General features: G+C 58.6%; 32 protein-coding genes. 22 read left to right on the plus strand and 10 right to left on the minus strand.

What is annotated here, in order from left to right:
• Nucleotides 1–5: 5 nt before the first annotated feature.
• The 3 genes from GO984_RS22110 to GO984_RS22120 all read left to right on the plus strand — a co-directional run bounded on the left by GO984_RS22110 (nt 6) and on the right by GO984_RS22120 (nt 3,186).
• Nucleotides 6–2,150, plus strand: coding sequence for a YjbH domain-containing protein (locus tag GO984_RS22110; protein ID WP_167740475.1), 2,145 nt, complete (start codon nt 6–8; stop codon nt 2,148–2,150).
• Entirely contained in the window at nt 2,147–2,839 is a 693-nt protein-coding gene (locus tag GO984_RS22115) for a YjbF family lipoprotein (protein ID WP_157024713.1), read from the plus strand. The genes GO984_RS22110 and GO984_RS22115 overlap by 4 nt, the downstream gene beginning before the upstream one ends.
• A 119-nt stretch (nt 2,840–2,958) precedes the next feature.
• Nucleotides 2,959–3,186, plus strand: a complete 228-nt coding sequence (locus GO984_RS22120) for a hypothetical protein (protein ID WP_157024714.1) — start codon at nt 2,959–2,961, stop codon at nt 3,184–3,186.
• Nucleotides 3,187–3,271: 85 nt separating this feature from the next.
• On the opposite strand, the gene GO984_RS22125 is transcribed toward GO984_RS22120, so the two are convergent.
• Nucleotides 3,272–4,675, minus strand: a complete 1,404-nt coding sequence (locus GO984_RS22125) for a DUF2793 domain-containing protein (RefSeq protein WP_157024715.1) — start codon at nt 4,673–4,675, stop codon at nt 3,272–3,274.
• Nucleotides 4,676–5,121: 446 nt separating this feature from the next.
• Here GO984_RS22125 and GO984_RS22130 point away from each other — a divergent pair, with 446 nt between their 5' ends.
• Nucleotides 5,122–7,329, plus strand: coding sequence for a M10 family metallopeptidase (locus GO984_RS22130; protein WP_157024716.1), 2,208 nt, complete (start codon nt 5,122–5,124; stop codon nt 7,327–7,329).
• A 67-nt stretch (nt 7,330–7,396) separates the two neighbouring features.
• Here the strand turns inward: GO984_RS22130 and GO984_RS22135 are convergent, their stop codons facing one another.
• Genes GO984_RS22135 through GO984_RS22145 form a run of 3 tightly spaced genes read right to left on the minus strand, consistent with a single transcriptional unit; the run spans nt 7,397 to nt 10,489 of the window.
• The gene (locus tag GO984_RS22135; RefSeq protein ID WP_157024717.1) at nt 7,397–8,494 is read right to left on the minus strand and encodes an AGE family epimerase/isomerase; all 1,098 of its coding nucleotides are present in this window, start codon (nt 8,492–8,494) and stop codon (nt 7,397–7,399) included.
• 1 nt (nt 8,495) lies between these two features.
• Entirely contained in the window at nt 8,496–9,290 is a 795-nt protein-coding gene (locus tag GO984_RS22140; protein WP_157024718.1) for a hypothetical protein, read from the minus strand.
• A 2-nt stretch (nt 9,291–9,292) separates the two neighbouring features.
• Nucleotides 9,293–10,489 (minus strand): acylneuraminate cytidylyltransferase, encoded by a 1,197-nt coding sequence (locus GO984_RS22145; RefSeq protein ID WP_157024719.1) that lies wholly within the window; start codon nt 10,487–10,489, stop codon nt 9,293–9,295.
• A 353-nt stretch (nt 10,490–10,842) separates the two neighbouring features.
• Here GO984_RS22145 and GO984_RS22150 point away from each other — a divergent pair, with 353 nt between their 5' ends.
• The 5 genes from GO984_RS22150 to GO984_RS22170 all read left to right on the plus strand — a co-directional run bounded on the left by GO984_RS22150 (nt 10,843) and on the right by GO984_RS22170 (nt 17,142).
• Nucleotides 10,843–12,006: a DUF6716 putative glycosyltransferase gene (locus GO984_RS22150; protein WP_209279459.1), complete on the plus strand. Its 1,164-nt coding sequence runs from the start codon at nt 10,843–10,845 to the stop codon at nt 12,004–12,006.
• Nucleotides 12,007–12,333: 327 nt separating this feature from the next.
• Nucleotides 12,334–13,170: a sulfotransferase domain-containing protein gene (locus GO984_RS22155; RefSeq protein WP_167740474.1), complete on the plus strand. Its 837-nt coding sequence runs from the start codon at nt 12,334–12,336 to the stop codon at nt 13,168–13,170.
• A 66-nt stretch (nt 13,171–13,236) separates the two neighbouring features.
• Nucleotides 13,237–15,588 carry a glycosyltransferase family 4 protein gene (locus GO984_RS22160; RefSeq protein WP_157024721.1) on the plus strand — a complete coding sequence of 784 codons (2,352 nt, stop codon included), beginning with the start codon at nt 13,237–13,239 and terminating at the stop codon, nt 15,586–15,588.
• Nucleotides 15,589–15,731: 143 nt separating this feature from the next.
• On the plus strand, nt 15,732–16,472 hold the full coding sequence (locus GO984_RS22165) for a class I SAM-dependent methyltransferase (protein WP_157024722.1): 741 nt from the start codon (nt 15,732–15,734) through the stop codon (nt 16,470–16,472).
• A gap of 16 nt (nt 16,473–16,488) precedes the next feature.
• On the plus strand, nt 16,489–17,142 hold the full coding sequence (locus tag GO984_RS22170; protein ID WP_157024723.1) for a sulfotransferase family 2 domain-containing protein: 654 nt from the start codon (nt 16,489–16,491) through the stop codon (nt 17,140–17,142).
• Nucleotides 17,143–17,164: 22 nt separating this feature from the next.
• Here GO984_RS22170 and GO984_RS22175 read toward each other — a convergent pair whose 3' ends face one another.
• From GO984_RS22175 to GO984_RS22185, 3 genes are all read right to left on the minus strand, one after another.
• Nucleotides 17,165–17,959 carry a glycosyltransferase family A protein gene (locus tag GO984_RS22175; protein ID WP_157024724.1) on the minus strand — a complete coding sequence of 265 codons (795 nt, stop codon included), beginning with the start codon at nt 17,957–17,959 and terminating at the stop codon, nt 17,165–17,167.
• A complete protein-coding gene (locus tag GO984_RS22180) occupies nt 17,940–18,620 on the minus strand; it encodes a class I SAM-dependent methyltransferase (protein ID WP_157024725.1) in 681 nt (226 codons plus the stop codon). The genes GO984_RS22175 and GO984_RS22180 overlap by 20 nt, the downstream gene beginning before the upstream one ends.
• A 79-nt stretch (nt 18,621–18,699) precedes the next feature.
• Nucleotides 18,700–19,464 (minus strand): glycosyltransferase family 2 protein, encoded by a 765-nt coding sequence (locus tag GO984_RS22185; RefSeq protein WP_342448126.1) that lies wholly within the window; start codon nt 19,462–19,464, stop codon nt 18,700–18,702.
• Between the two features lie 120 nt (nt 19,465–19,584).
• Between GO984_RS22185 and GO984_RS22190 the strand changes: the two genes are divergently transcribed.
• Nucleotides 19,585–20,514, plus strand: coding sequence for an N-acetylneuraminate synthase family protein (locus GO984_RS22190; RefSeq protein ID WP_157024726.1), 930 nt, complete (start codon nt 19,585–19,587; stop codon nt 20,512–20,514).
• A gap of 60 nt (nt 20,515–20,574) precedes the next feature.
• Here GO984_RS22190 and GO984_RS22195 read toward each other — a convergent pair whose 3' ends face one another.
• Nucleotides 20,575–21,390, minus strand: a complete 816-nt coding sequence (locus GO984_RS22195) for an ABC transporter permease (RefSeq protein ID WP_157024727.1) — start codon at nt 21,388–21,390, stop codon at nt 20,575–20,577.
• A 72-nt stretch (nt 21,391–21,462) separates the two neighbouring features.
• Between GO984_RS22195 and GO984_RS22200 the strand changes: the two genes are divergently transcribed.
• The 4 genes from GO984_RS22200 to GO984_RS22215 all read left to right on the plus strand — a co-directional run bounded on the left by GO984_RS22200 (nt 21,463) and on the right by GO984_RS22215 (nt 27,582).
• Nucleotides 21,463–22,878, plus strand: a complete 1,416-nt coding sequence (locus GO984_RS22200) for a KpsE/RkpR family capsule polysaccharide export protein (RefSeq protein WP_157024728.1) — start codon at nt 21,463–21,465, stop codon at nt 22,876–22,878.
• A gap of 12 nt (nt 22,879–22,890) precedes the next feature.
• A complete protein-coding gene (locus tag GO984_RS22205) occupies nt 22,891–23,553 on the plus strand; it encodes an ABC transporter ATP-binding protein (RefSeq protein WP_157024729.1) in 663 nt (220 codons plus the stop codon).
• A gap of 137 nt (nt 23,554–23,690) precedes the next feature.
• Nucleotides 23,691–26,246 carry a calcium-binding protein gene (locus GO984_RS22210; protein ID WP_157024730.1) on the plus strand — a complete coding sequence of 852 codons (2,556 nt, stop codon included), beginning with the start codon at nt 23,691–23,693 and terminating at the stop codon, nt 26,244–26,246.
• A 91-nt stretch (nt 26,247–26,337) separates the two neighbouring features.
• The gene (locus GO984_RS22215) at nt 26,338–27,582 is read left to right on the plus strand and encodes a glycosyltransferase family 4 protein (protein WP_157024731.1); all 1,245 of its coding nucleotides are present in this window, start codon (nt 26,338–26,340) and stop codon (nt 27,580–27,582) included.
• A gap of 35 nt (nt 27,583–27,617) precedes the next feature.
• Here GO984_RS22215 and GO984_RS22220 read toward each other — a convergent pair whose 3' ends face one another.
• Nucleotides 27,618–28,631, minus strand: a complete 1,014-nt coding sequence (locus GO984_RS22220; RefSeq protein ID WP_157024732.1) for a replication initiator protein A — start codon at nt 28,629–28,631, stop codon at nt 27,618–27,620.
• Between the two features lie 461 nt (nt 28,632–29,092).
• Here GO984_RS22220 and GO984_RS22225 point away from each other — a divergent pair, with 461 nt between their 5' ends.
• The 5 genes from GO984_RS22225 (at nt 29,093) to GO984_RS22245 (ending at nt 40,128) form a co-directional block, all read left to right on the plus strand.
• Nucleotides 29,093–30,496 carry an AAA family ATPase gene (locus tag GO984_RS22225; RefSeq protein ID WP_157024733.1) on the plus strand — a complete coding sequence of 468 codons (1,404 nt, stop codon included), beginning with the start codon at nt 29,093–29,095 and terminating at the stop codon, nt 30,494–30,496.
• Nucleotides 30,497–30,555: 59 nt separating this feature from the next.
• On the plus strand, nt 30,556–31,644 hold the full coding sequence (locus tag GO984_RS22230; RefSeq protein ID WP_157024734.1) for a ParB/RepB/Spo0J family partition protein: 1,089 nt from the start codon (nt 30,556–30,558) through the stop codon (nt 31,642–31,644).
• Nucleotides 31,645–32,193: 549 nt separating this feature from the next.
• Nucleotides 32,194–34,017 (plus strand): non-ribosomal peptide synthetase, encoded by a 1,824-nt coding sequence (locus GO984_RS22235; RefSeq protein WP_157024735.1) that lies wholly within the window; start codon nt 32,194–32,196, stop codon nt 34,015–34,017.
• A complete protein-coding gene (locus GO984_RS22240) occupies nt 34,018–35,625 on the plus strand; it encodes a thiamine pyrophosphate-dependent enzyme (RefSeq protein ID WP_157024736.1) in 1,608 nt (535 codons plus the stop codon).
• Nucleotides 35,626–35,637: 12 nt separating this feature from the next.
• Nucleotides 35,638–40,128, plus strand: a complete 4,491-nt coding sequence (locus GO984_RS22245) for a non-ribosomal peptide synthetase (RefSeq protein ID WP_157024737.1) — start codon at nt 35,638–35,640, stop codon at nt 40,126–40,128.
• 99 nt (nt 40,129–40,227) lie between these two features.
• On the opposite strand, the gene GO984_RS22250 is transcribed toward GO984_RS22245, so the two are convergent.
• Nucleotides 40,228–41,325 carry a polysaccharide biosynthesis/export family protein gene (locus GO984_RS22250; protein ID WP_342448127.1) on the minus strand — a complete coding sequence of 366 codons (1,098 nt, stop codon included), beginning with the start codon at nt 41,323–41,325 and terminating at the stop codon, nt 40,228–40,230.
• A gap of 106 nt (nt 41,326–41,431) precedes the next feature.
• On the opposite strand from GO984_RS22250, the gene GO984_RS22255 reads away from it, so the two are divergent.
• The 3 genes from GO984_RS22255 to GO984_RS22265 all read left to right on the plus strand — a co-directional run bounded on the left by GO984_RS22255 (nt 41,432) and on the right by GO984_RS22265 (nt 45,172).
• Nucleotides 41,432–42,316 carry an NAD-dependent epimerase/dehydratase family protein gene (locus GO984_RS22255; protein ID WP_157024739.1) on the plus strand — a complete coding sequence of 295 codons (885 nt, stop codon included), beginning with the start codon at nt 41,432–41,434 and terminating at the stop codon, nt 42,314–42,316.
• On the plus strand, nt 42,313–42,924 hold the full coding sequence (locus tag GO984_RS22260) for a sugar transferase (protein WP_157024740.1): 612 nt from the start codon (nt 42,313–42,315) through the stop codon (nt 42,922–42,924). The genes GO984_RS22255 and GO984_RS22260 overlap by 4 nt, the downstream gene beginning before the upstream one ends.
• A 373-nt stretch (nt 42,925–43,297) precedes the next feature.
• A complete protein-coding gene (locus GO984_RS22265; RefSeq protein ID WP_157024741.1) occupies nt 43,298–45,172 on the plus strand; it encodes a polysaccharide biosynthesis protein in 1,875 nt (624 codons plus the stop codon).
• The last annotated feature ends 293 nt before the right edge of the window (nt 45,173–45,465 follow it).

Genomic DNA, 45,465 nt, shown 5'->3' on the forward strand with positions numbered 1-45,465 from the left:
CGGGATTGGCGTTTGCCATGGTCGGAGGTGTTGCGGCCGCTCCGGTGCTGGCGCAGGATCCAGCGTTGAGCCCCCCCAGTTACCCCCCTTTGCCCGCGCCCAGCCTGAACTTTTATGGCTCTCCGGGCCTGCTGGATATGCCAAGCGCCGAGATGCAGCCGGATGGGCAGTTTTCAGTGTCTTATTCCTGGTTTGGTGGCCAGGCCCGCTATAATCTGACCTTCCAGGCGCTGCCCTGGCTCTCGGCCAGCTTTCGCTACAACGGCATCCAGAACCTCAGCACCACGTCTTTCAGCACCTATTATGATCGCGGCTTTGATGTCAGGGCCCGGCTCTGGCGCGAGGGGCGCTATCGGCCCGAGGTTACCATGGGCTTGCAGGATTTTGCCGGCACTGGGGTTTATGCTGCGGAATATTTTGTGGCCACCAAACAGTTTCAGGCGCCCGCGCTTGGCTTTGGCGGGGCCACCGGCAAGCTAAAGCTTTCGGCGGGGCTGGGCTGGGGGCGGTTGGGGTCTTACGGGGCCATCGGCAATATCGGCACCCGTTCCAGCTTTACACCGGGGTCTACCGGCGGCACCCTGTCTTATGATCAGTGGTTTCGGGGGGATTTTGCCCCCTTTGGCGGCATTGAATGGCAACCCAATGCGCGCTGGGGCTTTAAGCTGGAGTATTCTTCGGACGCCTATGTGGCCGAAACTCAGGATGCCGATGTCTTTGTACGCAAGTCTCAGCTCAACTTTGGGGCAGAATATCAGGCCACGCCGCGTACCCGTCTGGGTGCCTATTATCTCTATGGCTCTGAAGTTGGTGTGACGGCTCAGATCCAGCTGAACCCCTTTCATCCCGTGCGCCCAATGGCCGTGCCTGCGCCGCTGCCTATTGTGCCGCGTTCGGACTGGGCCAAAACAGAGGCCGACTGGAGCCACAACTGGGCGCAGAGCGCGGAGAGCAGCCTGACCCTGCGGGACCAGTTGGCCCAGCAGTTGGAACAGGACGGGTTGATCCTGGAAAGCCTGGAAATCGACAGCACCCGCGCTGAGGTGCGTTTTCGCAACCCCCGCTATCGATCTGACGCGCTGGCGATTGGGCGCACAGCCCGGGTGATGAGCCGGATGCTGCCTGCCTCGGTTGAGACATTCCGGATGGTGCCGGTGCGCAGTGGGATGGGATTATCGGCCACAGAAATCCGGCGCTCAGATCTGGAGATGCTGGAGCATGACGCCCATGCGGCAGATGCGCTGGTGGCGGTGGCCGGGATTGGTGGCGCTGCTCCGCTGCCGGATGCGGCACTGGTCTCACCTGATCTCTATCCCGCCTTCAGCACCTCGGTCAGCCCCTATAGCGCCCCTGCGTATTTTGATCCGGATCAGCCGTTCCGCTTGGATCTTGGGCTGGATTTCAAAGCCAGTTATGAGCCCGCGCCGGGCTGGGTCCTCTCGGCTGCTCTGCGTCAGCGGCTTTGGGGGAATGTGAAAAATGGCCGTGCCTCAAATTCAAAACTGCCCCATGTGCGTACAGATCAGATGGAATATGCCCAATATGGCACCACATTGGAAAACCTCTTTGTCAGCCGCTACTGGCAGCCGGACCACAATCTCTATGCGCGCGCAACAGCCGGGCTGTTTGAAAGCATGTATGGCGGGGTGTCAGCTGAGCTGTTGTGGAAGCCGGTGGACAGCCCGCTGGCGCTGGGGTTTGAAGCCAACTATGTGGTGCAGCGTGATTTTGATCAGCGTTTTTCCTTCCGCGACTACAAAACCTTCACGGGTCATGCCTCGGCGTATTACGAATTGGGGGGGGGCTATCAGATGCAGTTGGATGCCGGGCGTTATCTGGCGGGCGACTACGGTGGCACCCTGAGCCTGGACCGGGTGTTTGACAATGGATGGCGCGTGGGCGGGTTTGTCACCCTGACCGATGTCTCGGCCGAGGATTTTGGCGAAGGCTCGTTTGACAAAGGATTCCGGTTCGATATCCCGCTGGACTGGATGCTGGGCAAGCCAAGCCGCAATAGCTTTGGCCTGACCGTTCGGCCGGTGCAGCGGGACGGAGGCCAGCGGGTCTATGTGCCAGGACGGCTTTACGGGCAGATCCGGGATGCTCATCGTGCCAGCCTGATCGATCAGCGGGCAAGGATGTGGGAATGAGAATACTGCCAGTGAAATGGGCTGCTGTTCTGGGATTGGCCCTGTTGGCGGGCTGTAGTCAGGGACCGGATGGGCCGACGCTGGAGCTGGAGGTGTTTCAGCTTCTCCAGCAGAGGGTCGCCAGCATTGGCGGGGCGGCGGCCGCCCCGGTAGAGCGGCCGCCGCTGACCCGCGCGGCGCTGGACACGGTGGAAGGCCCCTATATCGAGGTGACGGTCGAGAACCGCGATATCTTTGCCTACCTGTCACAGCAGCTGGTGCGCCGCGATGACAGCCCCGGCGAGATAGTGGTCTGGCGCACCGAGGATAATATCACCCTGACATTGCGCAGCGGCGTGTTGGTGGCCACACGGGGGCTGGGGGATGACATCCTGTCGGCCTCGGCACCGGTGGCGACCGGGAAACCCGGTCCGGTTATGGGCGGTGCCCGCAGCTATCAAATTCGTGGATTAGACAATAAGACCCACGCACTGGTGATGGTCTGCAGCCTGCTGGATCTGGGACCCGCACCGGTAGAGATCGTTGAAGTCACCTACCCCACCCGCCATATGCAGGAACGGTGCGAAACGCAAAACAGCCTTGTGGTGAATGACTACTGGGTTGATTCGCGCTCGGGGAGAGTGTGGCAATCCCGGCAATGGGCAGGCCCGACAATTGGCTATCTGCGCATTCGTCAGCTGACAATCTGAATATTTTTCAAAAATTACAGCTTGGAAATCAGAGGGTAAGGTTTTTAGCCTAAGAACACCCGTTGAAGTGGTATATATTTCTGCATAATGTCTCGCTAGCCAATCCATGGAGTTGAATAATGAAGAAAATCATTGCAGCCCTTTCTCTGGCCGTCCTTGCCAGCACCACCGTATCAACCGCTACGGCTCAGACCGTTGAGGCGACAACGCCTGTTCTGAGCGGCGCTGGCGGTTTGGCAGTTGGTCCCCTTGGCGCTCTTGGTCTGACGACACTTGTGTTTGTGGGAGTCGTGGCCAGCGGCAGCGACGGAACATCGACCACAACCACCACAACCACCACAAACTAATCTGCACCTCCGGGCGCCAAACTGGCCCCCGGGTTTGATCCCATTTGTAGGCCGGTCAGCACCGGACCTACGGGATCTGTGCGGGCTAAAGGTATTGCCCCCCGGATGTGACAGTGCCGGCAACAGATCCGGGAATGAAACTGCTGCCTGCCCCATTGGTTTGCAGAATGGCATTCTGCGCCACCTGGTAACGGGGGCCGGAACAGCCCGCTGTGTCGCCATCAAAAGTCACACCACTCAGCCCCGCCAAACTGAATTCGGACAGGTCAATCCCGCCTGCACTCCCCCAGGTGATGCCGCTGGCCAGGGTCATACTGCCGCCCCCGGCCTCTAGCCTGGCGCGCTGACGTAGCCGGGCAAGGGTGTCGATGCCTGCGCCAATGCTCAGACTTTCCCCCTCACAGGATAGGGTTGCATCCGTCGCCATCATCGCAGCCCCAGAGCCGGCAAAACTCAGCGCAGCGGCGTGGATCCGGGCCCCGGTTTCGGCCTGCAGCCCATCGCTGCCGGTGAACTGCAGCCCGGTCACCACCGCAACCGCCCCCCGCCGGGCCAGAATGCGGGCGGTGGTGACCATGGTGGGATCTGCTGCATGACCGGTGATCAACAGGCTGCCACTGCCCAGAAGCGGCCCCTGCAGCACCACCTCTTCGCCGTAGGCCCCGGCCGCAAGCTGGATCTGCACGTCATGAGGTCCGCAATCCAGCGCCAGAGCCTGATCCACCGCATGTTGCAGGGTCAGAAATCCCGCCTCGGCGGTATCAGCCAGCCCGTCATTGCTGTCTGCCCCATCAGGGCGGACATAATAGCTGCGCGGGGCCGTCAGCCGTTCCCGCAGCATCGGGCTGCCCTGTGGGAAGGAGACCTGACCGGTGGTTGGGGTGACACTCAGGGCCGTCAGCCACTGGCTGCCATCGGGGCTGACCTTGATGGCGAACTCATCGCCGCCCGCGGTGCCCATCTCAGCCCGGCCGGACCAGTTGGTCTGAAACAGCAGACTGGCGGTGTCTGTGGCACTGGCCTTGTTCACTTTGACCTGATGTCCGGCGCCCACATGGGTCAGCAGCGTTGCGGCAGAGGCCACAGTCAGCCGGTTGTCATCATCCGCAGTTGCAGCAATGCCGAGTGCGGGCAGGTTCTGCAGATCAAGCTGTACTGGCAGCCAGTCCGTGCCGTCAAACCGGACCCCCTGCCCCAGGGGATCCACGGTGGCCTGCCAGCCCGATTGCGGGACAAAGAAGTGCCAGGTTGCACCATCCCAAAAAGCCAGCTCAGTCCCATGTCCGGCCCAGGCCCCGCTGCCCGGCTCCGCCACGATATAGCGATCCCCTGGGTCCGGCAGTTCTGGCGGGGCTGACAGCGACAGATCCCTGACGTTCAGCTGGCTCACCGCATCCAGGATCAGCAGGGCTTCATTATGAGTGACATGTTTCTGGGCCTGTGAGGGCATCAAAAAAGGCAGGGATAAGACGGGAGAGGTCTGGGACATTTGTGGGGCTCCGCTGGTGGGACCCGGGCCTGGCCGGGGCTGATGTTGCGCAGACAAGACTGGGAAAAGGTTTCAATTTCTCAACCTGGGCGACCGCCATATTCATGTTTAGAGCCTGTTTATGTCCGTGATCTGGGGCAGGCACCTATTTTTGTGGCTTTGATTATGATACTGTTTGCCCCTGTCTAGACTGTGGTGCTTGGGGTTGCGCGACGGACCAGAGTGACGCTGCTAACACGTTGTGAATATTCAGATCCCTTAGGCTGACCTGATGTGATGGTCTTGGTTCGCGATTGCGAATCCTGTCTCTCAATTTTTGAGGAGACCGCAAAGTATGGCTTACGGCCCAAAATTTTCTGAAGGCCATGTTTTGAAACGCCAGTTTTCGCCCAAATAGGTTGCCGTGGTTTTTAACTTGTTTGATCTTCAAGAGTAGGATTTTTAGCATGTGTACCCTCTGTGACGTAACGCAGACTTTTGATCCCGCCCGACATGTTCCGGACGGTGGTGTTGGCGAGGTGGTCCAGGCGGTGTTGACGGAAACCACCGATGCGGTGGCCGGAACCGGCACCGCCTACACGATGCAGGCGGGCGATACGTTCAATGGCAGCCTGACGCTGGGGGATCGGGACTGGGTAGCCATCAGCCTGACTGCAGGCGAAATTTATAATATCAATCTGACTGGCACTGCCGGTGGGGGCGGCACCTTGAGTGACCCCTATCTGCGGCTCTATAATAGCAGCGGCACATTGATTGGCTCCAATGACGATGGCGGTCCAGGATTGGATTCCCTGTTGAGCTATACGGCAACCAGCAGCGGTACCTATTACATCGCTGCCGGGGGCTATGCGGATAATCGCTCTGGCACCTATCAGATTACGGCCGAAGTGCAGCTGCCGCCAACGCCGGCGACCCTGGATGAGCTGGCCGATTACCTGACCGATGGCTACTGGCAGGACAGCAGTCGCAGCCAGCGCAGTTTTGATACCAGTGGCAGCAACCAGATCTCGGTCGATATCACCGGGTTGAATGCTGGCGGGCAGCAGCTGGCCCGTTGGGCCTTTGAGACCTGGGAAACGGTTGCTAATCTTGATTTTGTCGAGGTCAGCAGCGGCGCTGACATAACCTTTGATGATGAAGATTCCGGTGCCTATGCAACCTCTTCGGTGAGCGGCAGCACAATCTTGTCTTCAGAGGTGAATGTCAGTTCCAGCTGGCTCACCAGCTATGGCACGGCGCTGGACAGCTATTCTTTCTCGACCTATGTGCATGAAATTGGTCATGCGCTGGGGCTGGGGCACCAGGGCGGCTATAATGGTGCTGCCACCTATGGCGTGGACGAGACCTTCAGCAATGACAGCTGGCAGATTTCGGTAATGTCCTATTTCAACCAGACAGAAAACACGACAACCAATGCCAGCTATGCCGCCATCGTCTCGTTGATGATGGCGGATGTGGTGGCGATCCAGAACCTGTATGGAGCGGCAGGGGCCAGCAGTGCCACCGCAGGCGACACCACCTACGGGGCTGACAGTGCTCTGGGCACCTATATGGATCAGCTGTTTGACCTGATTGCAGCGGGGACCACCTCCAGCGTCTATGGCGGCGCTGCGATCACCCATACAATTTATGATCAGGGGGGCACCGATACGGTAGACCTGTCTTATAGCACCACCCACGACCGGCTCAGCCTGCTGGGAGAAAGCTTTTCGGATATTGGCGGCCTGATTGGCAATATTGGCATTGCCCGGGGCACGGTGATCGAAAACGCCCTAGGGGGATCTGGCAATGATACGATCCTCGGAAATGGCGCCCATAACCAGCTGACGGGCAATGCGGGCAATGACAGTCTGACTGGCGAAGGTGGCCGCGACAGCCTGTTGGGCGGGGATGGCGATGATTACCTGCAGGGCGGTACCGGCGACGATACGCTGCGCGGCGGCGCAGGCAATGATACCATCTATAGCAATACTTCGCTGGATACGATTTATGGCGATGCCGGCAATGACTATATCAGCTCGGGCAACGGGGTTGATTATGTCGATGGTGGCTCTGGCAATGACACCATCTTTGGCCGCACCGGCTGGGATACGCTGCTTGGCGGCTCGGGCAATGATACGATCTATGGCAGCTCTGGCGATGACAATCTCAGCGGTGGGGATGACGATGACTGGCTGTCAGGCGGATCGGCCTGGGATGTGCTGTTTGGCAATAGCGGCAATGACACGCTCTATGGCAACTTTGGTTCAGATGTGCTGTCGGGGGGCGATGGGCTGGACGTGCTCTATGGTGGCACTGGCGATGACACCCTGCGGGGTTTCTCTGGCAATGACACACTCTATGGCAACCAGGGTGTTGACCAGCTGGATGGCGGCGCGGGCGATGACCTGCTGCGCGGCGGCACCCTGCGTGATACCTTTATCTTCAACACTGGCTATGACCGGGATGAGATCAATGATTTTGAGATCCACCGCGATATCCTGTCGCTGTCAACCAGCCTGACCGGCGGCTCCAGCGATGCTGCCACGGTGATCGCCAACTATGGCCAGATTTTAGGCGGCGTGGTTGTCTTTGACTTTGGCGGCGGGGATGTGGTGACCCTGTCAAACCTCAGCAGTTTTGACGGGTTGAGTGATAACTTCGCCTTCTTCTGATCCGCGTTTATCCCTCTGTAATCTGTTACAGAGGGATAAACCTCTTTATTGGAGCCACATTTCCCAATCAGATCTCAGTTCCGCCAGACAGATAAAACCGGAAGGCCACCAGGATGTGATAAAAGGTTGAGGCTGGCATGTTGATAGAAACCAAGGCGCCCTCGCGGCTGCGTTTGTCATACCACCCCCCCACAACCGGCGTGTCCATATAGTCCTGCCAGATCCGCTCCAGCACCGCTTCGGGACTGGCAGAGGGGTCCAGCACCACGCCACGGCGGCGCATCGCCACCCCGGCTTTCAGAAGTTCGGCCTGTGGCCACATGCGGCGGCTGTCCGATCGTGGCTCAGCGCAATCCGGCAGCAGCCCAGAGGCGTCGCGCTGTGTCAGCACAGCATCAAACAAGGTCATCAGCGGTACCCCGCTGTCCTGACCACTGATCTGTTCAAAGTGATCAATCAAATAAATCCATTCCGCCAGATGGCCCGGCTCAATGGCCTGATCCGGGGCGGCCAGTGGCTTCCAATCGGCATCGTAATATTCCAGCACCTGCCCGTCGTGCTGTAAAAAGACCTCGCGGAACAGGCTCAGCCCCTCTTCGGCCATGGCCAGGAACCGGGCTTCGCCAGTGGCGTGAAGCAGGGCAAGGGAGACTTCGAACATATGCATATGTGGGTTCTGCCGTCGTGGCAGGGCGTGAATTGCGTTTTCATACCAGCCCCGCGGCGCCTTGAGCTTGGCCAATTCCTGTTCCAGCCGCGCCAAATCTTCAGCAATGTCAAACCCGGCCCTGATCAGGGCTGAGGCCGCCAGCAGCATGAAGGCCAGATCATACAGGTCATGCGGCGCGGTGAGAATGCAGGTGTCAGGGGCCAGTTGCGCGGCCAGATTGCCACTTTCGGGGTCAAACCCATGGTCCATGGCAAAACGAAACAGCTGCAGCGCCAGATCCCGGTGCACCGGATCTTCGGACTGGGTCAAGCAATAGGCCTGACGCACCTGAACCCGCAGGCGGCGCTGCATCTGTGCACAGGGCGCACCTCTGTGATCCAGCGCTTCCCAGACGGTGCCGGTGCTGCTGTCTACACCGGCGGTGCTCCAGAGCGGCAGGGCGTCCTCTGCCAGCCAGCGGGGTAATTCTGCATTCCAATCCTGAGAGAGGCTCATCTCAGCTTTCCTTTCTAATCTGCCGCAGCAGGGCGCTTCCCCGCCTCAGCACTTTCAATAATTCAATGGAATAAAACCCACTGCGCGCTGCCCAGTCCGTGGGCGGGGAGTGGCGTGGCTGGTCCAGGGAGGGGGTGCCCTGCACAGGCGCCCAGTCGGTCAGATCCTTTAGGGCGGGCGTGTCACAGGCGCGGAGCAACCGCACATCGTCCCGTGTTTTGAGGACCTTCAAAATGTCCAGATCCAGCTGCGGGTGGTGCAAGTGGCTGTCGATCCCGCGTGCCGCCAGATCCTGCCCCATCAGGGCCCGGTAGTGCGGTCCTAGCTCATAGGGGTAGCGCTGGGGGGTGCTGTAGAGATCCAAACCCGCCATGATGATTTCTTGGGCCCCGATGGCATGGGCCATCAGCACCGCATAGACACCCGTTGTCGGGCTGCGATTGTAGCGGGCGATCAGGGTTTTCACCTCTGCTTCAATCTCGCTGTCACGATAGCGCATCGGCTGATACAGCGCTCCAAAACGCCGCTGCCCAGCCCGAACAACGCGGGGATTATGGCTGCTCCAGGCGCGCAGATCATAATCTGCACGACATTGGTGCAGCGTTTCGAACATAAACGGGGCCACCCGCGGATCCCCGGCCATAAAGGCCAGATCCACCCGCTGCCCCAGGAAAAACCGCGGTTCAAAAAAGAAGTTGTTGATCCGGATGATGAAGTCATCCGCCTGAATACACCCCGGCTCCAGTGAGGCGATTGAAGGGCCATTTCCCGCCACAACTACCCGGCGATCCATCATGGTCAGTGGCCCCGCGTCATCAGCATATCGGCCATCACCCTCAGCGCGCCCTTGCCGCCCGGCAGAGGCAGGATCCAGTCGCTGCTGCCCAGAATGCTGGGATGAGAATCCGAGGGGCAGACCGACAGACCGGCATGATCCAGGGCGTCCCGGTCGTTGATATCATTGCCCACATAGAGCAGATCCGCCCAGTTCAGCCCCCGCGCCTCCAGCCAGATCTGCAGTGCTGCAACTTTGTCATCCACCGCATGCTGCACCTCCAGTTGCAGTTTTTCAGCCCGCTGCAGCACCACCGGATTGCGTTCCTTGGACAGGATCATCATGTGATACCGCCCAGACTCGCGCAGCTGCGCCAGCCCCATGCCATCCCCGCGTGAGGTGCGCACGCTTTCAACACCGGTCTGATCCGTGATCACCAGATTGTCGGTATGCACCCCGTCAAAATCCATCACGATGGCCTTGACCCGCGCCAACCGCCTGTCGCTGATATCGCTGCGCCCGCCAGCCTGAGCAATTTGTGAACACAGGGCAAAATCTTGCAGGGTGTCGATTTCCACTGGCGGGTGGTCGACCGGATATAGCGCCACAGAGCCACAGAACCGCTGGCCGCTGCGCAGGAAAGCCTCCAGTTGCACCACATAGATGGCGCCGCTTTCGTTATACTGCGGGGGCAGATCCTGACGGCGCTGGCGTTGTTTGCATTCGTCATGATTGACGCCAACCCCCAGCCCGTTTTCATCCTGCTCCCAGAAAAACGAGTGATCCTCCAGGACCGATAAGGCACAGGCGGTGTTGCGCTGCACCATTGCCGCCAGACAGCCATCGATGTCTGCGCCGGTGGTAAAGGGAGAGGTGCATTGCAGGAACACCAGCTTGTCCAGCGCTGGCAGGTCTTTGCGGATCAGTGGCACCGCATGCAGCCAACCGGATTCTGAGGTGGCGGTGTCACCGGCCAGATCAGGGGGGCGGTCAATGATGCGGGCGCCATGCAGTGCCGCCTCATTGGCAATCGCCGCATCATCGGTAGAGACATAAACCGCCGCCACCCGGGTTGCGGCCCGCCCAGCCCGCACCGCTCGGCCGATCAGCGAGATGCCGCCAACCGGACGCAGGTTTTTACCGGGCACACCTTTTGAGCCACCGCGCGCCAGAATGATACAGGCGGTATCGGATACTTCGGTAAAGGGAATTTGGGTCATATATTGCCCCGTAAATCAAAATGATCATTACCTGAATGTGCAGGACAAGATGTCCTGCAGACCACTTAGCTAGCCCTGTCGTTTACAAAACCCAGATTTCGGTGTAGAAAATAGTGCATATTTTGCGCGCAATTTCGGGCTTTTATGATAAAAAAACTGAAGCTGACATCGTTCGGACAAACCCTTTATCGCTTATCCCGGTCACCTCTGGGGGCCCCGCTGCAGTGGCTGTTCAGGTTGGTGCAAAATGATAGATTGCAACTGGCGCACCTGTCTCGGGCCAATCGCAGCCACAACCAGCAGCAAGTCGAGATTCTCGCACAGTTCGAGCTTCAGACCCGTCAGTCACACTGATGTCTGATCCGTCGCATCTGCCCCCCTCCCCCCCTGTCACCGCCCCAATTCTGGCCTTCAGGGACCGGCCTGTGCTGCTGCTGTTCAGCGACGATTCCACCCTGTTTTTTGCACTGCGTATGCGGGATATTCTGCGGGCGGCTGATCCCGGTCTGGGGATCCGGATGGGCTGGGTGGTGACCGAAAACGCCCTGTCTTATCGCCAGATGGCGCAACTTCTGCCTGAGGGACCTGATCTGGCACTCCGAGGGAAGGAATTTGAGGGGCTGATGCTATCCCAGCAGTTTCGCGCCATTTTGACCAGCCGGGTATACCGCGCCCTGAGCAGCCAACTTCGCCGGGTCGAAATAGCCGCCGCCGCGGGTCGCCCCTGTGTGATCAGCTTTCTTGGCGGGCTCGATTTCTTTCCGGAAGATGGCTATTTTCGCCGCCGCCACTGCGATGGGGTCTATTTATTTCCAGCCAGCAATATCGCGGCTTATGAAACTGCCGCGAAAGGATGGGACAGGATGTGGCAAGAGGTTGGCTTTGGCCATCCCACCTTTGTGACCCCCCATATCCTACCCCCTGAAACCCTGGCGGCCCGTCAGGATATCTATTTTTTCACCCAGGCGCTGTCGCCCTCCTCTCGGCGGGGACGGATGCATATGCTGCGGGCGCTGGCGGCCATGGCCCGGGCCAATCCTGACCGCACTGTCTGGATCAAACTGCGCCATCTGCCAAATGAAAATCAGAAGCACCTGCATCTGGAAAAATATGACTATCCCAGCCTGATGGAGGCAATGGCAGATCTGCCCTCCAACCTGAAAACCACCGTCTGCACCATGCAGCAGGCGCTGGATCAGGCGGCGCTTGGTCTCACCTGCACCTCAACGGCGGCCATCGATGTGGTCCGTGCCGGTGTGCCCTGCATGGTGCATCTGGATTTTGTCGACAGTTACGTGGATGATCTGGTCGATCCCATGCGCAAACTGTTTTCCGGCAGCGGGCTGATCACATCCCTGGAGGACATGCTGCACCTGCGTGCCACTCCACCGGATCCAGACTGGGTGGCAGATATGTTCTGCCCCCGCGATCTGGGCGAGCGGGTATTGGAAACCGTCAACCGTTTTGCCGAGCGTCCCTTTCAGGTGCCGATCTGTCCTCATTTAGACCCCTTTTAAGGGGGGCTTTGCCGCCATTGCACAGGTCGGAAGCCAACCAACCTGATCGCAATAATTTGCCACAATTCCCAATTGGCTGTTAGACAAGTTCTGATCAAGACGCACATCTTCTGTAGAAAACCCCTCTTAATACTCGGCCAAATGGCTCCAAATGGAGCTCTGATTTTGCAGCGCTGAATAGCAAGTGAGCGATACGGTAACATGAGCAATACAAACACAATAGAGGTCGATAAGGTCGGTGAAAAAAACCGTCTGAGACGGATCCGTGAGCAGGTGACCGCATACGCGCGGCGGGGAACTTCGCTGACAGGTCAACCCGCCCAGGACTTGTTTTCCGAAGTGCAGAGCATCACAGGGGCCACTGGGGGGCGTTTGCCCTCTGTTTTCCTGGCCGGGTTTCCCAAATGTGGTTCGACAAGCCTGGCAGTACTCTTGGATCAAATACCGGAGCTGGCTTTGCCTTTTATCAAAGAAACCGGGTATTTCAACAAATTCCCAGATGCGGAGCTGTCGGTTTTGGCAAGCTTCTATCCGGATACAGACAAACCCCTGACCTGCGAACTGACGCCGGGGGCCTTCTTATGGGGGGGGATGGGGTTGCAACGCCTCGCAGAGCTCTCTGATAGGTTTGAGACACTCCGCTTTATTTTCATCATGCGGAACCCGGCAGACCGTGCCGTTTCGCATTTTTTCTCCCCTGCAAGAATGAAACGCCGCCGGGAATACCTTTCCACTGAGCACTTTGAAGAGCTTGAACAAGCCTCTTTTCGAAATGAGTTGCTGAGTGAAAAAGACGCTATTCTGGATTGGGTCGCGGGTCTGGGTAAAAAAGTCGATTCAGCTCCAATGCCTCAAATCAAAACAACCATGATTTGGGCGTCCTTATATGGGCTGCACGAGCTGCGCTTGAGAATATTTTTAGAATCTCATGGAATAAATTTCAGCTTTTTGAAGCTTGAAGTGACCGATCTCATCAACGCTGATACGCAGGCCCGTGTTCTTGAGAAAATCGTCGCGTTCCTGGACCTGCCACCGAGACAGCTTTCAGCCCTCCCCAAAACAGTCCGGTCAAATGTGTCTTCCGGGTATAATAAAACAGCGTTTTGCAAGATCGCCCAACCAATCATTGAAGACGTTGAGAAAGCCCTGATTCAATATATATAAATACACTTTATGCGGAATTTAAGCAAATAGACATCAATTCAAAGAAGAAGTGGAGTAGAACACGCCATGCATTCAGAAAATGTAGTCATTGTTGGAAATGGACCCTCTGCCTCTGAGCTGTCTGCAGCCTTGCACTCGATCCCTGAACCCAGAATCATTGTTCGCCTCAACTTCTTTTTCCTGGAGACTGAAAACGCCTATGGCCCTGATGTGGATTATTACTTCTGGGCGGTGAACCGCCCGCGCCTGCATGATGAATTACGCCGGGTGGTTCAGGGAGAGGAGTATAAATTCCACCGGTTTCTATGTCCTGTTCCACTGGATCTTATGGACTACACCGAGGGAAAAGTGAACGCTGACCCCTTCTGGGAGGCAGAGCCCCCGGAAGATCACTGGGCAACAATTGCAAGTGTAAACCCAAACCTGGCCCGGATCTTCATGAGCCGCCCTTTGCCCACGGCCGGACTGCAGGCTCTCGCATATTTTGCCTGTAAGGGGTATTCCGACATCCACCTTTTTGGGATGGATTTTTATCAATCTGCCGACAAGCGATATGCCTATGATATTCCTAAAGATATCGCCAGCGATCTGGGGAGCAAGCACACCACGCCTGGCTATGAGGCCGGTGCGCATTCTCTGGATGGTGATCTGAGTTTCCTGCGGAGCATTTTGCAGGAATATCCACATCTGAATCTGTCTTATAACGGGTACTTTGACAAAATCGGTGACATTCTGGCGGAGCCCCGGCAGCCCTCAGAACACCAGATTTCGGATCTTGGCGGCAAGGCACTTGTCCGTGATCTGACCGGCGACATGATTGACCGGTCTTCCTTTTCCAGACTGCAGGCTGCGTTGAAGAATGCCGAAGACAGGCTGGAAAACATTGAGCAGAAATACGATCAGATCAACACGGATCTGGCACATCTGGATAAGCAATTTTACCAGACAAACGCAGCATTTTACCGGCTTTTTGCAACCGAAGGCATGCCCTACTCTGATGTTTTATGGGTTGTCCATGAGATGTCTTCACTGGCTGGGGTGCACCGGCCACTCAGCGCCTTTCTGGAAACGGCTGACCTTCGCAAACAGGCCCGGCCAAAGGTGATCAACCTGTCCGATCCGGATCGTGTGTCAGTTCGCTACACCGCCGATTATCTGCTCGCCCGCCCACACCGGTTGATCCTGAATTCAGTCGCGTGTTTTGAAGACAGCCGCGTTGAGCTGCTCGTGTCCCGGTCCAAGCAGCGCGCAATTTATTTGCATGAAACAGAATGGACCATTTCAGAGTTCTCCAAAAAGAACCCCAGAGCCTATCAGGTTTTCCGCAGGTTCCTGAAAGATGCGACCGTTTTCTGTGTCTCACAAAAGCAGAAAACCTATGTTGAGGAAAAGCTGGGCGTGCAGAAGGCAGTCCTTGTCTACAATACCGTTGATACCATGTTGTCTTCCTCTCAGCGCAAGATGCGCCGGGCTCTGAGCAAACCAAAAACCGAAGATAGCCCTCTTCGGGTGGGTATGGTTGGGTCCTATCAACCCCGCAAGGGATCACAGCTGTTTACCGCTGTTGCTGAAACCCTGCGCGCGGTGAGCAGCAATATTTCATTTGAGTGGGTCGGTAAGCATCATGCCGGACAGATCAATAAAAACGCCATCACCTTCCATGGGCCAATGCCACCTGAAAAAACCCAGGCCTTCATTGACGATCTTGATGTGCTGTTTCTGCCCTCCTTTGATGACCCACAGCCCCTGGCGGCACTGGAAGCCCTGTCCCGGGGGGTCAAACTGGTCTGTTTTGAAGGCATCGGAACCGCAGAGTGGGTGGCGGGTATTTCCGGCTGCGAGGTCTTTTCCGACTACTCAACAGAGGCGGCCGTCACGGCTCTGGAAGCTGTGATGACTGCGCCATTTGACCATGACGCAGTGGACAGGGCGCTGGCCTCTCACTTCGATCCGGTTACGTTCACCGAGGCGCTGTGTTCAGCATTGGACGATATGGCCCCGGACCACGAGGAGAGCTCCGGGCTTGGAAAAACAATGCGCCAACATTTCAAAAGCCTTGCCAAAGAAAGTGTAATCACCTTCACCCAGCACCGGGACGATCAGGTTTGGGACCAGATTGGCAAACAGGTGGTCAAGCTCCGGGAGGATCCGGGTGATGTGTTGGGGTATTTCCAATTGGCGCGCAGGTTGCAGAGTTGCCAAGAGACTGCGCTGGCGGAGCGGATCCTGCAAATGGCGGTTCGTAACAATGAAGGCAAGGCCTCTGTTGACCGGGAAATGGCCATATATCTGACGGAAGAGGGCCGACCAGCGGAGGCGCTGGAACACGCCCAGAAAGCCGTGGAAGGCAATCCCAAGTCTGCCGCCGCTCAAAAAGTCCTGAAGAGCGTGCAGGACGCCTTGGCAAGAACAGCATAGCCATAACGACAGAGGAGATGGGCACCACATCTGGGGCAATGGGACCCCGAAGCCTTCAGATGTTTGGCATAATTTCACCAGACCAGCCCCGTTGCCACCCCCCATTCGCAACGCCGCCTGGACAGCATGGATTAGAGGTTTGAATGACTGAACAGAAACCAGATTATGTAGGCATTTGTATAGGGTCCGGCGCCTGGACCCACCCGCGTTGGGCCAATCTCGATTATGTGTCAGACGCCTACGCCGACCGGCAGGAACGCGTTGATTATCCCTGCAACCTTTTCAACGACAACTTCCCGGTCGCCGATAGCCTGTATCAGGCCGCGTATCTGTCACATGTTGTGGAACATCTGAGTGACCGGGTGGTGCGGCACACACTCAGCGAAACCTTCCGGGTCCTGAAACCCGGTGGGACCGTGCGTATCGCCTGCCCCGACTTTGATAAGATTGCAGATGCCTATTTTCGCAAGGATGCCGTTTTCTTCTCTCGCTTTGGGTTTGTTAAATTCCACCCGAATGAAAGCCTGCATCAGCGCTTTCTGCGCTGCTTTGCTGCGGGGTATTTGCAGAAGAGCAAATTTGAAGAACTGCCCCGCATGAGTGATGATGATGTCCAGAAGCTGTTCCCCCGGCGAGAGACCGCTTTTGAGGCTGCCGCCTCTCTGGTTGCCAAAATTCCGGAAAGTTATAATAGCTTTAGCCCAGGCACCCACATGAATGTCTGGACCCTGCAAAAGATGCGTAGTCTTCTTTTGGATATCGGCTTTACCGAGGCCTATGGGTCTTGGTGTCAGGGATCACGATCCCGTCACATGGGTCATAAAAAACACTTCGATTTGACCCATCCCTTTATGTCTCTTTACGTAGAAGCCCGCAAAGGCTGAAGAGGAACCAGCCAAAATGAAACCCCTCAAAGTCTTTGTACATCTTCCAAAATGTGGTGGCACCAGTGTTGATGCAAACCTGCGCCACCACTATGGGGACCGGTTTTTTCAATATGTTGGCAAGAAAGACAATATGGCTTTCAAGCAGCATCAAAAGACGGGTTTTCGGAATGTGGAAATCATGACCATTCACAACGGGCTTTTTAAGTACGAGACCGCATTTGAAGGCATAGAAACGTCGTTCTTTTCCGTTTGCAGAGATCCAGTCTCTGCGGCGGTCTCGATGTTCAATTTTGCGACCACGGCAAAACACACGCAGAACTACACACGGGTCAAGGGGCTGGATTTCTGGCAGTTCATGTCCCTCAGCCACAAGATTCCGATCTGGGCACCCAACTTTCAATCTTACTACCTGGCGGGCCAGCGGTCCTGGCAGGCGGTTCAGGCGCGGCTTGTAGCACTGGACTTGAACATGGCAGCTCTGGCTGATCTGAACGCGGTGTATCACGACATGACCGGACACCATATGGACCCGACTCTGGACCGTAATAAATCTGAAAAGCGGCTCAACGCTTCGGATCTGTCGCCAAAAGAACTGTCGATAGTGACTGAGCTGTTTGATGTGGACATGCGCCTGTGGGATCAGGTCATGGCCAAAGGGGATCAATAGGTGTCTCTTTGTTTGGCCCGCCTCAAGCCAGCCAAATAAATCGAATGACGGCCCCCAGCCCCCCCAGCCGTTTGCGGTGGCGCAGCGCGTAGACCAGCCGTATCAGGGGGGCCATGCGGCCAAAAACGCGCGTCAGGACCGCTTGGCGAGCTGGGTTCAACTTTGGATCGACCCAGTTTCCTCCGGTGCTGGCATGGGGGTGAGATCCGGTGGCCACCGGCACTGAGATCCCGGTCAATCCCGCCCTCAGGAGATCGGTGACAAAGACATAATCCTCACCCAACCCGTGGTGTGCGCCCAGACCAAAGTCAGGATCAAAGCGGATCTGCGCCGCCTGCACTGCGGCCCGGCGCACCATGAATTCAGGGGCACAGATCCGGCCGCTGTTGAACCGGGTCAGCGTGACCTGCTCCGCCTTGGCGGGCAGCCGCTCGGTGCGCCAGCCCGCGGCCAGGGCCAGCTGCGGGTCGGTTTTGAAACACTCCGCCAGGGTTTGAATGCCCTGCAGATCCAGTATCATATCGTCATCGGCAAACAGCAGCAGCGCCGTCTCTGCCTGATCCAGCGCCGCATTTCGGCTGTTGGAAAGCCCAATGCCACCCAACAGGACCACCCGCACATCAGACCGATTGGCAAAGACCTCTGCAGCCCCCGCCTGTGGTTGCTGCACCAGGATCAGATAGGTTATTCCGGCACAGGGATCCGGCAGGCGAAGGTGCAGCAGCCCCGCCCCCAGGGTCGATACGGCCACCGTGACATAGTCGGCTGGACAGACCTCGGGGGGCGTCATGACCGGGTCACCGTTTGATACCGGCATAGTTCACCCGCACGTTTTCGCGCCAGCCACCCAGGGCATCCCCTTCGACCAGATTTCCATCGCGACCGCGCAGATCGCGGCGACGCTCGCTATGATCAAACTCGGCATGGACACAGTCGAGCCTGTCAAACAGCGATTTCAGCCCCTCTGCGGAATAGCGCCAGTAGTCGATCGGACAGGGATGATAGCGCCAGGCGAACAGCGTGCTGTGCATGGTGACCCCCCCGGGCTTCAGCAAACGCTGAATTTCCTGGGCTGCCAACCAGGGCTTATCAATATGTTCAAAGACATCCAGGCTGAAGATGAAATCATAGCTTTCATCCGGAATATGCGGGCAATGGGTGATATTGCCCACCGCCACCTCGACCTCAGCCCCCGGCGCATCCTGCAGGTCCAGCGCATGATAGGTGAAGCTGGGGAAATCCGCTTTGCGCGGATTGAGACGTCCGCCAATCTCCAGCATGGTGCCACCGCTGCAGCCCCCCTCCCCCAGCGCGGCCTCAGCAACGGACTGAATTCGCTCCCAGCGCGGCACCGCCTCTTGCCAGGCCAGACGGCTGGCTTTGATCTGTTCGAGAGTGTTGACGGCCGAAGATGTCACCACACGGTTCGGATTGCGAAACCCCTGAACCGCGGCGCGCAGACGTCGTTTAAAGCTCATGCAATCCTCTTTTTGTCACCGCGCCATTAAACCATAGCAGGATCTTAGCCTCGATCACTATCCCTTCCAACCAATGGTATTACCCACGGCGCAGGCGGCGCAGCAGGTGATTGGACATATACCAGGCCGATTGCAGGCCCGAGAGCCCCAGGTACTGATGATACAGCTGCCAGGTTGCCTGCATCGCCCGGCCGCGCGGCGCGCTGAGCGATGCCGCCCGCACATGATGCACTGCCAGAGGCTGGTTCAGCCCATATGCCCGATCGCAGCGCGCCAGCAGATCCAGCCAGAGTGCAAAATCCTGACGCAGACGCAGAGGCGGCATTTCCACCGTTCCAAAGTATTTCCGGTCATAAATAGCCGTCAGGCAGCCGATCACATTGCCCTTCAAAAGCGCCTGCCGGGTGACACATCCGGGCACCCGCACCTGATGGCACTGGCGGCCGCGTTGCCGCCAGAACCCGGTATAGCTGAACACCGCCCCCTGTGCCCGCATGAAAGCCAATTGCCGGCTGAGCTTGTCCGGCAGCCATTCGTCATCAGCATCCAAAAAAGCCAGATAGCGCCCCCTTGCCGCGCGAATGCCGGTGTTGCGCGCCGCAGCGGCCCCGGTATTCCCCAGTTGGCGTATCACGTCAACTCTCGCGTAGCGTGTGGACAGTGTTTCGCAGATCTCAGCTGAGCCATCCGTGGATCCATCCTCAACCAAAAGCAGCTCCCAGTCTTCCCAGTCCTGTAACCGCACCGACTCCACCGCCCGTTTCAAGGTCTTAGCTGCATTAAAAACAGGCATAACCACCGAAACCGTACAGGATGGGAATTGAGATGTTTTATTGATTTTCACGGAATCTCTTTCTGAATTGAAATGAGTCTACATAGGGCTACTTTCGCATAAGTGGATTGCCTGCACTGCTATGGTGCAGGGGCAATGGTTGACGATCACAGACTACGTTGGAGAGACCTCATGACCGAAGTAAAATCCCCCGTAAAAGTTATTGCAGAAATTGGATGCAACCATAAAGGCGATATAGAAATCGCCAAGGAACTCATCCGTGTTGCGGCACATGTCTGCAAAGCAGATATTGCGAAATTTCAAAAAAGACACAATTTAGAGTTGTTAACGCCAAATCAATACAACACGCCACACCCCAACCCGGCCAATTCTTATGGCGATACCTATGGGGCGCACCGCGAATTTCTGGAACTTAATACCGATCAGCACAAAGAGCTCATCGAATGCTGTACTGAAAACGGCATTGCCTATTCGACCAGTGTCTGGGACCTGTCATCAGCCAAAGCAATGGCAGCGTTGAATCCCCCATTGCTCAAAATTCCCTCAGCCACCAACCAGCACTATGATCTGCAGGGGTACCTCTGCGAGCAATATTCCGGCGAAATCCACGTCTCCACCGGTATGTCCACGGGTCAGGAAATCGTCGATCTGGTGAAGTTTTATGCCGACCGTGGCCGCGCCAAAGATCTGGTGGTCTACAGTTGCACCTCGGGCTACCCAGTAGCGTTTGAGGACATCTGCCTGTTTGAAATCCGCAACCTGATGGAAAAATTTGGCACCACCGTCAAAGGGATCGGCTTTTCTGGTCATCACCTAGGCATTTCCGCTGACGTTGCAGCGCTGGCCGTGGGGCGGGCGATGCAGGCGGAGGGCAAAGGTGAATTCACTCATATCGAACGCCACTTCACCCTGGACCGGACCTGGAAAGGAACCGACCACGCCGCCAGCCTCGAACCGGATGGATTGCGCCGCCTGTGCCGGGACCTGAAACATGTGGATGCGGCGTTGGCCTATAAAGGGCAGGAAATCCTGGCCGTTGAACAGGTCCAGCGCGACAAGCTGAAGTGGGTCAAGGAAGAGCACATGACAGCCGCTCAGTAACCGGGGCGAAACGGCTGAAACACCCAGGCCGTGCCCCAAGGGGCGCCGCCTTTTTAGACCTCATTTGTACAGGATATCCTTGCTGAACCGACGCAGCAGCAGCACCCCGAAAAACAGTGGGATCGTTCCCACCAAGGCAACATAAGTTAGGGAAATATGAGTAGGATCGTAGCTGGAATAAAACCCTGTCCGCATCAGTCCGGTGAGATGAATCAATGGATTATACCACAGGACCTGTTGCGCAAAATGCGGCAGGTCTTCGTAGGTGTAAAACACACCGGACACCAACATCAAAGGCCGCGTGGCAATGGTCCAGACCGTCTTATAGACTGGAAAAGAGAACGTCATGTAGGCATTGAAGGTGCCTATTCCCACCGCCAGCAGGATTGTCATGGCATAGGTTTTGAGGATCGGATTAAAGTCCAGGATGGCCCGGATATCTTCGATTACAAAGATGCTGGTCAGGATGATGGCCGAGACCATGATCTGGGTGAGCACCGCCAGAATGATCCGGGCCACCAGCGTATCCACATAGGTGACCCGCGGATAGGCCAGCAAAGATTGGTTGAAGGAAATGGCCCCACTTGCAGCCGTTGCCAGCTCCTGAAACAGACGCAGCACCAAAAACCCGGTTGCATAAAACAGCAGAAAGCTGGTGCCCAGAGAAGGCGAGCGCAGCAGCACAGAAAACGCCATAGTCAGCATGACGATCATCGCCACCGGCTGCAGGATTGCCCAGATGTAACCGCCGGGAGAGCGCCCATAGCTGGTCGACATTTCCCGCAGGATAAGCGCCACAACCGCCCGAGCACCCCGATAGCGCAGATTTGGCTGGGAGGGTGTCTGAACTTTTGAACTTTGCGCTGTCCGTGTCATGAGCACTGCTCCTTTCACACAGCCTGTAAAATCAGATACGATAATCAGGAAACAATCTTTTGGACCACAGACTTGGCTGATAATCAATCAAATCCTAGCGTCTCAGAGCCGGCCACTGGTGATAAAGCCAAGCGGCGTCCCAAAGCTGAGGCTCTCTCTCAGGTCGCAGCAGCCAATTCGACAACCCCTGCGCCCCCCGCCAAACCAAAGCCCGTTGCAGGCCCAAAACCGGTCAAGGGTAAACCCAAACCCAAAGCCAAACCAGCGGCTGAGACCAGACCGCTCCCCAAGCCAAAACCAACCCCGAAGGCAAAACCAGCCCCAAAACCAAAACCCGTGGTTCCGGCCCCCGATCCGGTCTATGCCCCGGCCCGGCCAGCCCGCTCAAAGCGCCGCCATGGGATGTTGCTGATCAGCTTTGTGCTGTTTGTGCTCTTGCCGGTGGCCGTTACCGGCGCCTACCTGTGGACCCGCGCGGTGGATCAGTTCACCTCCAGCGTCGGCTTTACCGTGCGCCGCGAAGAGGCTCCCTCGGCGGTGGACCTGCTGGGCGGGTTGAGCAAACTCTCTGGCGCCAGTTCGTCCGACAGCGACATCCTGTTTGAATATATCCAGTCCCAGGGCATGATCGAAAGGGTTGATCAGATCCTTGATCTGCGCAGTCTGTACAGCCGCCATTACGAAATCGATCCGGTGTTTTCCCTGGCGCCCGATGCCACCATCGAAGATCTGGTTGGCTATTGGCAGCGGATGGTGCTGATTTCTTATGCCCCCGGCACCGGGCTGATCGAACTGAAAGTGCTGGCCTTTACCCCAGACGAGGCCAAGGCCATTGCCAACGTGATCTTCCGGCAGGGGTCGCAGATGATCAACCGACTCTCAGCCATCGCCCGTGAAGACGCCACCCGCTATGCCAGCGAAGAGCTGGACGGCGCTGTTGAGCAGCTGAAAGACGCCCGTCAGGCGATGACCGCCTTTCGTTCACGCACCCAGATTGTCGACCCCAGCGCCAATATTCAGCTGCAGATGGGGTTGTTGACCACCCTGCAGCAGCAGCTGGGCACCGAACTGATTGATTATGATCTCTTGCTGACCAGTGTGCGCGCCACTGACCCGCGCCTGCAGCAGTCACAGCAGCGGATCAATGCCATCCGCGAGCGGATCCGTCAGGAACGCGAGAAATTTGGCGGTGGCGGCGACGCAGCTGGGGGGCAGGATTACCCAACCCTGGTGGCCGAATTCGAACGGCTCAGCGTTGATCGCCACTTTGCCGAACAAAAATATACCGCCGCCCTGTCAAACTATGATGCGGCCCTGGCCGAAGCCCAGCGACAAAGCCGCTACCTCGCCGCCTATCTGCAGCCCACATTGGCCCAAAGCGCCGAATATCCCCGCCGTATTTTGCTATTGGGACTGACCGCACTGTTCCTGCTGATTGGCTGGAGCACGCTGGCCCTGATCTATTATTCACTGCGGGACCGGCGCTGATAGGACGGGTTGATGATTGTTCTGGAAAACCTGACCAAAAGCTTCCCCACCCCAAACGGGCGCAAATTTGTCGCCCGTGACGTCAACATGAGCATTCCCAATGGGGTGTCTCTGGGGCTGTTGGGCCGCAACGGAGCGGGGAAATCAACCATGCTGCAGATGATATCCGGCAATATGAACCCGGATTCCGGTCAAATCCACTCCACCGGGCATGTCTCCTTCCCGGTCGGGTTTGCCGGCAGCTTTCACCGCGACCTGACCGGCGCCCAGAACGCCCGCTTTGTGGCGCGGATCTACGGCGTCGATACCGATGAGATGTTGGATTTTGTCGCCGATTTTGCCGCGCTGGATGGGCATCTATACATGCCGGTGCGCAGCTATTCCTCGGGGATGCGCTCACGACTGGCCTTTGGCATTTCGATGGCGCTGCACTTTGACACCTATCTGGTGGACGAGGTCACCTCGGTGGGGGACAGCGCCTTTCGCCGCAAAAGCGCTGCCATATTCAAAGCCCGGATGCAGAATGCCAACGCCATCGTGGTGACCCATTCGCTGATTGAAGTGCGCAACCTGTGTAATGCTGGCGCGGTGCTGGAGAATGGCTATGTAACCTATTTCGATGATGTCGAAGAGGCCATTGCACTGCATGTCAGCAATATGAAGAGCAGTCGCTGATCCCGGTTTGTTCATGGTATTGCCTAAAATTAGGAAACAATCCTCCGCATAACCCCCTTTTTGGCCACATATTGGCCACAGCAAATTCTCCCTGATCCCACAGCCTCTGCCCTGGGTTTATGAGTGAGTAGGGTAGGATGACGCGTTTTTCCGTTTTGGGGCATAGCGCCCTGGGGGCCGGGGTGCAGTCCGCAGCCGCACCGGTACTGGTGGCAGATATTAATGGCAGCACAGTTGCGCTGCATGACGGGGCCAGCGAGGCGGTGCATATCTTCCAGCGTTCGGGCAGCGGGCTGCGCCTGGATGAAAGCCTGTATGAGACCGCAGGCTACAGCTCTGCCACCCTTGGCAGCCGCAGCCTGTCACTGGAAACGGCACATCTGGACCGCCTGGCACCAACCGACGGGGTGGGCCGGTCGGAAACATTTTACTCCGGTCAATCCGGGTTTGCCGGCGACCGCGCCTGTTTTCTGCAGACCGAAGTGGCGGGGCAGCAGATCTATGTGGGTGCCTGTGCTGGACAGAACGGATTACAAAGTTTCAGCCGGGCGGCGGACGGATCCCTGCAGCAGCTGCGCTGGCGCGGCGACACGACCGGCAGCTATGCCGCCGAGGTGGTGGCCATGGTCAGTCTCGATTTCGAGGGCCGGCACCTGGTGTTTACCGCCTCGCAAGGGGATTCCGGACTGAGCAGCTATACGCTCGACAGCCAGGGACGGATGCGGCTGCGCAGCAGTCTGGGGGCCGACGAAGGTCTGGGCATCAGCCAGCCCTCAACCCTGCTGGTGGCCGAGGCGGGCGGCCGTCAGATGCTGCTGCTGGGGGCCGCAGGCACGGGCACAATTTCAGTGATTGAGGCCGCGGCCGATGGCAGCCTGACCCTGCTGGATCATATCAGCGATACCCGTGACAGCCGCTTTGGCGGCATCGCAGTGATGGAGACCATCAGCCAGGGCAGCTGGAGCTTTGTGGTGGCCGGCGGCAGCGATGATGGGCTGTCTCTGTTTGCCCTCCTGCCCAGTGGCCGGTTGCTGCTGCTGGACAGTCTGGCGGATCGCGATGATCTGGGGCTGGCCAATGTCAACGGATTGGCCCTGGCCATGGTGGGCACAGAGCTACATGTCTTTGCCAGTTCAGAAACCGAGCCTGGCCTCACCCATCTGAGCATCGATACCGCTGCAGGCGAAGTGCTGCAGGGCCCCAGTGGCTCCGGTCTGCTGCAAGGCACCAGCGGTGACGACATTCTGATCGATGGCACCGGCCGCGACACCCTGGATGGCGGCGCAGGGGCAGATCTGTTTGTGCTGGAGCATGAGGGGGAGCGCAACACCCTCCGCAACTTCGACCCTGAAACTGATCGCATTGATCTGGCGGCCTGGACCGGGCTGTATTCAGTGGCCCAGCTGTCCATTACCACCACCGCCACCGGCGCCGTGATCCGCTTTGGCAGCAATCGGATTGACCTGCTGACGGCAGATGGATCCGCCCTGGCCTATGAGGATTTTATCCTCAGGGATATTCTGGGTCTTTACCGCCCCGCCCTGCCCACTGCGCCACCGCTGGACCTGAATGGGTCCGCCGCCCACGAACAATTGGTCGGGGCGGCGGGCGCGGACACAATCCAGGCTGGCGGCGGCGGCGACAGCCTGTTTGGCCAGGGCGGCAACGACAGCCTGGCGGGCGAAGGGGGTGATGACGCCCTGTTCGGCGGCACTGGCAATGATCATCTGGAAGGGGGCAATGGCAGCGATCATCTGGCCGGTGAGGACGGGCAGGACAGTCTGTTTGGCGGCGGCGGCCACGACAGCCTCGACGGTGGCCATGGCAACGACAGCCTGGAAGGCGGCACCGGCCATGACAGTCTGGACGGCGGCGCGGGCCATGACACCCTCGGGGGGGGCAGCTCTTATGACATCCTGCGGGGTAACCTTGGCGATGACCTGCTGATCGGCGGTACTGGTGATGACACCCTGTATGGGGGCGAGGGCCATGACACCCTGTTTGGCAATACCGCGCGTGATACGCTCTATGGGGAAGGGGGCAATGACTATATCAGTTCGGGTGACGGGGTGGATTATGTCGAAGGTGGTGCGGGCAATGACACTCTGTTTGGCAGATCGGGCTGGGACAGCCTGAATGGCGGCGCGGGCAATGATCTGCTCTATGGCAGCGAAGGGGATGACAGCCTCAGCGGTGGCACGGGTGACGACTGGTTGTCGGGGGGATCGGCCTGGGATCTGCTCTATGGCAACAGCGGCAATGATACGCTCTATGGCAACTTCGGATCAGATCAACTGTCCGGCGGGACGGGTCTGGACGAATTGTACGGCGGCACCGGCGATGACAGTCTGACCGGCCATGGCGGCAATGATACGTTGCTGGGCAATCAGGGGGTCGACTGGCTGGATGGTGGCGCGGGCAATGACCTGCTGCGCGGCGGCACCCAGCGCGATATCTTTGTCTTTGGCAGCGGGTATGACCGTGATGAAATCAACGATTTTGAAATTCAGGGGGATCAGCTGATGTTCTCCACCAGCCTGACAGAAGGGCTAAGCGATGCGGGTGACATCCTGGAAACCTATGGCCGGATCACCAGTTCGGGGGTGCGTTTTGACTTTGGCGGTGGCGATGTGCTGACCCTGTCGAACCTCAGCAGCCTGACCGGATTGGAAGGCGCAATTGACACTTTCTGACCCGCCCCGGCCCCCTGCCCGCTTGCGCCCGGCGATCTCGCAGGTCATGCATGAATGATATTTGCAGGCAGGTAACCAACAGGCGCAGCCCATGAAGTTTCTTTTTGTCCATCAGAACATGCCCGGCCAATACCGCGAGCTGGTGCCCTGGCTGGTGGCACAGGGTGGCCATGACATTGTCTTTCTCACCCAGCGCAAGGGGGTCCAGCTGCCCGGCGTCACCACGGTGACCTACAGCCCACATCACCAGCCCGCCAAAGAGGCCTATGGATTGTCCAAAGACTGGGAGGCCGCCGCCGGGACCGGGCTGGGGGCCGCGATGGCGATGCGCCAGCTGGAACAGGATCAGGGCTTTAAGCCGGATATCATCATCGGCCACACCGGCTGGGGGGAGCTGCTGTTTGCCAAGGAGATCTGGCCCGATGTGCCGGTGATTGGCTTCTTTGAATATTTCTACCGCACCACAGGGGGCATTGTCGGATTTGATCCCGACAGCCCCGTCAATGATCAGGCCGGTTTTTTTGCCCAGGCCCGCAATGCAGTGCCCAATGCCAGCTTTCAGGCGGTGGATCTGGGCCATTGTCCCACCTACTGGCAGCGCGACCGTTTTCCCAAAAGCTTTCACTCCAACATCTACGTGCGCCATGATGGCATTCGCAGCGACCGATTGGTGCCCAACCCTGAGGTTTCGGTGGGATTGGGTCGGCTGGGGGCCCCCCTCACCCGCGAGGATGAGGTGGTGACCTATATCGCCCGCAACATGGAACGCACCCGCGGTTTCCACATCATGATGCGCGCCCTGCCTGAAATCCTGTCCCGCCGCCCCAAGGCGCGGGTGCTGATGATCGGTGGTAACGAAACGTCTTATGGCGCTGAAAGCAAACACCCCGGCGGCCTGCGCGGCGAGATGGAGGCCGAACTGGGTGACAGAGTCGACTGGGGTCGGGTGCATTTTCTGGGCCGGGTGCCCTATGACGACCTGAACCGGATCATCCAGCTCAGCCGCTGTCATATCTATCTGACCATGCCCTTTGTGCTCAGCTGGTCGCTGCTTGAGGCGATGTCGATGCAGGCCACCGTGGTGGCGGCAGATGTCGCCCCGGTGCGCGAGGCGGTGACCCATGGTGAAACCGGTATGCTGGTGGATTTCTTTCAGCCGCAGGCGCTGGCGGATCAGGTGGTGGATGTGCTGGCCAATCCCAAAGCCTATGCCCACCTCGGCGCCGCCGCCCGCACCCAAGTGCTGGAAACCTACGATTTTCACAGCCGCTGCCTGCCCGATCACATCGCCCAGATCAACGCACTTGTGCCTGCTGCAAAACGGATCATCCTGTAAAAAGGCTCAGGGCTGGGCCCTCGCCGCCGTGGGTGCTAAGAACCGAGGCGCTTTTTCACCCAGCCCAGAAACGCCGCATCCGGCGCCCGCAGTTTGGGGGAGCCGGACCGGGCCCACATGCCGCGCCAGTCGGCCTCCAGCGCATAGACATCGGCACCAGGGATCAGCGCCCGGGCCTGCTCCAATGTCTCGGGGCGCAGGCTGGGCGGCATCGCGCCCGGACGTTCTACCACGGTGTGTTTCTGGCTGAACCGGATCAGATCTCCGGGTTGTTCCTCCAGCGCATAGTCCGGCAGCGGCTGCGCCGCGATCATATCACGCAGCATCTTGCGAAACACCCGGCGTGGACTGGCCGATCCGGATTTTTTCAGCAGGGTGTCCACCGACACTGTCCAGCTTTGCTGGCGGCCACAGTGTTTACGGCTAAGCTCGTAGATCCGCCGCTCCAGCGGTTTTCGCAAAGAAAAATAGTCGCGGCTCAGGGTCAGCACCGCATTGGACATCACCGCCTGATACAGCCAGTCCGACAGGGTCACCGCCACATGGGTCATCCGCCCTGCGCCGCGCCCCGAGCGGCTGCGGCGGACAATTTCCCAGCTTTCAATCAAGCCAAACCCCTTGGTGACCTCCACCCCGCCCGTGGCGATATTGGTGGTGATCCGGGTGCCGGCCAGCCGTTCAAACGCCTCACGCAGACGGCGATAGGCATCCCCCGAGGTTTCGCGATTGGTGGCCATCAGCAGGTCATGGGCTTTCAGATGCAGGGTGCGGCTGATCTGCCGCCCGGCATTCAGCGCCGCCATCAGCTGACTGATGCAAAAGATCAGAATGTCCTTGTCGTGGATTGTCGCCAATCCCTTGACCGAAGGCGTCACGGTGATCTGTGTGCCCTTGTGCTCGTAATTCAGAATGCGCCGATCTGGTCGGGTCGCCAGCGAGAACAACGGATGCTCCATCGAGGCCAGATCGTTTTTGGGGATGGCCCCAAACACATCGCAGAGGAAAAATTCTCCCTGCCCTTCCGACGGGCCTGCCAGCGTTGCGCTCATGATGGATCCCTGCCCGATCTGCCCGACCCCCATCTTGATACATGCCGCGGGGTGACTCGGTTTCGTGGTTTTAGTGACACCCACCCTAGGGTTATCCACAGGAGGGCACAACGGGGGTTCGGAGTCACCTTATCGGGGGTTCAGAGTCACTTTAACGTGGTTTTAGATTCACTCCGACCTCAACAAAGGCCAAAAGATCCTTTGAATAAAACCCTTTGTGGATCTCGTCCGCGCCCTTAACTATAAATAACTAAATATTAACTACACAAAAAATCTTCAAACCTCCAAATTTATACCTCCAGCCTTGCTGCAAGTCCCGGATTTACTAAGAAAATACACCTCACCTGCGCGTTATGCTTCCATATGCTGTCTTTTGTGCTATTGTGAGCAAAAGGTGGCACATCCGTTCCGGTTTAGAAGCGGTACCACCGGTGCAACCGTAGCTCTGACAGGCCCTCCAGATGGCAAAAGATCCCCATAAGACCACCCAGCCCCTGCCGCCTTACTTCAACATTGATCCCGATGCTGCTCTGGCTGACCTGGATGCGGCCACGGATACGGCGGGCTTTGCCGAGATTGCAGCCGCCTGCACCCGTGGCCGCGAAGACCTGTCCAGTCGGGGCATCGACAAGGAAGGCCGCAAGCAGCTGCGCCTGTTTTCCACCTGGGAAATCACCCGCTATCTGATCCCGGTTGCCAGCGCCCATTTCCGCCGCGTGCTCAAGGCCAATCCTGAGCTGCCACAGGGACAAGCAGAAACCGAAGGCGGCGCCAAATGGTTCTCGTTGGACGAGGTGCTGCGGCTGCGGGCGTTTTTTGGCGAACAGGGGTCCAAGTCCAAAGATTATCTGCCCTACCGTCCCAAAGGCCTGCCTGCCAAGATGGTGGCCGTGGCCAATTTCAAAGGCGGCGTGGGCAAAACCTCAACCGCGGCCCATCTGGCAATGTCGGCCGCTTTGGATGGCTACAAGGTGCTGGTGGTGGATCTCGACAGCCAGGGCTCGATGACCTCGATTTTTGGCGGCAAAGTCGATGACGAATGGCAAACCGCCTTTCCACTGCTGGCGCGCCACTACGGCGAACACCTGCGCGTTGAAAACCAGCGGCGGCTGGACCGGGGTGATGCGCCACAGCCGCTGGACGAGGCGCTGAACGCAGCGATGGACATGACCGCTCGGGATGTCATCCAAAGCACCCACTGGCCCAATATTGACCTGATTGGGGCACAGCTGAACCTGTACTGGGCAGAGTTCCAGATCCCGGTCTGGCGGATGGCGGCACGGGGCTGGAAGCTCTGGGATGCGCTTACCGACCGGCTGGAGGCAGACGGGGTGCTGGATGACTATGATCTGGTGTTCATAGATACCCCGCCGGCCCTCGGCTACCTGACCATCAACGGGTTGTCGGCTGCCGATATCCTGCTGGTGCCAATGGGGGCATCGTTTCTTGAGTTTGACAGCACCGGCCGGTTCTTTGACATGCTGCACTCCACTTTTGCCAGCATCGAGGATGGCGAGAACCTTGCTGCGCGCGCTCTGGGGCGGCCAGAGATGGGGTTTGAATGGGAAGCGGTACGCACGGTGATCACCCGTTATGACGGCGCCCAGCAGGGCGAGCTGGCGGCCCTGATGCAGGCCTATCTGGGCCGCACATTGTCCCCGCATCGTCAGGATTTCACCGCATTGATTGGTCAGGCTGGTGAACAGGTCAATGGCATCTATGAGGCGGATTACCGCGACTTCAACCGTGAGACCTATGCCCGAGGCCGCGAAACATTTGACGCCACCTATGCAGCCTTCAAACGCCTGTTACTGGGGGTCTGGCGGCGGGCTGAACTGGAGGCGGCGCAACGCGCGGCCGAGTAAGGCTCTAATAAAGGATTTGGGACAGGATCCGCGATCTTTACCCCTGAGGAGAGACACCCATGGCCAAACGCAAGCGCCTGACTCCGGCTCAACCCAGTTATCTGGACGCCGCGCCGGAAACAAAATCGGCGCTTGGCGCGCCTCTAGCCAGTTCTGCGCCGATTGCTCAGGTGGCCTCGGATGCAGCGGCGCAATCCGCGCTGAGCGAGCTGAGCGCGGTGCTGGAAAGCGCCCGGGCGGATGGCCGGTTGATTGAACGCCTTGATCTGGCGAAGATTGATGAGAGTCACCTGGTGCGGGACCGGTTGGAACAGGACGAAGATGAAATGGGCGCGCTTATGGCCTCGCTGCGCGCCCGGGGCCAGCAGACCCCGATCGAAGTGGTGGCGCTTACGGATCGCCCCGATGGCAAAACCCATGGGTTGATTTCAGGTTGGCGCCGTCTATCCGCGCTGAAGCGGCTCTACGCCGAGACTTCAGAGCCTGAATTTGCCACAGTCAAGGCACTGGTGATCCAGCCGGAAACCGCGCGTGACGCCTATGTGGCGATGGTGGAAGAAAACGAAATTCGGGTCAATCTGAGCCACTATGAGCGGGCGCGGATTGCAGTGCGCGCCCTGCGTGAAGAGGTTTACCCCAATCAGAAAATGGCTCTACAGGGCTTGTTTGGCAATGCCACCCGCGCCAAGCGATCCAAAATCGGGAGCTTTGTGGCACTGGTCGAAGCCCTGGATGCAGTGTTGTGTTTTCCGGTGGCGATCAATGAGAAGCTGGGGTTGGCCCTGGTTCGGGAGATCACCCGGGATCCCGGCTTTACAGAAAGCCTGACAGCCCAGCTGCGGGCTGGAGACCGGGAGACCCCAGCGGGGGAATTGCGGATCCTGTCGGCGGCAGTTGCTGCGGCTGAAACAGCGGCTCTAGCCCGCCGATCAGAGCCTGAGGCCGAGATTTCTACCTCTGCTCCGGCGGACCTCGGTCCAAGAATTCGGACACCAGGACCTGCCAAGGGTGAGCGCATTAACACCCAGTTGGCACCGGGATTGCAGCTTGGCTATACCCCCGGTCAGCACCGGATCGAACTGAGCGGCGCGGGCGTCGATGAGGTGCTGATTCAAGATTTGCGGGACTGGCTGAAGCAGCGGAAATAGCGTTTGAGCACGGCCGTTGACAGAATGTGAAAAGGCGCCTCCGGGCGCTTTTTTTGTCTCTAAATCACTGTGCAGGGCCATGTGACGTCCCTTCCCTGCCGGTTGGATTGGCTCAAATGTTTCGCACGCGAAACATATTATGTTAAATTTTCAAATATCCAGTTTGATGTTCTTCAGCCGTATAGGTCTTAAATTTCATCTCGCCGCCCTGTCTGGACCCTTGGTGAACTGCGTGGAAGTCCCCCCCCTGGTGCCGAGGTATACTCCCAGACGGAGGATCAAATGTTTCGCGCGCGAAACATATTATGTTAAATTCGTCCCAGCGGAGACTGAACTAGATCTGATCCCATTTTCAGTTTCACCGTGCTCAGAACACGGCCTGAGAGAGATCTTTCTCTGCCCCAAACTTTGATTGCAGCAAATGCAGATCTATTTCCAATCAAAGCCACTGGACAAATCGGTCTCGGCACCGCGGTGTTTTGATGGGCTGCATATAGAGTGAAGCATAGAAACTGACTGGCCGCTGTTGGCATGATTGGACGATTTTGAATGCACGAAACTGACGATGCGAATGGTTTTTTATTCGCGCTGAACCAACTGGATGGGTCCCGTGTTGCGCTCAGGGATGGGGCGGAGGGCGTCTCTGTCTCCTTTGATCAGATCACAGCGCAGATACAGGAAACGTCCGCTGAGCTGGCCACTGTGGTGCCGCCGCACTCGGTCTTGGCCTATGTGGCCGATGGGGCGTTTGCTTCAGCTCTGATGTTTCTGTGCCTGGGGGGGCATGCGGCTGTTGCGCCTATTTCGGCCAGATCCACCCTGGCTGAAGTGAAGGCCCTGCTGCAGCAGCTTCAGCCGTCAGTTTTTGTCGGGTCTGACACCTGTGCCCAGTTTGCCGGGGTTGCGGCGGAGCTTGGCATTCCGGTTTTGTTTGCTGAGATCACTGAAAGGGGGCGCCTGCGGTTACGTTCAGGTCCTGCGGCCACCGTTACGCCGACACAGCCCCGGAATCTGGACGAAAAGGGGGTGGTGCTGACCACCTCGGGCACCACGGGTCAGCCCAAGATGGTGGCGCTGAGCACGGGTCGGTTGATAGCCGGTGCGCGGGCGGTGGCTTCGACCATTGGGCTGTCAGCGGCAGATACCAGCGTTGAGATTATGCCATTGCATCACATTCATGGGTTGGTTGCGGGTCTTTTGGCGCCCCTGTTGAGCGGCGCTGAAGTTGTCGTGCAGCCGAACCGTGACCCATTTGAGTTCCTCCAACTGGCGGTGCGGTTTGGGGCCCGGTGGTACACTGCGGTTCCAACCCTGCACCGGGCCATCCTTTATGCTGCTGTGGAGCACCCCGATCTGGTCAGCCAATGCCGGTTCCGGGTGATCCGGTCGTCGTCCTCTGCGATGCCCTTTGAAATCAGGCAGGGGGTGCAGGATCTGTTTACCTGTCCGGTTGTCGAAGCCTATGGCATGACAGAGGCGACCCATCAGATCAGCTCGCAAAGCCCGGACAGCCCCTGCGCCCATGGCACCCTGGGGCGGCCACAACCGGGGACACTGAAAATACAGGATGCAGAGGGTCGGAGACAGCCTGCGGGTCAGGTGGGAGAGATCCTGTTGCAAAGCCCAACCGTGATCACCAGCTATCTCGCCAATCCAGCCGCCACCCGGGCGGCGGCTGTCGATGGCTGGATGCGCACCGGCGATATTGGCCGTATCAACCCGGATGGCACGCTGTCCCTGGTGGGGCGGGAAAAGGAGATCATCAAACGGGGCGGGGCCCAGGTGGCGCCGCCAGAGATAGAAGATGCGTTATTGGCGCAGCCGGGGGTTATTGACGCCATTGCCTTTGGGGTGCCACATCCTTCATTGAGCCAGGATGTTGCCGCCGCTGTGGTGCTTGATCATCGGGCCTCCTGTGATCCGCGGCAGCTTAGAAATACCCTGCTGGACGTTCTGTCTGCCTATAAGGTTCCCAGCAAAATCCTACAGATCCAGGATATCCCCAAAGGCCCCACCGGCAAACCCAGACGGCTGGACATGCACAGGCTGTTGGCGGTCGAGCTGCAGGGGGTGTTTGAGGCAGCGCAATCGCCGATGGAGGAGCTTTTGGTTGCGCTGTTTGGCGAAACCCTGGGACGGGATCATGTCAGCCGTCAGGATGACTTTTTTCTGTCTGGTGGGGATTCCTTGTCAGGCAGTGGCCTTATGGCGCAACTGAACCAGTTTTTTGACATCGCTCTCTCGCCTGAACTGCTGTTTCGATTTCCCACCCCTTTGGAACTTGCCAGCTATCTTGAAGCCCTTGAGGGCGGTCGGGTCCAACACCGGGTCACGGCCTTGGCAGCTGCGGCTCAGGGCAACACGGGCGTCTAGATGGTCACCACTGCGCCCTCCCTTTTCTCAGATCAGGCCGACACAGGCTGTCCTGCCTGTGAAGCGATTGCGCTGAGAGTTTTGGAGGCAGGTATTTTACGTGTCTACACGGTACCGGGGGATCTCACCTACGGGCTTTTGCGGGCCTTTGACCTGGCGGGCCTGAGCATCTACGCCTGTCGCTCTCAGGCGGCGGCGGTCTTTGCTTCGGCGGCAGATAGTTTTGCGCAGGGGGATCTGGTCAGTGTTGTGCTGGTGTCGCGCGGGCCGGCCTCACATAATGCAATGGCAGCTGTTGCGTCGGTGCTGGCGCAGGGCACGCCGATTCTGGTGCTGTCGCCGGTGGAAAACCAGCGAGACACCGAACGGGGGGCGTTTCAGGGCGGCGGGGTCAGCGGGATTGCAGAGGCAGGCAGATGCCCCGTGCTACGGCTGACCGATCTGGCACAGGTCGAAACCCTGCTGCCAGAGGTTCTAAGGGCGGGCAGGGGGCCAAACCGGACCTCGGCCGTGATCGAGATTGAGAGACCTGTTCTAGGAGGTGTTTCAGAGGCGGTGCCTGCCCCACGGTCTCCAGTGTCGGCACCCGCAGCGCAGGCCACAGAGATCTGGCTGGACGCTGCTATGGATGTCCTGAACAGGGCGCGCCGGGTGGTTCTTGTTGTCGGCCACATGGCCCGTTGGTCGGTGTCCTGTGCGGCTCTGGTTGAAGTGGCCAGCCTTTTGAAGGCGCCTATATGCCCTACCGGCCTGTCGCTGGGGTTTGCGGGGGCAGAGCTGGAAACCGTGCCACAGGCGCATGTGCACAAGACGCTGGCAGCGGCGGACGCCGTTTTGCTGCTTGGGGCATCGCTGGACTGGAGCCTGCGGTTTGGCGCTGCGATTGAGGCGGCGGCAGGGATTGTTCAGATGATACCGGATGAGAGGGCTGCAGTGGGTCGGCCGGCGGATATTCTGGTGCTTGGTGACATTGGCGCCAACCTGTCGGCGCTGTCCAGTCAGCTGCGCAGGCAGGGGGGCAGGGCATTGGCCATAGGGGAAGACTTGACGGCCGGTTCACTGCCGCGGTGTCAGGGGGAGTATTGCGGACAGCTGCCTTTGATGGATCATGTTATGCAGTTGGTTGGTGCGCAGTTTCCAGTCAGAGCGGCGCTGGTCGTTGATGGCAGCAGCCCATTGGTTGCGGGGGCCCAGTCCATTCTGCCAAAACTGACCTGGGCGCGTATGACCCCAGGTGTTGCAGGGCATCTTGGCGCCGGGATTGGCCATGCTCTGGGGGCCATGGCCACAGGGCGCTTTGATCAGGTGATTGTGGTCGCAGGAGACTTCAGTCTGGGATTGGCCATGGGGGATCTGGAAACCCTGCTGCGGTACGATCTTGCGGTCAAAATTCTGGTTTCCAACAATCGCGGGATCAAAACCGGAGCCCCATTGGTGGCTGGGGCAGATCCCAGAATGACCCAATATGCACAGACCGTTGACCACGCGGCGATCATGCGTGGCTTTGGCGGGGCAGGGTATCGCGTGTGCAGCCCGCAGGACTGGAACAGGATCGCCGCCAGCGTCTTTTCCAGCACAGGGCCCTGTCTTGTTGATATCCTTGGTTAGGGGAGCCTTGGTATGAGTGAAACGACACCTGTAATACCGTCACGCGGCCAATGGCTGCTGACCCAGCTGCGCCAGTCTTCCAGGGATGGCTCAGTGGGCGGCTCGGGGCAGGATCTGGTGCTCTCTGTTGCGCAAAAGACTTTGCTGGCCTCGCAAGACCTGCATCAGGGAGAAGCCGTTGGCAATGTCACCAAAAGCTGGGAGCTAAGGGGCAGACTTGATTTGGCGGCGCTGGAGCGGGCGTTGCAGGCGCTGGTCATCCGGCATGATGCCCTGCGACTGTCGATCTCACGTGGTAAGGGGCGACCGCAGCCCGTCTTTGCCGCGCATCTGCCTGTCCGTCTGATCTGTGAAGAAGGGGGCGGAGAGGGGCTTGCTGACCGGCTTCGGCAGATTGACCGGCACATCGAACATGAAAGCTTGAACAGCCTGCCGCTGACCGGGGACCGGCTCTGGAAAGCCCGCCTGTTCAAGATTGAGACGGGCCGGCATGTGTTGATGATCGCCATGCATCACCTGATCTGCGATGACTGGTCCTGGCGTATTCTGCCCCGGGATCTGTTTGTGCTGTACAGGTCTGAGGTGGAGGCAATGATGCCTGCTCTGCCGGAGGCAGGCTGTTTTAAGACCTATTTGCAACAGGGGGGCGTCGGCAGGGCCGAAGAAACGGGAGCGGGGACACCTGAAACCAGCTGGCCTGAACTGGACTGGCCGGTTGCAGAACAAGATCAGTCTGATCCGCAGGCCCGGCGCAGTGAAGTGGCGGAGAGGCTGCTTGATCCGTCAGGGTTTGAGGCGCTGAAACAGGTGGCCAGGGTGTACAACTGCACGCCTTTCACCTTTTTCCTCTCTTGCTACCAGATGTTGTTGAGCCTGTATTGTGATCAGGCGTCTTTTGGAATTTCGGTCTCCGCCGCGGACCGGTTGGGACCGGGCACACAGAACAGTATAGGGGTTTTGGTGCATGATTTTCAGGTGGGGCTGGATCTGACATCTCATCTGCGGTTTTCAGACCTGTTGCAGGCAGCCAAGGACAGGGTGCACAGGGCGCAGCAAACCCCAAACGAGGGGCTTCACCTGGGGCGGGCGACCATTGGGTATTATAATGCTCCGGTGCTGGCCGCAGATGCGGGGGCACTGGCGGTCCGGGAACGACCGATGCCCCGACGCGCAATTGCCAACAATCTGCGCCTGTCTCTGAAACCGGGGAAACAGGGTGTGGTCATCACCTTTGAAGGGCAGCAAAAATACTTTGATCAGAAACAGCTGGACCGCCTGGCCGGCTGCTATGATCTGATCCTGCAGCAGGTTGTCAAAAATCCGGAAATTCTGCTGTCCGGGATCAGGGTGGTTTCTGATCCCGAGATGAAAAGACAGGCGGTGCGGTCGGTTGCGCCGACAGTGGTGCCCTGCGATGGCACGATCGTGGCACGGTTTCTGGAGGTTGCAGGGCGGCATCCGGCGGCGCCTGCGCTGGCGACGCCGACCCGCACACAAAGCTATGCAGAGCTGGACGCAGAGACAAACACCCTGGCACATTGGTTGCGGCAACAGGGGCTGGAGGCTGGGGACCGGCTGGCGGTTGCGCTGCCGCGGGGCAGGGCGGTTTTTAAGCTCTGGCTTGGGGCTCTCAAGGCCAATCTGACGGTTGTGCCCATCGAGACCACTCTGCCAGAGGCGCGGATCCAGTCCATTTTGCAGGCTTCGGGGGCCCGGATGATGGTGGGGGCAGCCGCCGCGGATACCGGTCAGAATGTTGAGGGTGTCAGATGGCTGGCGCTGCCGCGGGGCGCAGAATGTGCCGCGCTTCCAAAGGATCCGCTGCCGCCCCCGAGCGCAGGTGCAAGCCCTGCCAGCTTTATCATGTTTACCTCGGGGACAACCGGTCCGCCCAAGGGGGTCCCCATCACTCAGGCCGGCCTCCTTCGGCTGGCGGCCAACACGCGGCATTTGCCTGTTGGTCCCGGCGACCGGATGATCCAGCTGGCCTCCTGTGGGTTTGATGGCAGCCTGATCGAGGTCTGGGGGGCCTGGCTGAATGGGGCGGCGCTGGTTCTGTGTGAAAAACCAATCCTGACCGAAGGGGGGGTGAATGCGGAATTGCGCCGACTGGCACCCAACGCCGCCTTCATGACAACCAGCCTGTTCAATGCCGTTGTGGATACGGATGCCTCTGTTTTGGCCACGCTGAACCATCTGGCCGTAGGCGGGGAGGCGGCCTCGGCGTCGCATTTCCGGCGGGCGCTCGCGGTCAACCCGTCGTTGCGGCTGTCCAATGTCTATGGTCCGATGGAAAACGGGGCTTTGACAGCGCAGCATCTTGTAGGGCGGCAGATCAGTTCTGCCGTTCCAATTGGCCGCCCGCTTCCGGGCAATATGACCTTTGTCCTGTCCGAGACCCAGCAACCGGTTCCGGATGGTTTTGCCGGCGAGTTGCTGATTGGGGGGCCAGGGCTGTCCTTGGGCTATGACAACCAGCCAGAACTGTCACGGCAGAAATTCCTGTCTCTGGACGCCGGTGATCTTGGTCTCGATCAGGCGGGATCTGTTGTGCTGTACCGATCTGGCGACCGGGTGAAATGGAACCGGCAGGGCGAACTGGAGTTTCTGGGGCGGCGCGATAACCAGTTCAAACTGCATGGGTACCGCATTGAGCCGAGCGAAATTGAGGCCGCCCTGATGGAGCACCCGGCAGTTGGCCGCGTGGCCGTGGCCCCGGACAGGCAGTCAGAGCAGTCTCAGACGGTAGGGATTGTGGCCTATTACGATCTGATCTCTGATCATGTGCCAACAGAAAAGGAGCTTAGGGTTTTTATGGCGGCACGGCTGCCAAGACCCATTCTTCCCACTCGCTATATCCCTGTCGACAGGCTCCAGTTAACCCCCAACGGTAAGGCTGATTTGCAGGCTCTGGAGCGGGGGCACGACAGGCCTCCGGGGCAGATGGCCCCAGTGTCCGCGGCCACAGATCCGATGGTTGAGCTCTGGAAAAAGCACCTCAAGATAGGCTCTATTCCTGAGGATATTGACTATTATGCTCTGGGCGGCACATCTTTGTCTCTGGTTCAGATGATCTTTGATGTGGAAGCTCTGTTTGGCGTCGAAGTTGATTTTGCGGTCCTTTCAGGCGAACCGACACTCAGGCGGATGCGCTATATGATTTCGCTCAGCCCAACGTCGCGGTCTGGTGGGCTGCGTCACTTGCGTGTGCTGCGGGAAGGGGACCCAAAACTGCCTCCGGTTGTGATTTTGCCAGCCAAGACGGGCTCGGCGGCCTGGGCGATTGATGTGTTGTCACAGATGACCACCAATAACCCCATTCTGGCGCTTGGGTTTGAGCCACCTCGGGGCCGAAACTTGAAACCATCTCATTTTGCGGATCTGCTGAGCGCGTTTCTGGAAGACCTTGCGATCTATGCAGCGGATAAACCGGTCATTCTGGCAGGGTTTTCTTTTGGGGGGACCATCGCTGGATATATGGCGGGTATGGCCAGCGCCTATGGGGTTGAAGTCGCCAAGGTTATTAACATTGATGGCGGCAGCCCGGTGTCCTGGGTGGTGCCTGAAAACCCTGCCAACCGGTCTGCCTTCGCTCAGTTCATGAGGCAATTCCGGTTTTTTCCAACAGGGCCTGTCGATACTGATTATCACCTTGTTACCGTCACACGCAGCTTCCCGTTCTCTGGTGTTGATCGGGGTGATGGATGGTCTCATGCCGTCACCTCTCCCATTCACGAATATGATCTTGATACTCACCATGTCCTGTTGATCCAGCCGCAGCTTGGTGGCCAGGTGGCGTATTATCTGGACAAGATTATCTCAGGCACTGCAATCGCGTCCCGTATCAGGCCCAGCCAATACAAGAGCAGTTGGCTGACCAGGTTGAACGCTGCAAAGCAGTTGAGTCTGCGTGGAGAGTATAAAGGGGCCGCAGATCTGTTGGATCAATTGGTCCCTGATGACAGTGAAAAACCTGAATGGATGGTGCTTGCTCTGATCCGTCTCGGTCAGCGGTCGGAACCTCTGGCGCGACACTGGCTGGACCATCTGCCGGACTGCCCGTTTCCGCTGGTGTGGCAGGAACTGGCCAAAAGGGATGATCAAAACAGGATCATCTGTCTGAGACAGGGGTATCAGGCATCAGGCGCGGATCTGAGCGGTGCCGTGCCACTGGTCGCCAGTCTCTCAGAGCGGGGCGATCATGGTGAGGTTGACGAGATCATCCGTCAATTGCAGGCCTCAACCCGTTTCAGCGTCGAAGCGGGGCTGGCGCAGGGGATTGCTTTTGCTGTCTCTGGGGACCCAGATCAGGCCTTTCGCTCTGTGGCCTTGGCGTTAGCACACTCGGACGCCTCAACGTCACATTTCAGATGGGCATCGATGTTTTTCTCTCGGGCGGTGTCACCGGATTGTGCGTTTGATCTTATGGATATCGGACGATCAAGATTTCCGGATGCAGTGCAAAATATGTCCTGCAGGATTGAACAAATGTTTTCGTCATAAGGTGACAGAGAACAGCACTTGCTTGCCGCCCATTTAACATAAGACAAGTTATCTGTTCTGTGGTTGTCGCCGGGGACGCGCTACTTCCAACGGCGTCTTTTAAAGGACCCCTGCTGCACTGAAGACACCAAAGAAGTTGCCGAAGATATTGGAAATTGTCAGGGCATCGTTGATTGGGGATTCTGTGGCCATGACCAGATCTCCGGGCTGGATCTGGAATGTGCGCGCTGAAAACAGCCCATCAGCCGAGGTCAGGTCAAGCGTAAAGACCACCCGTTGCTGACGGGGTCCACGGATGCCCGGGGCCACCGCACCGGGGGCATATTCGCGCAGGATCAGCAACCCTTGCGGGTCCGCCTTATTGTCCTGAAAGCCGCCTGAGATCGACACCGCATCCATCGCCGAGACCTCATCTTTGGTAAAGGTATGCAGGTCTTCGCGGCCAGTGGCTCCAAAGGACAGGAAATACCGTTCATCTTCCTCGACAAAAACCCGGTCGCCGCCGCGCAGCAGCGTGTCCAGGTGCGGGTTGTTCAACAGGTTATCGATGGAGGTGCCATAGATATGATGGCCACGCACCAGGCGGATCTGCGGGTTGTTGAGGGTGGGGCTGATGCCTCCACCAGCTGAAATCAGCCCCATCACCGTGTAGTTGCGATCCGGCATCGGATAGGTGTTGGGCCGGGCCACGCCGCTGATCAGGTCAACCGAGTTGTTGCGCCCCTCTTTCATGCTGAGCTGCACCTGAGCCGAGGGCACAATGGGTTCGATGGCGCGCTGCATTTCCTCGCGCGCCAGATCCGGGGTCAGCCCCAGCACGTTGACGTTGCCCACATAGGGCATAAAAATGGTGCCATTGGCGGCCACGGTGATATCTTGCAGCTGGATCACCTTTTGGTCGGCGGCGGTCAGCAAAGAGTTGTCATTGCTGTCCCAGATGCTGAGGGTCAGCCGGTCGCCGGACTGGATGATCTGCGTGCGGGCACCTTGGTGGCCCCGGATCCAGCTCAGCCGTTCCTGCTTGCCGGTTGCGGGCCATTGGGCCACGGTCGGCAGGAAGGCGCGGGTCACCCTGTACAGCGCAAAACCGGCATCCGCTTCAGTGGATTGTTTCAGAATTTCTTCGCTGGCCGGGGCGCCACCCGGCAGACGGCTGCAGGCTGCTGACACCAGGATCAGGCTTGTGAGAGCAAGCACGGAGAGGAATGGGCGCATTCAGAAGCCTTGTCAGGAAAAGTCTTGTTTTATAGCCTCCGCAAGATACTGGGCCAGAACGGTGCGTCAACAAAAACAGGGGCAGTAAATGGGTTTTCCACAAGTCCTTGTCCTGGGTGCATCAGGGCGTATCGGTCAGGTCCTGCGTCACTGCTGGCCCAAGACGGCGGATCTGTGCTGGCAGACACGTCGCGCCCCTCGCCCGGATGGAACCGGACAGGGATGGTGTGGTTTTGATCCGCTGGCTGATCCCGAGGCCCTTGTTGCAGCCGCCCAGGGGCGACAGGCCATTTTATGTCTTGCGGGCAGCATACCGGGGCGCGGTGGGGCACTGGCGGACAATATTGACCTGGGCGAAGCCACAGTGCGGGCGGCGGCTGGGACCGGGGCTCAGGTTTTTCTGACCTCTTCGGCGGCTGTTTATGGGGACCAGTCGGGGCTTTTGGAGGAAGCGGCCACTCTGCGCCCGACGGCGCCTTATGGGGTGTCCAAGGCTGAGATGGAACGGCGGGCCGCAGAGTTGGGGGCCGAGCTGGGTGTCGGGGTCTGTGCTCTGAGACTTGGCAATATCGCTGGGCTGGATGCGATCCTGGGGGGCTGGCGACCGGGGTTCCAGCTGGATGTCTTTGACGATGGGACAACCCCCCGACGCAGCTATATAGGCCCCCAGACATTGGCCCGAACTCTGGCCCAAATTCTGACCCGGTTGATGTCCGTGCAGGACCTGCCCCCCGTCCTGAACATTGCCCAGCCGGGCCCCGTTGAAATGGCGCAGCTTCTGCAGGCTGCGGATCTTGAGTACGGGCTGCGCCCCGCCCCGCCCAGTGCCATTGCGGAGGTGACGATGGACACCTCCAGGTTGAGTGAGCTATTGTCTCAGGAGGACCCGATGACGGCGGCAAATTCCACGCATATGGTGGCAGAGTGGCGTAGGTTAGAGCAAAAGATGATAAAGGAGCCCCCCTTGGTATGACCTGGCGCAAGCGCATTTTCGACCTGTTTTTTGCGTCACTTTTGATCTTGGTTCTGGGGCCCATCCTGCTGATGCTTCTTGTGTGGCTGCTGTGGAAAGAGGGGCGGCCGCTGTTTTATGTCGCCGAACGGATGAAGGGTGTGGATCACCCGTTTTTGCTGTGGAAGCTCAGAACGATGACCGTGGTTGCAACGGACACCGGGGTCTCTGGCGGCGACAAGGCGGCCCGGGTCACCAGGACCGGGGCCTGGCTGCGCAGCAAGCGGCTGGATGAATTTCCGCAGCTGTGGAATATCCTGAAAGGGGATCTGAGCTTTGTGGGGCCACGCCCGCCCCTGCGCCAATATGTAGAGATGCATCCGGAGATCTACAGACAGGTGCTGGCCTCCCGGCCCGGAGTGACGGGGCTGGCCTCTCTTGTTTATCACCGACATGAAGCGGCCCTGCTGGACCGCTGCCAGACACCGGGAGAGACAGATGCCGTCTATTCCCGGATCTGTGTCCCGGCCAAGGCCCGGCTGGATCTGATCTATCAGCGCAATCAGAACATGTGTTTTGATTTTGATCTGGTTTTTCAGACCATCGGCAACATCTTCCGCCGGGGGTAACAGCGCCGATTCGGAAAACCGATGCCTCCTCCGGTTTAGGAGCCGGGTCTGGTCGAGGATGTCCTACGCGCGCGTAGGTCAGTTTTGTCTCATGTGTAGGCCTATTTTGTCATCTGTTTTCAGGATTGTGCGTCGGGCACCGGGCTTTCGCTAAACCCAAATTTGTGCTAGGTTCGGAATGTGTTCACACTGGATGCTGCCAATTTTTTAAGCCATTGCGCAGCTTTTTCGACCAAGGAAAAAGCTGCGTATTTTGAAGCGGGCATTTGTACCGCAGACTGAAGCTCTTGCACAAACAAGGCTACGGCCGGTCATCTGCAAGTTGCTGTGCGGTACAAAAATTCGAGGCCCAGAAGGGGATGGGGCGCAAGGCATGTTGACTCTGATCAGCGTACTTTCACGCAAGCAAAAATCTTGGATTTTCCTCGCGGTTGACCTGCTGCTTTGTCCGCTGGCGCTGTTGTTCACCTTTTCTGTCCAGACACTCCCGCAGAGCCCATTTGCCAGCTTTACGGCGCTGCTGCCAGCGCTGCCCTATGTGATTGCGGTGACCGCAGGGTTGTCGCTCTGGCTTGGCATCCCCTATGTGCAGCTTGTCGCCTATGAACGCCATGCGGCCGGGCTCACCGCTCTGGTGGCTCTGGCGACGGCCTCTGCTGCGGCGCTGCTGGATGGGGTGTTTGGTCCGGGCCTGCCCATCGGCATATATGTGGTGTTTGGGATCAACTATTTCCTCTTTATGCTGAGCGCGCGGGCGGTGTTGTACCGGATTGTTCTGGCGATCTACCATCGGGCGCGCCCCGGCTGCCGGGTGTTGATCTACGGGGCTGGCACCACGGGGACGCAACTGGCGCAGGCGCTTAAGGCACATGACGAAATTGACCCTGTTGCCTTTGTGGATGACAACAGCTCGCTGCAGGGGATGACCCTGATGGGGATGCCGGTTTTTCCACCGGCCCGTATCGCCGAGATCACCAGCTCCCGGGAAATCAAACGGGTGCTGCTGGCGATGCCCTCACAAAGCCCTCCCAAGCAGGCGCAGCTGACCCGCCGCCTGCAGGAGATGCAGCTTGAGGTGCAGGTCCTGCCGTCTTTTGCCCAGCTCATTGGAGAAGAAGCGCTGGTGGACAAGCTGGCCCCGGCCACACCACAAAGTTTTCTGGGGCGCGCGGCGCGGGATGTCCCTCTGGGGGCGGCGGGCGTCTCTTACCAGGGGCGCAGCGTCTTGGTCTCAGGCGCCGGGGGATCGATCGGATCTGAGCTGTGTCGGCAGGTGCTGGCCTGTGGTCCAACCAGGCTGGTGCTGTATGAGCTGTCTGAACTGGCGCTCTATACCATCCATCAGGAACTGGCTGGGCTGGGCCAGGACATGGGCGTAGAGGTGGTGCCGGTGCTTGGCTCTGTCTGTGACAGACGTCAGATGGGTATGGTGCTGGAGACCCATGCGGTGCAGGTGGTGCTGCATGCGGCGGCCTATAAACATGTGCCTCTGGTTGAGACGAACCCGCTGCCGGGGCTGGCCAATAATGTGCTTGGTGCTCAGGCCCTGGCCCAGGCGGCAGATCGGGCCGGGGTTGAGCGGTTTATCCTGATTTCATCGGACAAGGCGGTGCGCCCGGCCAGCGTGATGGGGGCGTCCAAACGGATGGCTGAACTGGTTGTTCAGGATCTTGGTTCCCGCAGCACCGGGACCGTCTTTGCCACGGTGCGGTTTGGCAATGTTCTGGGCTCCAGCGGTTCGGTGGTGCCGCTGTTTCAGGACCAGATCAGCCGGGGGGGGCCGGTGACGGTGACCGACCCCAATGTGAAACGCTATTTCATGACCATCCGCGAGGCAGCGCATCTGGTCCTGCAGGCCGGCGCTGAGGCCCGCGGGGATGAGATTTTTGTGCTCGACATGGGAGAACCGGTGCCAATTTTGCAGCTGGCCCGACAGGTGATCGAAAGCGCAGGCTATACGGTGCGCGACGAGGATTTGCCGGGGGGCGATATTGCCATCGAGATCACCGGATTGCGCCCGGGTGAGAAATTGGAGGAAGAGTTGACCCTGTCTCAGGAGTTGACCACCACCCGTCACGCCAAGATCTTTTGCGCCCGCGAGGCGGGGCTGTCTGAAATCGAAGTGGCTGCGATGTTGCGGGCGCTAGGCCAGGCACTGAACAGCAATGACGAGGCGGCGGCCCGTCAGGCCATCACCCATTGGGTTGAGGGCTATCGTCAGCCTGAGGGGGATCGTAGAACCTCTTGACCCCATGCGCCTTTTCAATCTGCGACCCTGTCGTGGCAGAACCGCCTCAACAGGAGACAATGTGGTGGTGGTCTCTGCAGCGACGTTGATCGGCCGATTGGTTATGTGATTTAAGAAAAAGCGAAAATTAGACTGGTATAAGGTGATTGCTTTCCGTGTACCCCCCTCTGGCAGGACAGATCATTCAAATCGCGTGTCGCCGCCCTCTGCGGCTGACGGGATTGGCGTTTGCCATGGTCGGAGGTGTTGCGGCCGCTCCGGTGCTGGCGCAGGATCCAGCGTTGAGCCCCCCC

Source organism: Parasedimentitalea huanghaiensis (assembly GCF_009753675.1).
GTDB classification, from domain to species: Bacteria; Pseudomonadota; Alphaproteobacteria; order Rhodobacterales; family Rhodobacteraceae; genus Parasedimentitalea; species Parasedimentitalea huanghaiensis.

Bases quoted from the DNA above. Each gene is read 5' to 3' on its own strand.
- GO984_RS22115 (WP_157024713.1), top strand. From the start codon at position 2,147: ATGAGAATACTGCCAGTGAAATGGGCTGCTGTTCTGGGATTGGCCCTG.
- GO984_RS22120 (WP_157024714.1), top strand. From the start codon at position 2,959: ATGAAGAAAATCATTGCAGCCCTTTCTCTGGCCGTCCTTGCCAGCACC.
- GO984_RS22125 (WP_157024715.1), bottom strand. From the start codon at position 4,675: ATGTCCCAGACCTCTCCCGTCTTATCCCTGCCTTTTTTGATGCCCTCA.
- GO984_RS22130 (WP_157024716.1), top strand. From the start codon at position 5,122: ATGTGTACCCTCTGTGACGTAACGCAGACTTTTGATCCCGCCCGACAT.
- GO984_RS22135 (WP_157024717.1), bottom strand. From the start codon at position 8,494: ATGAGCCTCTCTCAGGATTGGAATGCAGAATTACCCCGCTGGCTGGCA.
- GO984_RS22140 (WP_157024718.1), bottom strand. From the start codon at position 9,290: ATGATGGATCGCCGGGTAGTTGTGGCGGGAAATGGCCCTTCAATCGCC.
- GO984_RS22145 (WP_157024719.1), bottom strand. From the start codon at position 10,489: ATGACCCAAATTCCCTTTACCGAAGTATCCGATACCGCCTGTATCATT.
- GO984_RS22150 (WP_209279459.1), top strand. From the start codon at position 10,843: ATGTCTGATCCGTCGCATCTGCCCCCCTCCCCCCCTGTCACCGCCCCA.
- GO984_RS22160 (WP_157024721.1), top strand. From the start codon at position 13,237: ATGCATTCAGAAAATGTAGTCATTGTTGGAAATGGACCCTCTGCCTCT.
- GO984_RS22165 (WP_157024722.1), top strand. From the start codon at position 15,732: ATGACTGAACAGAAACCAGATTATGTAGGCATTTGTATAGGGTCCGGC.
- GO984_RS22170 (WP_157024723.1), top strand. From the start codon at position 16,489: ATGAAACCCCTCAAAGTCTTTGTACATCTTCCAAAATGTGGTGGCACC.
- GO984_RS22175 (WP_157024724.1), bottom strand. From the start codon at position 17,959: ATGCCGGTATCAAACGGTGACCCGGTCATGACGCCCCCCGAGGTCTGT.
- GO984_RS22180 (WP_157024725.1), bottom strand. From the start codon at position 18,620: ATGAGCTTTAAACGACGTCTGCGCGCCGCGGTTCAGGGGTTTCGCAAT.
- GO984_RS22190 (WP_157024726.1), top strand. From the start codon at position 19,585: ATGACCGAAGTAAAATCCCCCGTAAAAGTTATTGCAGAAATTGGATGC.
- GO984_RS22195 (WP_157024727.1), bottom strand. From the start codon at position 21,390: ATGACACGGACAGCGCAAAGTTCAAAAGTTCAGACACCCTCCCAGCCA.
- GO984_RS22205 (WP_157024729.1), top strand. From the start codon at position 22,891: ATGATTGTTCTGGAAAACCTGACCAAAAGCTTCCCCACCCCAAACGGG.
- GO984_RS22210 (WP_157024730.1), top strand. From the start codon at position 23,691: ATGACGCGTTTTTCCGTTTTGGGGCATAGCGCCCTGGGGGCCGGGGTG.
- GO984_RS22215 (WP_157024731.1), top strand. From the start codon at position 26,338: ATGAAGTTTCTTTTTGTCCATCAGAACATGCCCGGCCAATACCGCGAG.
- GO984_RS22220 (WP_157024732.1), bottom strand. From the start codon at position 28,631: ATGAGCGCAACGCTGGCAGGCCCGTCGGAAGGGCAGGGAGAATTTTTC.
- GO984_RS22225 (WP_157024733.1), top strand. From the start codon at position 29,093: ATGGCAAAAGATCCCCATAAGACCACCCAGCCCCTGCCGCCTTACTTC.
- GO984_RS22230 (WP_157024734.1), top strand. From the start codon at position 30,556: ATGGCCAAACGCAAGCGCCTGACTCCGGCTCAACCCAGTTATCTGGAC.
- GO984_RS22235 (WP_157024735.1), top strand. From the start codon at position 32,194: ATGCACGAAACTGACGATGCGAATGGTTTTTTATTCGCGCTGAACCAA.
- GO984_RS22240 (WP_157024736.1), top strand. From the start codon at position 34,018: ATGGTCACCACTGCGCCCTCCCTTTTCTCAGATCAGGCCGACACAGGC.
- GO984_RS22245 (WP_157024737.1), top strand. From the start codon at position 35,638: ATGAGTGAAACGACACCTGTAATACCGTCACGCGGCCAATGGCTGCTG.
- GO984_RS22255 (WP_157024739.1), top strand. From the start codon at position 41,432: ATGGGTTTTCCACAAGTCCTTGTCCTGGGTGCATCAGGGCGTATCGGT.
- GO984_RS22260 (WP_157024740.1), top strand. From the start codon at position 42,313: ATGACCTGGCGCAAGCGCATTTTCGACCTGTTTTTTGCGTCACTTTTG.
- GO984_RS22265 (WP_157024741.1), top strand. From the start codon at position 43,298: ATGTTGACTCTGATCAGCGTACTTTCACGCAAGCAAAAATCTTGGATT.